The organism is Candidatus Arsenophonus lipoptenae, from assembly GCF_001534665.1.
Lineage (GTDB): Bacteria > Pseudomonadota > Gammaproteobacteria > Enterobacterales > Enterobacteriaceae > Arsenophonus > Arsenophonus lipoptenae.
The window spans coordinates 632,501-690,171 of record NZ_CP013920.1; the positions used below are offsets into that span (position 1 = coordinate 632,501).

Here is a 57,671-nt window from a genome sequence, read left to right on the forward strand (position 1 = left end):
CGTGCTAAAAAAGCCGGTAATTGAATAACATCTACTACTTCAGCTACCACTGAAGCTTGATTTGGTTCATGCACGTCAGTCATTATTTTAACGTCAAAAAAATTTTTTATTTTTTGAAAAATATTCATTCCTATTTCTAATCCTGGACCACGATAGGAATAAATTGAAGAACGATTGGCTTTATCAAAAGAAGCTTTAAAAACATAAGGTATATTTAGTTTATTTGTTACACTAACATAGTGTTCACAAATTTTCATTGCCATATCATTAGATTCAAGTACATTCATACCTCCAAATAAAACAAAAGGTCTATTATTTGCTACTTTAATATTACCTATACTTACTATCTTATACTCCATATTTTATTATATCTCCAAATACTAAATTAATTTAATGTAATATAATTTGTTGCCTTTTTATCGAATAAATTTGCATTTTTATCATCTCAGAAACAGGATCTTCTGGGCATTGTTCGATAAAATAATTTAAATCAGAAATTGCTACATGATTACATTCAAGATGAGCAAAAATAAGACCTCTATCACGTATTTCATAGGGATCGTTTGGATTAAAAGTTAATAATGTTTCACATACTTTTAATGCTTGTTCCATTTTTTTTTCTTCCATTAATGCTGCTTTCATTGTATCAAATATTTTACGTATTATGATACTATGAGTCGTTTCTTCTATATCTTTTCTTTTTAAATTGGCAAAAGGACTAATTGTCCCTTTTACCCATAAATCAAGCATTTGTTCGGTAAGTGTTTCACCATTTATTGGATTAATATACCAATATGTTCCATTATTTAGACGTACACATAAAATAAGTTGTGCAAGGAAAATAATTGGTATAACTGGTAGTTGTAGTTTCGTAGCAACATGCAAAAAAATTATTCCCAATGATACAGGAGCACCTTGTCTTGTAATTAATACTTTATCTAACCATAGTGCCTCAGAAAGTGAATAAACCCCCTTGACACAGCTAAAAAGCCAGTCTTGATAAAATAATTTTAGTAATATAGATATTTGTGTATCTATATTACTATTAACTGTTATTATTTGTCTCGCTTCTGTCACTAATGTCTGAAGTTGTATATTAACTTGTTCAACTGGAAAATCTGAGCGAATCATATTTGAAACTAATATAATTCCTTCGCTCAGGGGTGCGTTATTAAATTTAAAATCAGCTATGGTTGTTTTCATCACGGTTCCATTGACCTACTGTAATACGTTCATTACCTCCATAATCTTTAAAAGTTACTACCTGTTTATAATGATAACAGAAAAATAACTTTCTTACTTGCTCTCCTTGTAGCCATCCATGTTCAAGTAAAAGCCATCCATTATTAGCTAAGTAATGACGAGATTGTTCAATGATTAATTGAATATCAGCTAATCCATGATTGTCTGATATTAATGCTATTTTAGGTTCAAAACGAACATCACCTTTTTGTAAATATGGATCATATTTATCAATATAAGGAGGATTACTGACAATTATATCAAATTCTTGAATAGGTAGTGAAGCAAACCAATTACTTTTATAAAATTTAATATTATTTATTAGTAAATTTTTTGCATTTAATTTAGCTAATTTTATTATATTATCACTAATATCTATACCAATTATTTTAGCTTTTTTACATTCTGATGCTATAGCTAATGCTATAGCACCAGTGCCTGTTCCCAAATCTAATATTTTTGTTGTTTTTTGAGTTGATAATAATTGTAAGGTTCTTTCAACTAAACATTCCGTATCAGTTCTAGGTATTAACGTAATAGGTGAAACTTTTATTGGTAACGACCAAAATTCTTTTTCTTTTACTAAGTAAGCGATAGGTTCTCCATTAGAACGTCGAACTAATAAATTTTTTAATAGTTGTTGTTGTTTAACAGTTAGTTCTGTATCACTAAATGCAATAATAAAGGTTCTATTTTTTCCAGTTATATGTTGTATTAAAATTTCAGCATCCCGTTTTGGACTATCACTATAGTAAAGTTTTTTAGCAGCACAATCCAACCATTGTTTATAATTCATAAACAGTTACTCTGATAATGCAGATAATTGATCTGCTTGATATTCATTAATAATAGGTTGAATTAATAAATCTAGTTTTCCGGCTATTACTTCATTTAAACGATATAAAGTCAAATTAATACGGTGATCAGTAACTCTCCCTTGTGGAAAATTATAAGTTCTTATTTTATCAGATCTTTCTCCAGAACCAAGCAGATTACGCCTTTCAAATGCCTCTGCTTCACGATATTTTTGCATTTCTAATGTATGAATACGTGCTGCTAAGACCGATAATGCTTTAGATTTATTTTTATGTTGAGAACGTTCATCTTGACACTCAACTACAATTCCTGTTGGAATATGAGTAATGCGTATAGCAGAATCAGTAGTATTAATGTGTTGTCCTCCAGCTCCTGATGAACGAAAAGTATCAATTCTTAAATCATTTATATTAATATTAGATATCTCAATTTCTGGAATTTCAGCTAACACAGCTACTGTACAAGTTGATGTATGGATACGTCCTTGCGATTCTGTTTCTGGAATTCGTTGAACACGGTGACCTCCAGATTCAAATTTTAGATAACTATATACATTATCACCGTTAATTTTAGTAATAATTTCTTTGTAACCACCATGATATCCTTCAATTGCATTAATAATTTCTATATCCCAACGTCTTGATTCAGCATAGCTATTATACATCTTGAAAAGATCACCGGCAAATCTTGCTGCTTCATCACCACCAGTAGCAGCTCTAATTTCTAAAAAGCAATTTTTTTTATCATCAGGATCTTTTGGTAAAAGTAAAATCTCTAATTGTTTTTCAAATTCTTGATTATATTTTTTTGCTTTTTTTAATTCTTCCATAGCCATTTCATGCATTTCAGGATCTTTTAATAAAATTTTAGCTGTTTTAATATCTTGTTGTATAGATAACCATGATTTAAAACATCTAGTAATATTAGATAACTGTGTATACTCTTTAGATAAAGCTATAAATTTTTTATGATCTGTGATAATTTTAATATCAATTAGTTGAGTTTGAATGTCTTCATAGTGTTCCTGCAATGCTTTTAATTTAGAAATTATTGAAGATTTCATTTGTTATGGTAGACCTTATAAAAATAATTTAATTTTATCCCAATTATAAGCTATTTTTATATAAAATAATAAATATTACTATTTTTATATTTATGCTTCTGGAATTATTATTTATGAGTTTATTAGATAATTTATTTATGAATAACAGATTAAATCTATTTATTACTTATTTATTATTTATTATTTATTATATTAACAATTTCATAATGAATCTAATAATTTTTTTGTTATTTTATTCACATAATATCATTATTTGAATATGATATTCATAAATTATATTTACTAATAATTTAGAAGATAAATTAGAACACAAATAAAATAATAATTTGTTTTTTAAAATATTTTCCTTTTTAATTATTAAAATTTTCATTTTTTAAAATTTATATATTTTTTCTATAAAATGGTAGAAAAATTATTTTTGTCTATTTAGAAATAAATATTATTTGATGATTAAATATATAATCAATAATTATATTGATTATATATATCAAATTAATGTTCATTCATATTTTTATAGCTGTTCAAATTAATTTTTAGCAGATGTTAAATCTATTATTAGTAGAATTAAAATTAATAACATTATCAATTCTAAATAAATCTATATTAATTTTATTTTATCTAAAATAAAAACTTTTATTTTAAATTTATTTGCGTATTCTATTTTTTTTAAAATTAATATTTTAATTAAAATTATTTATTTATAGATATAGTTTTACAACTATTTAATCAATAAAATATATAATTTAAATATTTATTTAATAATTAAATTAATTTACATTTTTTTATAAAAGCAATTTTTATATAAATAGTAGATATTTCTACTTCTAGAAAATTATTTTTGTTATATAAAATTTTTAATTTAATTAGTCAAATTTTTGCTAATTTTGAATTAGAAATGCTTTTTTGATTTAATTTTTGTTTGAATTTTTATAAATTTAATGCATGATTAATATATTACTATATAATAAATAGTTTAAGAATAAAATATATCTTAGCATGTATCATATAATACTAATTTTTTTTAGTTTTATTTTTATTAATATTTAAATGAATATATATAATGAAATAATTTATTTATTTTAGCATAAAGATTATATATTAAGAAGATAATTTCATTATCTTGTAAATAAGAGTACTTATATTACATAAGTAAAATTTTTTTATAATGTTTACTTAAATTATATTTTAATAATATATTTGATTTTTTATATTAGTTGTATTAAAAATTTGCTGATATTAATAATGTATTATTAATAATGCTATTTGATAGATGGTAATAGGAATGTTTAATAGTGACACTAATTACTAAAAGGTTTTTGAAAAAAAACTATTTTTTTTATAAGTTTATCACTATTATTTATATCTTTTCTATCTTATTAACTTCATGTACATTTAGTCAATATTTACATAATAAAAAAAATAGTTTTGAATATAATTCACTACAGACAAGTAACCATAATAAGCTTACTGATATAACAAAATTTCAAATACGAGGTACTTTTACCTATATTAATGGTAATAAAAAAATTTCGGCTAAGTTTTTTTGTCAACAATATACATTATTTAATTATCGCTTGTTAATAATGAATCCATTAGGATTAACAGAATTAGATTTATATTTAACCCCAAAAATTATTAAGTTAATTGATAAACAAGGTAAAAAATATATAAGTTATAATCCTAAATATTTAATTTATCAATTAACAAACATGAAAATACCAATTGAATATTTGTCATATTGGTTAATTGGATTACCAATTAATGCAACATCATTTACTTTATATAAAAATGGATTGTTAAATACAATTAAATATAAGCAGAATGATAATTTTTTAAATATAAATTATATTTATAATGATTATAGTAATATAATTAAGTTACCTTACTATATTATCTTGGTACAAGATAAGCTATATATTAATTTAAAAATTGATAATTGGATTTTAAAAAAATGATATTAACTTGGCCATCTCCAGCAAAAATTAATTTATTTTTATATATTACAGGTATTAGAACTGATGGTTATCATCAATTACAAACTTTATTTCAGTTTCTTAATTATGGCGATTCAATCACAATTGAACCGCGTGAAGATAATCAAATTAAACTAATGACATCTTTTATTAATTTACCAACAGAAAATAATCTTATTATTAAAGCAGCATTTTTATTTAAACGATATTGTATGGAAATTAATTCTACTGATAAATATCAAGGTGTTAATATTTATGTTGATAAGAGATTACCATTTGGTAGTGGTTTGGGTGGCGGTTCTTCTAACGCAGCAACTATGTTGATTGCTTTAAATTATTATTGGAAAATGAATATTAATGATGATACATTAGCTAAGCTTGCATTAAATTTAGGATCTGATATCCCAGTATTTGTAAAAGGTCATGCTGCTTTTGCACAAGGTATTGGTGAACAACTAATTAATGTGAATCCAGTAGAAAAATGGTATTTAGTTGCTAATCCTAAAATTAATATTATTACTAAAAAGATCTTTTCTGATTCAAAATTTAAAAGACATTCAATAAAACGTTCATTAAATACTTTGTTAAAAGCACCATATAAAAATGATTGTGAATTAATTGTAAGAAAACGCTTTCCTAAAGTTGAAAATATTTTTTTATGGTTATCAGAATATGCTTCAACACGCCTTACAGGCACTGGTAGTTGTGTATTTGCTGAATTTACAAATAAATCTTGTGCCCTTAAAGTATTAAATAAAGCACCAGAATGGATGGATTGTTTTGTTGCTAAAGGTATTAATAAATCCCCGTTGCATAAATTTAGAGATGATATTTCTAGATATTAATTATAAATAATATTTATGTAATAATGATATTAGCATAAATTTGAGGTTTTTTACGTGCCTGATATGAAACTTTTTAATGGTAACGCTATACCAGAATTAGCTCAACGTATTGCTAATCGTTTATACACTAAACTTGGAGATGCAGATGTTAGTCGTTTTAGTGATGGTGAGATTAATGTTCAAATTAATGAAAATGTCCGAGGTGGAGATGTTTTTATAATACAATCTACTTGTGCTCCAACAAACGATAATTTAATGGAGCTTTTTGTGATGGTTGATGCATTATGTCGTGCATCAGCTGGCAGAATTACTGCTGTAATTCCTTATTTTGGTTATGCACGTCAAGATCGTCGTGTACGATCAGCTCGTGTGCCTATTACCGCTAAGGTAGTAGCAGATTTCTTTTCCAGTGTAGGTGTTGATCGTGTATTAACTGTAGATCTACATGCTGAGCAAATACAAGGTTTTTTTGATGTTCCTGTTGATAATGTTTTTGGAAGTCCAATTCTATTGGAAGATATGTTATCTAAAAATTTAGAAAATCCTATTGTAGTTTCTCCTGATATTGGTGGTGTAGTACGAGCTCGTGCTATTGCTAAATTATTAAATGATACTGATATGGCTATTATTGATAAACGTCGTCCTAGAGCAAATATTTCACAAGTTATGCATATTATTGGTGATGTTGCTAATAGAGATTGTGTACTAATTGATGATATAATCGATACAGCTGGTACTTTATGTAAAGCTGCTTCTGCATTAAAGGAGTGTGGTGCTAAAAGAGTATTTGCTTATGCTACTCATCCTATATTTTCTGGTAATGCTGTATCTAATATTAAAGATTCAGTAATTGATGAGGTTATTGTTTGCGATACCATTCCTTTATCTATAGCAATAAAAAGGCTTAATAAAGTACGATCTTTAACATTATCAGGCATGTTGGCTGAAGCAATTCGTAGAATTAGTAATGAAGAATCCATTTCAGCTATGTTTGAACATTAAAAAAATAAGGTAATATAATAAGTTAAATTTTATTAGTTTAATTTATTATTAAAATAAATAAAAAATACTTTTTTATTTATTTAATGATCGAAAAAATAATATTTTTAAAATATTTAATTAAAATTTATAACAATTTATTTTAAATATATTAATTAATAAAATTATCAAATATTAATGTTGAATAATTAATAAAATGGATAGTAAAATAAAATTAATTGTTGGATTAGCAAATCCAGGTCACAATTATGAATTTAGTAGGCATAATGTAGGTTCATGGTATGTGAAATTATTAGCAAAACAATATAATCAATTTCTAAAAGAGGAAAAAATTTTTTTTGGGTATACTACTACAATATTTTTAGCAGACGAGTATGTTCGCTTATTGATACCTAAAACATATATAAATTTTAGTGGTACTTCAATATTAGCATTAATTAATTTTTATGATATAAAACCTACAGAAATTCTTATTGCCCATGATGAATTAGATTTGATACCAGGGATAGCTAAAATAAAATTTGGTGGTAGTAATAATGGACATAATGGTCTTAAAGATATTCAAGCTAAACTTAATGGTAATTCTAATTTTTATCGTTTGCGTATTGGTATTGGTCATCCAGGTGATAAAAAGAAAGTTATTAACTTTGTGTTAAATAAACCATCTGTACATGAACAAAAATTAATTTATAATAGTATTCATGAAGCAATAAATTGCACCCCGATTTTAATTAATAAAGGGATTAAGAAAGCGATTAATAGATTACATGCCTTTAAGGGATTTAATTGATATCTGTTTTATATTTTTAAAGAATATAATATGTTTTTTAACAATAAATTTATTTCTTTTCTGAAGCAGTTTATTATTTTATTAAATAAAAGCTTAAGGATATATAATTGATGAGCTTTAAATTTGGTATCGTTGGTATGCCTAACGTAGGTAAATCAACTATTTTTAATGCACTTACCAAAAGAGCAGTTGAAGTAGCAAATTTCCCATTTTGCACTATTAAAGCAAATACTGGTATGGTTAAGGTACCAGATCCTCGTATTAACCAATTAGTAAAAATTGTCAAACCACAACGAATATTACCGGCAACAATTGAATTTATAGATATTGCCGGTTTAGTGAAAGGTGCATCTACAGGTGCAGGTTTAGGAAATCAATTCTTAAATAATATTCGTGAAACTGAAGCCATTATTCATGTTATTCGTTGTTTCGATAATAATAATATAATTCATATTCATGGAAAGATAGATCCAATATCTGATATTGATACTATCAATACTGAATTAATATTATCTGATTTGGACACTTGTGAAAAAGCTATTAATAGTATTCAGAAAAGAGTGAAAAGTGGTGATAAAAAAGCTAAAATTCAATTAAATATTTTAAAAAAATGTTTATTTCATATTGAAAATACATTTATGCTTCGTAATTTAGCATTAACTAAAGAAGAAAAATTTTTTATTCGTCATTTTAATTTTTTAACTCTTAAACCTATAATGTATATAGCTAATGTTAGTAATGATGAATTTAATAAAAATTATCTTTTAGCAGCAGTATATAAATTTGCTAAAAAAGAAAATTCTATTGTTATACCAATATGCGCAATAATAGAGGATGCTATTAGTAAATTAGATGATTATGATCGTGATAAATTTATTAATAAATTAGGTATATTAGGTTATAAAAAGTATAGTTTAAATAATATAATCAATTCTGGATATAGTTTACTTAATTTACAAACTTATTTTACTGTTGGTTCTAAAGAAGTGAGAGCTTGGACAGTACCAGTAGGTACTACTGCCCCTCAGGCAGCTAGCAAAATTCATAGTGATTTTAAAAAGGGTTTTATTCGTGCACAAATAATTTCATTTGATGATTTTGTGAATTACAATGGTGAAATTGGAGCTAAAAAAGCAGGCAAAATGCGCATCGAGGGTAAAGAATATCTTATAAAAGATGGTGATATAATTACTTTTTTATTTAATGTTTAATTAAGTCATTATTAATGATAAGATAAATTTTAATAGATGTTTGTCTTATATTTTATTATAAGATATTATGATTATAATTTAGAAAATAACTTTTAATATAATCATTCATATATTATAATTATTCATAAAATTAACACTGAAATTATATGTATATAATTATCAGTATATGATATAATTTTCATATACTGATACATTATGCTATAATAGCACTATGTGTATTTTGAAATCAAAATTTATATTATTTGTATATAATCAAAATTTATTTGTATATTTTTAGATCTATATTAAAAACATAACATATTAACAAGATACCAAGATTATATAATCTTAATTTAATTTATCGATAATGAAGTTATATTTTTATAATTAAAAATCAAAAGTATTTTACTTTTATACAGCGGGTTATTTTTTTTAAAGTATTCAGTTGTAATAAATTATTATTATCTGATAATTTTTTATAATTTTAACTTAATTAAATATGCAACTAAAAAAAATCAATTTACCTTATTCAATAAATACTGCTTTAGACTATTTTTCTGCTATGGTTAATCAACCATGGGCAATGTTATTACATTCAGGTAATGCAAATCATCACTATAATCGTTTTGATATTATTGTCGCTGATCCGATAACTACATTAGAAACAAGATATAATATAACTAAAATTAATAGTCAAGGTAAAATAATAAAATTAACACTAGATCCTTTTGATATATTAAAAAATGAAATTCAACATTTGAATATAATGATTGTATCAGATCCTGATTTACCTTTTCAAGGTGGTGCTTTAGGTTTATGGAGTTATGATTTAGTGCGAAGAATAGAAGCACTCCCAGAAATTTCTAAAACAGAACTAAATTTTCCTGATATGGCTATTGGCATTTATCTTTGGGCATTAATTGTTGATCATCATAAAAAAATAGTTACTTTGCTTAGTTATCAAAATATTGAAAAACGCTTATTTTGGTTAAAAAATCAAGTTAAAATATCAACTAAAGAATTCCAAATATGTGAAAAATGGCAAAGTAATATGTCTAAATTAGAATATTATGATAAATTTAATAAAATTCATCAATATTTACGTAATGGTGATTGTTATCAAATTAATTTAGCTCAACGTTTTAAAGCTAAATATAAAGGTGATGAATGGAACGCTTTTATAAAACTTAATCAAAATAATCAAGCTCCATTTTCTGCTTTTATTCGTTTAGAAAATAATTGTATAATAAGTTTATCTCCAGAACGTTTTCTTAGTCTTCATGATAATTTGATTCAAACACGTCCAATTAAAGGATCATTACCTAGATTATCCAATACTAGAGAGGATAAAAAACAAATTAAAAGATTACAATTATCCATTAAAAATCGAGCTGAAAATATAATGATAGTTGATTTATTGCGTAATGATATAGGTAAAGTAGCAATACCTGGAACAGTTAGTGTACCAGAACTATTTGTAGTTGAATCTTTTCCAGCTATTCATCATTTAGTTAGTACTATTATAGCACGATTACATTATCATTATAAAGCAACTGATTTATTAAAAGCATGTTTTCCTGGAGGTTCAATTACAGGTGCTCCTAAAATACGGTCTATGGAAATTATTGAAGAACTTGAACCTAATAGAAGATATATTTATTCTGGTTCAATAGGTTATATTAGTTTATGTGGCACCATGGATACAAATATTTGTATACGTACTTTATTAACTGAAGATCAATATCTTTATTGTTGGTCTGGTGGAGGTATTGTAATAGATAGTTTATCAGACGATGAGTATCAAGAGACTTTCGATAAATTAAGTAAGATATTATCAATATCAAAGTATAATTAAATTAACAAATTTAGTAAATAATTTATTAAATTGATTATAAAAAGTTTATTATAATTTATAGTGTAAGTTTTTAGAAAAAATTAATGAACAATTAAAAGCAGATATCTGTGGTATTTTAATATTATAACAATTAAGAGTTTTTATTAAAATTCATATTTTTTATTTATTAAAAATATGAAAGTACGTATTGCATATTATTATTTGAATGGTCTTCAATAGTTAATTTTTAACATGTTAATTCTAATTAATATCTTAATTCTTTAAGATACTATCTTATTTTAATTTATTCATTATTAATTTTAATAGAATTATTTAGTTGCTATCCATATAATTAAATTTTATATTTATAATTATTTTTTTTAAAAGATTATTACTATTACTTGATAAGGATAGTATATATCATGAAAGTAACAAGTACATGGTTAAGAAGTTAAGTGATAATAAAATTAATTTATTAAACTTAATGCAGTATTAAATTTAATAAAACATATTGATAAATAAAAATTATAACTAATAGACGTTATTATTGATATTTTTAATTAATTATGTTTTTATTTTTATGTAATATTTTTATACAATTTTATTGTAGTTATATTTTATGTTCTTGATTTTGTACCAGTTATTCCAATAATATTAAAACCACTATCAACATGTATTATTTCACCTGTTACCCCAGTTGATAAATCAGAACAAAGAAATGCTGCCCAATTACCTATATTTTCAGTAGTTACCGTGTATTTAATTGGAGTCACTAATTTGTAGTATTCTAACATATTACGGAAATTTTTAATCCCAGATGCTGCCAATGTTCTTATTGGTCCAGCTGAAATACCATTAACTCTAATTCCCTGAGGTCCCATTGAATTAGCCATATAACGAACATTTGCTTCTAGAGAAGCTTTTGCTAAACCCATAATATTATAATTAGGGATAGCTCTTTCAGAACCTAAATAGGTTAAGGTAACTATAGATGAATTAGGATTTAACATATTTCGGCAAGCCTTAGCTAATGCAACCAAGCTAAATGAACTAATATCATGAGCTATTTGAAATCCTTGTCTTGTAACAGTATTAACATAATCACCATTAAGTTGAGTTGCTGGTGCATAGGCGATAGAATGTATAAAACCATCAAAATTTTTCCATATTTTGGATAAATCTTTAAATAATATAGATATATTCTCATCTGAAGTTACATCACATGGTAAAACAATCTTAGATCCAAATTTTTTTGCGATTTCTTTTACACGATATTTTAATTTATTTCCTTGGTAACTGAAGGCTAATTCAGCACCTTGTTTGTGCATTGCTTTTGCAATTCCATAAGCAATAGATAATTTACTAGCTAAGCCTGTGATTAAAATTCGTTTGCCAATCATAAAACCCATAAATGAGACCCTTGTAATTTATTTTATTTAAATAATAAAAAAAAGCAAAATAATATATTTGATATTGAAATTCTATCATAGAAATCAAAAAAATATTTGCAATATAAATTGTTATCTTATATAAAAATATTATTTTTTAATTTTATATTATCAAATAAATTACTTTAATAGATTTTCGATATTATATATTAAATTAATTTAATAACAAAATATTAAATTTTATTAAATCAATTTTTTATATTATTTAATTAAAATTACTATTTTAAATTAAATAATGATAATAATTTTTATTATAGCGTTATTACTTAATATTTATTAACAAATAATCTGTTATCATTTATAAATTTTATTATTGAGGTCTCTTAAAGAGTTAACCAAATTTATTGAATAGCCAATATATTTATCTGGCTTAATATTTTTTAGAAAAATTTTTTCTGCTTCAGGTAATTCTAAATCATCAATAAAACATTTAATATCATCCTTTGTAAGGTATTTCCCACGAGTTAAAGTCTTGAGTTTTTCATATGCATTTTTAATTCTATATTTACGCATAATAGTTTGAATAGCTTCAGTAATGACGATCCAATTAGCATCTAATTCAGATTTTAAATTTTGCTTATTAACTTCTAATTTAGTTAACCCTTTTAACATAGCTTTATAAGCAATTAGAGAATAAGCAAATCCAACCCCTAGATTACGTAATACTGTGGAATCAGTTAGATCACGTTGCCAACGTGATATTGGTAATTTATTTACTAGATGATTGAATAAAGCATTTGCTAATCCTAGATTAGCTTCTGAATTTTCAAAATCAATAGGATTTACTTTATATGGCATGGTTGATGAACCAATTTCATCTTCAATTGTTTTTTGTTTAAAATGATTTAATGCAATATAACCCCATATATCTTGATTAAAGTCTATTAAAATAGTATTAAACCGAGAAATACAATTTAAGAGTTCAGCTATGTAGTCATGAGGTTCTATTTGAGTTGTAAATGGATTCCATTTAATATTTAATGAAGTTACAAATTCTTTGCTAAAAAGGTGCCAATTTATATTAGGGTAGGCAGCCATATGAGCATTGTAATTACCTACCGCACCATTTATTTTGCCTAGAATTTCAATTTTTTGAAGTTGTTGATATTGTCTAGTCATACGATAAACAACATTAGCAAATTCTTTACCGATAGTAGTTGGTGTGGCAGGTTGACCATGGGTTCTTGATAACAATGGTAATTTACGATAAAGATATGCCATATTTTTTATATTATTAATGATTTTTTTCCATTGAATAATGATTATTTTATCGGTAGCATTTTTTAATATTAAAGCATATGCAAGATTATTAATATCTTCAGATGTACAAGCGAAATGAATAAATTCTTTTACTTTTTCTAATTCTGGTATAGCTGTCATTTTTTCTTTTAAAAATAATTCAATCGCTTTTACGTCATGAACAGTAGTTTTTTCAATTTGTTTAATTCTTATTGCATCATTTTCATCAAAGTTTTTTATAATATTATCAAGATAAATCTTTGCTTTATCAGTAAACATAGGTATCTCTTTAATTTTATTACATTCTGCTAACTTTTGTAACCATTTAATTTCTATTTGTATGCGATATTTTAATAAGCCAAATTCACTAAAAATAGGAGTTAACATATTAACTTTATCACTGTAGCGCCCATCAATAGGAGATATAGCAGTCAGTGAAGATAATTTCATTTTATTAGCTTCCTTATAATAAATTATAAAAAATCTTTTATTGATTAAATATTAAATCATAAAGTATATCTTTTATAAAGTATATTGTTTGCTTTTTAATACATCTTAACTATATAAATAGTATTGCTAAATTATGTACAAATTTTATTTTTATATAAAATAAAATATAAATATTTTATTAGATTTTATTTATCTATATATTCATAATATGTTATTTATATGGTTACAACAATTATTGTAGCTTTTATTATCTTAATTAAAAATATTTTATTAAAGTATAAGTATGATAAAAATATATTTTTAAAATTAATTAATTCGATATTACTTTAATTTTATTTTTTATTGTTTTTATATAGTTATTGATTAATCTTGAATTATAAAAAATAATTTATTAAATTTTTTATGAAATAAGTGCACTATTGTAAAGTAGTGTATATATATACATGATATACTAAGCATGCTAGTACAATAAATTCTATAATTTTCAGTTTTTTAAAATAAAATACTTATAAGTAACTAACATTGAAGCTATATTTCTTTTATAACTTAGAAGTATAAAAAATGTATATCATTTATATATATTTATTTAATAAGTTTTTCAATAACACCACCACCTAAACAAATTTCATCTTGATAAAAGACTGCAGATTGACCAGGTGTAACTGCAGCAACAGGATAATTAAAGAATATAATCATTTTATCTTTACTTTCTTGTTGAATTGTGCATGGGATATCTGGTTGACGATAACGTGTTTTTACTGTATAATTACCTTTTTTATGTAGTTTTGGAAGAGTAATCCAATGCATTTGTCGTATAATAAATCCTATAGACCTTAATCTTGAATGATTGTAGTCTTGTGCCACAATTAAGTAATTGTTTTCAATATCTTTATCTACTACATACCATGGAGCTTCGTTAAATGATTTTATACCACCAATTCCTAATCCTTTACGTTGACCTAAAGTATGATACATTAATCCTTTATGTTCTCCTAAAATTTGACCATTAACTGTGATAATTTTACCTGGTTGGTTTGAAAGATAATTACTTAAAAATTTACGAAATTTATATTTGCCTATAAAACATATCCCTGTTGAATCTTTTTTATTAGCAGTTTTTAAGCCAATTTTTGTAGCTATACTACGAACAGTTGATTTTTTAAAATTGCCTATTGGGAATATACTGTGTGCTAGTTGAGTTTGGTTTAAAGTATAAAGAAAATAACTTTGATCTTTGTTATGATCTATACCACGTAATAATTGATATCCATTTGCAGTAGTCTTGCTTCTTACATAATGTCCTGTTGCTATATAATCTGCTTTTAAATTTTTAATAGAGAATTCCAAAAATGCTTTAAATTTAATTTCTTTATTACATAAAATATCTGGGTTTGGTGTACGTCCAGATTTATATTCATCTAAAAAATTAGTAAAAACATGATCCCAATACTCTGCTGAAAAATTAACAGTATAAAGTTGTATATTAAGTTTATTACATACTGATTGTGCATCAGCAAGATCAATAGCTACTGAACAATATTCTTCGTTATCGTTTTCTTCCCAGTTCTTCATAAATAGCCCAGCAACTTGATAACCTTTTTGTTTTATCAAATAAGCGCATACAGATGAATCAACCCCACCAGACATACTTACTATAACTTTTTTAGATTTGTTATTAAACATGAATAATTTTTACCAATTAATTAATAATTATAAATTATATTTTATTTCTTAAAATTGAGATTTTATAAAATAATATTAAACTAATTATAGTAAAAATAGATTTGAATCCCCACTATTTTTTTATTTTAATATAAAATTGCTATAAATTTGTCATAGTTTATTTATGTATTTAATTACAATGTATAGTTTAAAACTATAATTAAATTATATTATAATATATTAATTATAATTGCAATTAATACTATATATTTTATATATAGTAATTTATTAATTCAATTATATTGTGTAAAATTTATGTAGTAGTATTTACTTAAATATGAAAATTGAGATATAGAAAAGTTCTTTATGATAAAAACATTGTTAATCATAAAATTAGTGTAATTAATTTTCTAGTTTTATTTTTAAGTTTTATAAATTAATTAATATTTATTACGTTTATTTATCAAATATAGTTATTAATTTTATTTAACTATTTTGTAATTTAATACCAAAATATTTTTTCATTATCTTAACTTTCAAATAAAAAGATTTACTTATTAATATAAGTAATTGCTGAAACTACAATTGTTTTTTATTTTATCTGAATTTATATGTTATTATAAAAATTGATACTGCATTATGATATATACTAACTATATATATATAATTTTTATTTTTTAAATTTTAATTTAAAAAATAATCATAATTAATTTTTATATAATAATATATTTAAATGATAGAATTGTTTTAATTAATTAAATATTTTTAAAATATAGAAATGAAAGTTATTTTATTAATATATTTATATTATATTTGTTATTATATTTTTAAATATTAAAAACTTTAAAAAATAAATATTTATTAATTAATAAATATTTATTAAAGTTTAAATATAAATGGGATTTTAAATTGAATATAAATTTTTATATGTTTTATAAAAATTTATTATCATCAGTTTTATTTTTTAATTTAATTAATGTTATTTTTCCTTTTAATTAAGTAAAATTTCAATTAATTATTAAAATATTAAATTTAATATATTCTATTTTATATTTGTTATTATTAAGTGAATATGAATATCTAGCTAATATTATTATGATCTTATTATCTTAATTACTTTTTATATAAGAGTTAGTTTTTATAAATTAAAGATTTATTTAAATTTAATTGAATTATATGTTCATAATATTACGATTTTATAAAACTTGGTATAGTCAGTTTTTTTTATTTGAAAGAGGTATATTAATTACTGTGGATCACATTACAGGAATTAGAGCAAAACAGAAAGAAAAAACACGTCGTTCTTTAATAAAAGCAGCTTTTAGTCAATTAAGCGCTGATCGTAGTTTTACTAGTCTTAGTTTACGTGAGGTAGCTAGGGAAGCAGGTATTGCCCCAACTTCATTTTATAGACATTTCCGTGATGTTGATGAATTAGGATTAACTATGGTTGATGAAAGTGGTCTTATGCTCCGTCAATTAATGCATAAAGCTAGACAGCGTATTGCAAAAGGAGGTAGTGTTATTAGAACATCAATTGCTACTTTTATGGAGTTTATTGATCATAATCCAAATATTTTTCGATTATTATTACGGGAACGTTCAGGTACATCTGCTGAGTTTAGAGCGGCAGTTGCTAGAGAAATACAGCATTTTATTACTGAATTATCAGATTATTTACAAAAAGAAAGTAATCGTCCTAGGTATTTTACTGAAATACAAGCAGAAGCTATGGTTACCATAGTATTTAGTGCTGGTGCAGAAGCATTAGATATAAATCAAGAAAAACGTCAACTTTTAGAAGAAAGATTAGTTTTGCAACTTAGAATGATTGCTAGAGGGGCTTATTATTGGTATCGTAAAGAACAAGATAAATTGTAAATATTTTTATATAATTATTAGTTATATAATAAAAAATATTTTTTATAATGAGATAATTAATAAAAATATTATTTTTAAATTTATAAAATTAAATATAATTTATTAAAATTATTGTAAATTTTACATAAAAGTAATTTTATTTAATTAATTAGTAATTTTTTCTAATTTATTGAAACCTTCATTTTTCATTATAGTAATAAATTTTTTAGTTTTAATATCTATTTTAGTACAATAGGCAATACTTTTGTTTTTTGTTATAAAAAAATTTTTATCGTTATTTATTAAATGAACAACTCGTTTAGCAATTGCAAAACCAGAATCAACAAAATTTATATTATCTAAAAATATTTTTTTAAATTCTGTTAATAATAATGGGAAATGTGTACAACCAAGTACGATAGTATCAGGTGATTCTTTTAATTTTAACAATGGTTTTACAATACGAATTAATTCTTTTTTTAAAATTACTTGTCCATAAAATTTTTGTTCTGCTAATTCAACCAACTCCGGAGAAGCAATCTTTATCACTTTACAATCTATAGCAAATTTTTTTATAAGCTCTTTAATATAATTTCCATTAATAGTTGCTTCTGTTGCTAATAATCCAATAATACCATTACGTGTTAACTTTCTCGCTGTTTTTATTGCTGGGACAACTCCTATAATTGGATATTGAAAATTATTTCTTAAAATAGGTAAACTAACTGTACTAGCTGTATTACAAGCAATAATTACTAATGATAATTTATGTTTTTTTTCAATTTGATTTATATATTGAACAATACGATTAATAATAAATTCTGAGCTTTTTTTTCCATAAGGAAAAGCTGCATTATCAAAAGCATAAATATAATTTAAATTTGGTAATAATTTTTTAACTTTACGATAAATAGATAAACCACCAACTCCAGAATCAAAAATTAAAATTGTCGGTAAATTAAGATTTAATGTTTGTGAAAATTTCATGCTTTATTTTATTTTTTGTATAAATTACTTTAATCAAAATTATTAATTTCATTGATTTAAAGAAAATAATATTTATTAACTATTATTTTAATGGTTTTTAGATAATCATAAATAATGATTATTAATAAGTTTTTTGAATATAATTTCCCTTAGTATTGATAATATCAAAATTATCATTATTTAGTAAAATACTAAATATAATTCATTTTTTGGTTATTTTATAATAAAAATATCATATAAATGATATTTTCTAGATAACTCACAAATATATATTAAAACAACATTATTTAGCAGTACTATCAGCCAAATAAGGTATTAACTGATAATAAATTATATAAAAATTTTTATTTAATTAATGGTTAAATAAATTGAACATTATTTCAAAATAAATATTTTGTTTACTTAATAGTATTAAATTTTTATATATCAATTTTTTTGATAAAATAATGATATATTAAGCCTAATTAACAATTATGTATTAAAATTAAATAATAATAATACTTTATTAGGAGTAAAAAATGTACCAAGAGTTTATTTATGCTGCATTAGAAGAATCTTTGGTTACATTAAAAATTTTTCTTAAAAAGAAAAAAAATATTGAAGTAATTGAACATGCTGCAATTATGTTATCAAATGCTTTTAAATCTGGAAAAAAAGTTTTATCTTGTGGTAATGGTGGTTCACACTGTGATGCTATGCATTTTGCTGAAGAATTAACTGGATGTTATCGCGTAAAAAGACCAGCTTATCCAGCAATAGCAATTTCTGATGTTAGTCATATTTCTTGTGTTGGAAATGATTTTGGTTATGTTTATATTTTTTCTCGTTATATTGAAGCAATTGGTAAAACAGGAGATATATTATTTGCTATTTCAACATCAGGTAATTCTGATAATATAGTTAAAGCAATCGATGCCGCCCGGATTAAGGGTATGAAAGTAATAATATTGACCGGTAAAGATGGTGGAAAAATAGCAGGCACTGGTGATATTGAAATTTGTGTGCCCCATTTTGGTTATTCTGATAGGATCCAAGAAATTCATATTAAAATTATTCATATTTTAATTCAGTTAATAGAGAAAGAAATGATCAAGTGAATTAAATTTTTTTAAAACAAAGAAAAATTTTTGTAAATAATTAATTAATATTAATCTATTTATAAAGAGATTAATTTTTTAATTACGATGTTTTTTAATTTAATGTGTGATTTTATCACAATATAGTTTTTTTATAAAAGATAGAATTTTTTTAGAAATAAATTACGACAAAAAAAAGTTTACTCAATGTATTTTTAGTTTAGCAAAGAAGCTAATTATTTTTGCCAAAACTATGGCAAAAATTTGATGTGATCCAATTGGCCAAAATAAAATAAATAATTTTTATGTTATATTTTATTACAGTATAATACATTTATACATTATTTATAATACAAACTTTTTTACAATTATTTAATTATTTTTAAAATGACGAATTAATAATGCAAAATTGAGATTTGTATTTTGAGGAATATTAATATAAACTTTATATCCATTACCTGAGGCAACTTTGATGGGTAGCTTTTTCTTATCAAATAAAGATGTTAAGGTAAATTCTATATTTCCTAAAGGTGTCATTAATTCTAAATAATCCCCAATTTTAAATTTATTTTTTACATCTACTTCTGCTAAACCATTTTTATATTGTCCAGTAAATTCACCAACAAATTGTTGTTTATTAGAAATAGAATAACCAAATTTATAATTTTGGTATTCATCATGACTATGTTTACGTAAAAATCCCATAGTATAACCTCTATTAGCTAACCCATCTAATTTAGTTAATAGATTAATATCGAAAGGTTTACCTATAATAGCATCGTCAATAGCTTTACGATAAACTTGAGCAGTTCGAGCACAGTAATAAAATGATTTAGTACGACCTTCAATTTTTAATGAATGAACCCCAATATCAATTAAACGTTCAATTAATTCAATTGCTCGCAAATCTTTTGAATTCATGATATATGTCCCATGTTCATCTTCAACAGCAGTGAAATATTCACCAGGATGCTTTGTTTCTTCAATTAAAAAAGTTTTGTCAGCAGTTTGTCCTGTACCTAATGTTAAATTAGTATTTTTTACTGATTGTGATTTTGGAATAATATTCCCTATTATATCCTCTTTTCCTTCATATACTTTATATGCCCAACGACAAACATTAGTACATGCCCCTTGATTAGAATCACGTTTGTTGATATAATTGGATAATAAACATCTTCCAGAATAAGCCATACAAAGTGCACCATGAATGAAAACTTCCAATTCAATATTAGGTACTTTTTGATGAATTTCTTTAATTTCTTCAATTGAAAGTTCACGAGAGAGAATAATTCTTTTTAATCCTATTTTTTGCCAAAATTTTACTGCTGCCCAATTAACAGTATTTGCTTGAACAGAAAGATGAATTTCTATTTTTGGAAATGTTTCTCGCACTAACATAATTAAACCAGGATCTGACATGATCAAAGCATCAGGTTGCATTTCAATAATTGTTGCAAGATCATAAAGGAAAGTTTTTAATTTAGAATTATGTGGTATAATGTTAACTACAACATAAAAACGTTTACCCATATTATGGGCTTCTTTAATACCATTAACTAAATTTTCATTATTAAATTCATTATTACGTACACGAAGACTGTAACGTGGTTGTCCAGCGTAAACAGCATCAGCTCCGTAGGTAAGTGCATAACGCATATTTTTTAAGGAACCTGCAGGAGAAAGTAATTCTGGTATCAACATAATAAATTCTCAATATAATTGATTAATTGCAATAAAATAATAAATCAATGAAATAATTAAATGTTATTAATAGCGATTGATGATTATATTAATAAATTATATTTTATTGTTTTTTAGAATAAAATAAATTGATGTAATAAATAGATAAATTATAAATATTAGTTTTATAGTTTGTAACTACCTTTAAAAGTTGTATACATATTATTATTTTTATTAAAAAATTCTAAAATAATCAAAAATTATATCTATTAATTAAATAATTTATTTATGATTACTAACTATAAATAGATTATTAAAAATAATCAACTAATGTTTGTAATTTTTTATTTTAATCGATAAATATTAATAGAAATAATTTTTAAATCATTATTATTTGATTTATCAATGCAGTTATTAATTTTTATAATTAATTATCTATTAACTATTTTATATTTATATAATTGTTTTTTATAATATAAATATTCAATAAATACCTAATACTAATTAATAGTACTAATATGTTCCTATGACTTTTAATAAAATGATAAATTTTATTTTTAAATATTACGAATAAGTATTATGTAATATATATGATTAAAAAGTAAAAAATATTGTAAGTAAATTACAATAATTTATTATTATAATTTTATTATTTAATGATTAAATAGCGATAAATATATATTCGTAAATATACATCAAATAATATATCATTAATGTATATTAAACTATAAATTATTAAAAATTTAGTATTATGTAAATTAAAATAATTATTAATATTAAATAAAATATTATATAAAAAATTTATGCAATTAATGAACTTTGTTAATATGTTTATATAAAAAATTATATTTTTATTATTATATTATAATTTAAAATTTTTTGTGGTTTATACATTTTAAATAAATAATCAATTATTAATGAAAATAATGAATTTTGATGTTTATCTTATAAAATTTTTAAAATATATTGTTTGTAGTATTTGATAAGTTTAACTACTAAATTAATATGATAATTATATTTATATAATGTTTATCATATTATTATAAATAATATTTATTATTTATTAATATAAATTATAAAAATCATTTTATTAACTAATTTATTAACTAATTAAGTACAATTTTTTTTAAAAAAACCATAAAATACTATGCGATAGTAAAATTATAGTATTTTTGTTTATTAAACATATTAAATAATATTAACTTAATAAAGTTATAATTATACTTTCTTGTTATCTAGATACAGGATTATTATGAATATAAAAATTAATAAATTTAAACATATTAGTGTCCTTCTTAATGAATCAATTAATGGATTGAATATAAAAAAGCATGGTATTTATATTGATGGTACTTTTGGTATGGGTGGACATTCCAAATTAATTTTATCTCGTTTAGGTTGTCAAGGTAAGTTAATAGCAATAGATCGTGATCCATATTCAGTTCTTATAGGAAAAAAAATGATTACCGATTCTAGATTTACTATTAAACATATTGTTTTTTCGCAATTATATAAATGGATTGCATCAAATAAATTAATTGGCAAAATCGATGGTATGTTATTTGATCTAGGTATTTCGTCATCACAATTAGATGATCCAGAAAGAGGTTTTTCTTTTATTCATGATGGGCCATTAGATATGAGAATGGATCAAACAACAGGCATATCAGCAGCTGAATGGTTAATGAAAGCTAAGGAATTAGATATAGCATGGGTATTAAAAAATTACGGAGAAGAAAAGTTTTCAAAAAGAATTGCGAAAGCTATTGTATCTCGTAATCATAATTTATTTAAAAAACCATTAACAAGAACTAAAGAGTTAGTTGAATTAATTTTGAAAGTTATTCCTAAAAATAAAAAATATAAACATCCAGCAAGAAGATCATTTCAGGCAATTCGTATTTATATCAATAATGAATTATTAGAAATAGTAAAAGTATTGGAAGATTCATTAAATATATTAGCACCTAAAGGACGGTTATCAATTATTAGTTTTCATTCATTAGAAGACACACTTGTTAAACATTTTATCAAGAAACATAGTCAGAAATCAAATATTCCAATAGGATTACCTTTAACTACAATACAATTAAAAAATATTAGTAATCCAATATTAAAAGTATTAGGTAAAATAAAACCAACTCCAAAAGAAATTATAGAAAATCCAAGGTCAAGGAGTGCTATTGTACGTTTTGCTGAAATAGTGGGAAAGAATAATAATTTGGAATAAAGTAATAATGAATAATAAAAAATATAATTTAATTAAGATTGTTATTTATGATATTTTTAAGTACGGTTCAATCCCATTAATTATGATAATAGTAATTATTATATCAGCAATTTTAATTATTAAAGTCAATTATCATACAAGGTTATTAATTTTTCAAAAAAATATGATAATGGAAGAAAAAATTTTTTTAGATATAGAATGGCGTAATTTAATTTTGGAAGAAAAGTTATTAAGCAATCCTAATCGGATTAAATATATTTCGATAGAAAAATTACATATGATTAATGTAGATCCAATTGAAGAGCATGTTGTAATTGCAAAATAGCTATTAGTACAATTAAATAAGTTAAATATGTTTAAAAAAAATATTAATCTCGCTCGATTAAGATATAATAAAAAAAGATATGAAGGAAAAGTAAGCTATATTAGCTGGCGTTTTTTTACGTTATGCGTAAGTATAGTAATGTCTTTAATTATTCTTATCATTCGTGTAACCTACTTACAACTTATTAATCCTGAAGAATTTATTAGAAAAAGTGATATGCGTTCTCTTCGTATCCAGAAAGAATTAGTTTCACGAGGCATGATAATTGATCGTAAAGGACGTTATTTAGCAGTAAGTGTCCCAGTTTATGCTATTTGGGCTGATCCAAAAATTATTTATAAAAATAGTGAATTAAATAATGATGAACGTTGGCAAGCATTAGCAAATCAATTAAAAATACCATTAGAAGAAGTAAATAATAAAATTAGTATTAATCCTAATAGTAGATTTGTCTATTTAGCCCGTCATGTCAATTTAGATGTTGGTGAATATATTAATAAGTTAAAAATAAGAGGTATTTATTTACGTAAAGAGTTTCGTCGATATTATCCATCTGGTCCAATAACTGCTCATTTAATTGGTATTACTGATATTGATGGCCAAGGCATTGAAGGTATTGAAAAAAGTTTTGATAGTTTATTAACTGGTATCCCAGGACAAAAAGTAGTACGTAAAGATCGTTATGGAAGAATTATTGAAAATATTTCCTCAATTGATAGTAAGATTGCTCATAATTTAATATTAAGTATTGATGAGCGTATACAATCAATTGTATATCGTGAATTAACTCGAGGTGTAATAAAAAATAAAGCTGAATCTGGTACTGCTATTTTAATAGATATAGATTCTGGTGAAATATTAGCAATGGTCAATAGTCCATCATATAATCCAAATAATCTTACTGATATCACAATGCAAGCTATACGCAACCGTGCAATTACAGATGTATTTGAACCTGGTTCAACTGTTAAACCAATGGTAATTATTAGTGCTTTAAATAATGGAATTATCCAAGCTAATAGTGTATTAAATACTGATCCTTATATGATAAATAAACATGAAATCAAAGACGTAGCACAATATGATAAATTATCTATTACTGGTATTTTACAAAAGTCAAGTAATGTTGGCGTTTCTAAATTAGCATTATCTATGCCTGAAGATGAGTTAATTAATGTTTATTCTAGATTTGGTTTAGGTAAACCAACAAATTTAGGATTAATTGGAGAAAGTAGTGGTGTATTTCCTAATAAAAAAATGCATTGGTCTAAATTTGAAAGAGCTACTTTTTCTTTTGGTTATGGATTAATGGTAACACCATTACAGTTAGCACGAGTTTATGCAACAATTGGTAGTTTTGGTATTTACCGACCTTTATCAATTAAAAAAGTACATCTACCTGTGTCAGGTATTCGTATTTTTCCAGAAAAAATTATGCGAACAGTGGTTAATATGATGGAAAGTGTTGCATTACCTGGTGGTGTTGGTGCTTTAGCTGCAATTAAGGGTTATCGAATAGCAATTAAAACAGGTACAGTAAAAAAGGTTGGTAATCATGGTCATTATATTAAGCAATATGTTGCTTATACAGCTGGAATAGCACCAGCAAGTAATCCTAAATATACTCTAGTTGTTATTATTAATGAACCTAGTGCTGGTAAATATTACGGTGGTTCTATTTCTGCACCTATATTTGGAAATATTATGCGAGATGTTTTGCATTTAATGCATATAACACCTGATGCATTCTCTTCTTTTAAGAATGAACTAGTAAGTAAAAATATACAAGAGGATAAACGTGACAAATCGTAATTTACACGATTTACTTATACCATTAGGTATTAACGCACCATATAAAGAATTACGAGAAATGAAGCTAGATAGTCGCAAGGTATTATCAGGAGATTTATTTCTAGCAATAGAAGGATATCAAATAGATGGACGACAATATATTTCTGATGCATTAATAAAAGGTGCTTCAGCTATCATTTCTGATGTACAAAAAGAAAAAGAATCTGGAACTATTCAATATCTTCATAATAATGTCCCAATAGTTTATATAAAAAATTTAAAACATCAATTATCATATTTAGCAGGATTATTTTATCAACATCCAGCAACACAATTAAGATTAATTGGTGTCACAGGAACTAATGGTAAAACTACTATTACTCAATTAATTGCTCAATGGGCACAGGCAATGGGAGAAGTTAGTGGTGTAATAGGCACTCTTGGTAATGGAATGTTAGAACAACTAATTCATAGTGAGAACACTACTGATTCAGCAGTTGATATTCAATATCAATTGAGGTTATTACTTGATAATAGAGCTACTCTAGTAGCTATGGAAATTTCATCTCATAGTTTAATACAAAGTCGTGTTTACTCTATCCCATTTGATGCTGTTGTATTCACTAATTTAGGTTATGATCACTTAGATTATCATGGTAACTTGGAAAATTATATAGCATCAAAATGGTTATTATTTTCAACTCATAAATCTGATAAACAAATTATTAATGTGGATGATAATATTGGTTTACAATGGCTTAATAGATTACCTAATTCATGTGCTGTTTCTATAAAAAATAGAATACCTAATAATTGGAAAGGTTATTGGATTTCAGTAGATAAAGTTAATTATCATGATTATAAAACAACTATCTCATTTAATTCTATATGGGGAACAGGTATATTAAAAAGCCCACTTATAGGATCTTTTAATGTAAGCAATATAATGTTAGCTATGGCAACATTATTAATGATGGGATATCCATTAAATTTGGTAATAAAATCATCGTATTATTTAAAACCAATTTGTGGAAGAATGGAAATTTTCACTTCATTTGGACAACCAACTGTTATTGTCGATTATGCACATAATCCTAATGCACTTAAAAAAGCATTGATAGCACTCCGTTTTCATTGTCGTAGTAAGTTATGGTGTGTATTTGGTTGTGGTGGTGATCGAGATAAGACAAAACGTTCTTTAATGGGGAGAATAGCTGAGCAATATGCTGATGTTGTAATATTAACTGATGATAACCCTCGTAGTGAAAAATCAAAAGTTATTATGCATGATATTTTAAGTGGTTTTATTAATTCAGATCGAACAATATTAATTGCTAGTAGAATGGAAGCTATTACTAGTGCAATCTTGCATGCAAATGCTGATGATATTATATTAATTTCTGGTAAAGGTCATGAAAGATATCAAATTATTGGTAATAATAAGTTAAATTATTCTGATCAGTTAACTGTAGCCAAGTTATTAGGAATAATTAAATGATTTCAATATCAATTAAACAATTGTTGTCTATAACAAAAGGAGTATTATATTCAACAAATGAACAACATGATCTTAATCTATGTATTAATACAATAATAATAAATAGCCGACAGCATTCTATTAATAGTTTATTTATTGCTTTAAAAGGTAATTTTTTTGATGGCCATAGTTTTGTTAAAGAAGCTATTTCTAATGGTACTATTATATTATTAGTTGAAAAATGGTTAAATATTAAATGTCCACAAATTATTGTTAATGATACATATTTAGCAATGGGTAAATTAGCTGCTTGGATTAGATCACAAAGTAGTGCTCAAGTTATTGGGATAACTGGTTCTTCAGGTAAAACATCAGTGAAAGAGATGGTATCGAATATTTTATCTCAATTAGGTATGACATTATTTACTAAAGGTAATTTTAATAATAAAATTGGTGTACCGTTGACGTTATTTCGTTTAACTGAAAAGTATAATTATATAGTTGTTGAAATTGGAGCTAATCATTTTCATGAAATTGAATACATAACTAATATAGTTAAACCTAATAGTGTTTTAATAAATAATTTATATTCTGCTCATCTTGAAGGTTTTGGTTCATTAAATGGTGTTGCTAAAGCAAAAGGTGAAATTTTGTATGGATTATCAAAAAAAGGAACAGTAGTTATTAATTTAGATAGCCATAATTGGAAGACTTGGAGCTCTTATATTAATGAAGAACAAATTATTTGGTGGTTTTCTTTAAGACAACAAAAATATGCTAATTTTTATGCTAAAAATATAGTTATGCAATCAATAGGTAGCGAATTTGAATTACACACTCCTTTTGGGTTTATTTTAATATCTTTGTCTTTACCAGGCATCCATAATATTGCTAATGCAATAGCTGCTAGCGCATTAGCAATATCAGTTGGTGCAACTATTGAACAAGTAAGTTATGGTTTAGCTCAAGTTAAACCTATATTTGGTCGGTTATATCCTATTTATTTAACCCCTAGTAAATTAATTTTAGATGATACTTATAATTCTAATGTCGGTTCTATGGTTGCTGCTATTGATGTTTTATCTAACATGCCAGGATATCGTATTTTGGTTGTAGGTGACATGAATGAATTAGGTAATAAAAGTTTAAAATTTCATTTTGAAATTGGAGTAAATATTAAACATAAACAAATTAATCAAGTTTTAAGTATCGGTCAATATAGTTATTTAATCAGTCAATATAGTAAATATGGTGAACATTTTATTTCTAAAAAGAAATTAATTGAACGATTAATTTTATTAATACAAGAATATGAGATTATCTCAGTATTAATTAAAGGATCTCGTAGTACAGCTATGGAAGAAATTGTGCATTCCTTACAGGAATATTTTTTATGTTAGTATTATTAGCAGAATATTTAACAGAATATTTTTCTGGTTTTAATCTTTTTTTTTATTTGACATTCAGAGCTATTATTAGTTTGTTGACTGCTCTGATTATTGGTTTGTTGATGGGTCCTTATTTAATTTCCTATTTACAAAGATTACAAATAGGTCAAATTGTACGTGTAGAAGGTCCTAAATCACATTTTAGCAAATGTGGTACCCCTACTATGGGTGGTGTACTTATTTTGTTTTCTATTGTTATTTCTATAATTTTATGGGCACGATTAAATAATCCTTATGTTTGGGGTGTTCTAGTAATTTTATTAGGTTATGGTATTATTGGTTTTATTGATGATTATCGTAAAATAATAAATAGAAATTCTAGAGGATTAGTTGCGCATTGGAAATATTTTTGGCAATCTATTTTAGCTTTAGGTATATCCTATATTTTATATAGTACAGGTAAATGTACTGTAGTTACTCAATTAGTATTACCATTTTTTAAAGATGTTATACCTCAGCTTGGTATAATATATATTTTTTTGGCTTATTTTGTTATTGTAGGCACTAGTAATGCAGTTAATTTAACTGATGGATTAGATGGTTTAGCTATTATGCCAACTATTTTTATTGCAGCTGGATTTGCATTAGTTGCTTGGATAACAAGTAATGTTAATTTTGCTAATTATTTAAAAATCCCCTATATCAATTATGCAGGTGAATTAGTGATAGTTTGCACTGCAATTGTTGGTGCTGGATTAGGATTTTTATGGTTTAACACTTATCCGGCACAAGTTTTTATGGGTGATGTTGGTTCTTTATCATTAGGTGGTGCACTTGGAATAATTTCTGTTTTATTACGTCAAGAATTTTTATTATTGATTATGGGTGGTGTATTTGTTGTTGAAGCTTTATCTGTAATTTTACAAATAAGCTTATTTAAATTACGCGGTCAACGTATTTTTCGAATGGCACCGATTCATCATCACTATGAATTAAAAGGATGTCCTGAACCTAGAGTTATTGTGCGTTTTTGGATTATTTCTTTAATGTTAGTATTAATTGGATTGATAACATTAAAGGTACGTTAATAATGGTAATTTATTATAATAAAAAAATTGTCATAGTTGGTTTAGGTAAGACAGGTCTTTCTTGTGTTAATTTCTTTTTATCTCATAAAATTATTCCATTTGTAATGGATACAAGAAAAATACCACCAGGTAAATATGAATTACCTTCAAAAGTAATGTATCATTATGGTAGTTGGAATCTTGAATGGTTAACAACAGCAGATTTAATTGTAATTAGTCCTGGTATTTCTTTAATTGCCCCAGATCCAGAATTAAAAGTAGCAATTGATAAAGGTATTGAAATTGTTGGTGATATTGAACTTTTTTGTCGTGAAGTAAAAAAGCCAATTATTGCTATCACTGGTTCTAATGGTAAAAGTACAGTTACATCACTAGTTGCTGAAATGGCAAAAAAAGCTAATTTTAAAGTAGCAGTTGGTGGGAATATTGGAATACCTGTTTTAACGTTATTAAAAAATGATTATGATTTATATGTATTAGAACTATCTAGTTTTCAACTTGAAACTATATTTAGTTTAAAAGCTGAAGTAGCAACTATATTAAATATAACAGAAGATCATATGGATCGTTATCCTCAAGGTTTTGAACAATATCGTATGATGAAATTAAGAATTTATAATGATGCTAAAGTATGTATTGTAAACAAACAAGACCCGACAATATGGCCATTAAATGGTTTTGATGAACGTTGTATTAGTTTTGATATTAATGATGGAGATTATCAATTAAATACTTTTTCTAAAGAATTAGAAATATTAGGACAATCTATTATTGATACAGACAAACTACGGTTAATTGGGCAACATAATCATCTTAATGCAGTTGTAGCGTTAGCTTTAGCTGATGCAGTAAATATTCCAAGAAAAGCAAGCATAGCTGCATTAACTCAATATATTGGGTTACCTCATCGTTTTCAAATAGTACATCAACATTTAGGAATTAAATGGATTAATGATTCTAAATCAACTAATGTTGGAAGTACTATAGCTGCTTTAAAAAGCTTAGAAATTTCTGGTATGATTTATTTATTATTAGGTGGAGATGGAAAATCAATAGATTTTTCATCACTAAAATCCTATATTTCAGCAAAAAATATTCAATTATTTTGTTTTGGACGTGATCGTAATCAATTGGCAAAATTAAAAGAAAATAGCTTTATATTAAATACTATGGAAGAGTGTTTACACGTTATAGTTACTAAATTAAAAGCAGGTGATGTAGTTTTGCTTTCCCCAGCTTGTGCTAGTTTGGATCAATTTTATAATTTTGAGGATAGAGGTGAACAATTTATTAAATTAGCAAAAGAGTTATGTGATTAAGATATTAAATTTAAAAGGTGTAAAAATATGGAGAATGTTAATAATGATAAATATATTTTAAATATAGTTTTCTATGATCGTACTTTATTTTGGCTTACATTACTTTTAACTATAATTGGTTTTATTATGGTTACATCAGCTTCCATTTCAATTGGTGAACGTGTAATGAAAGATCCGTTTTTTTTTGCTAAATATGATTTTATATATTTAATTTTATCATTTTTAATATCTTTGATAGTCTTAAATATTCCAATGACATGGTGGGAAAAATATAATTGGTTGTTATTAATAACATCTTTAGTATTATTGCTAATTCCACTAATTACTGGAAATTTAATTAATGGGGCCTATCGTTGGATTAAGATTGGTTTAATACATATACAACCTGCTGAATTTTCAAAATTAGCGCTGTTTTGTTATATATCTAGTTATTTAGTTAGAAAAATTAATGACATAAGAACTAAGTTTTTTGCCTTTATTAAACCGATATGCATTTTAATATTAATGTCTATTTTATTAATCTTACAACCTGATTTAGGTACTGTTATTATATTATTAGTCACTACTTTAGCATTACTATTTCTTGCTGGAGCTAAGTTAACTCCTTTTATTATTAGTATTATTATTTGTATGATAGTTATAATTAGTTTGATTTATTTTGAACCTTATCGATTGCAACGTATAACTTCTTTTTTTAATCCTTGGTTTGATCCTTTTGGTAGTAGTTATCAATTAACACAATCTTTAATGGCATTTGGCCGTGGTGAGTTATGGGGGCAAGGTTTAGGTAATTCTATACAAAAGTTAGAGTATTTACCAGAAGCACATACTGATTTTATTTTTTCAGTTTTAGCTGAAGAATTTGGTTATATAGGTGTAGTATTAGTACTTATTATGTTATTCTCGATTTCTTTTCGCAGTATGATGATTGGTAAACGTGCATTAGATTCAATGCAATATTTTTCAGGTTATTTAGCTTGTGCAATTGGTATTTGGTTTGCTTTTCAAGTTTTGATTAATGTTGGTTCAGCATCAGGTATTTTGCCTACTAAAGGATTAACATTACCTTTAATTAGCTATGGTGGATCTAGTTTATTAACTATGTGTCTTATCATTACTATTTTATTGAGAATAGATTTTGAAACCCGTCTTCAAAGATCGCAAGCCTTTATAAGGATAAGGAAAATAAAATGAAAAAATTAAAACGTCTTATGGTTATAGCAGGCGGTACTGGAGGACATATTTTTCCTGGTATAGTAGTTGCTAATTATCTAAAACAACAAGGATGGGATATAGTATGGTTAGGAACAGCTAATCGATTAGAGGCAGACTTAGTTCCTAAGTATAATATTAAAATTGAATGTATAAAACTATCATGCTTACGATATAGTAGTATAAAAAAATTATTGATTTTTCCATTTGAAATTATTTTGGCAATAAAAAAAGCAAAAGTTATTATGGAACGTTATCAACCTAATATAGTATTAGGTATGGGGAGTTATATTTCCGGTCCTTGTGGTATTGCTGCATGGTTATGTAATATCCCAATTGTATTGCATGAGCAAAATATGATAGCAGGATTAACTAATCGTTTGTTGTCTAAAATTGCTAAATGTGTTTTACAAGCGTTTCCTAGTGCATTTCCTAATGCTATAGTAGTCGGAAATCCGATTCGTGAATCTATATTAGCATTACCACCACCTGAAGCACGTTTAGTTAATCGTCACGGTGTTATCAATATTTTAGTTATAGGTGGAAGCCAAGGTTCAAGAATTTTAAATCAAATATTACCCGAGGTTGCTGCTAAATTAATTGGAAAAGTAACTATTTGGCATCAAGTAGGTGAAGGTAATTATAAAATGACAGAGACTTTATATAAAAAGTTTTATATAAAATCAAATAGTTATAAAATAACTAAATTTATTGATAACATGGCAGAAGCTTATGCCTGGGCTGATATTCTTATTTGTCGTTCAGGTGCTTTAACTGTTAGTGAAATTAGTGTAGTTGGTATACCAGCAATTTTTATTCCTTTTCAACATAAGGATCAGCAACAATATTGGAATGCTGTACCATTAGAAATGGTTGGTGCAGCAAAAATTATTGAACAATCAAAAATTTCAACAAATGTGATAGTACACTTATTAAATAAGTGGTCAAGACCTTTGTTATTAGAGATGGCAAAAAAAGCAAGATCAATATCAATTACTGATGCAACTAAGCGTATTGCATCAATCTTAATTAAAATTGCTAATTAAAAATAATTTTTATATTTTATTGAAAATAATGACTTTATAAAATATAAAATAATGAAGAGAGTTGAGTTGAATATACAACAAGTAGCTAAATTAAGAACAATAATACCAGAAATGCGTCGAGTTAAGCATATACATTTTGTTGGCATCGGTGGTGCTGGTATGGGGGGTATTGCTGAAGTATTAGCTAATGAAGGTTATGAAATTAGCGGTTCTGATTTATTACCTAATATTATTACTGATCAATTAACACAACTTGGTGTGAAAATTTTTTTTAATCACAAACCAGAAAATATTTCTAATGCTTGTGTTGTTGTTATATCCACTGCTATATCATCAGATAATCCAGAAATTATAGCTGCTAGAAAAGCACGTATTCCGATAATTAAACGAGCTAAAATGTTAGCAGAATTAATGAGATTTCGTCATGGTATTGCTATAGCAGGAACTCATGGTAAAACCACCACTACAGCGATAATAGCTAGTATTTATGCACAAGCAGGTTTAGATCCTACTTTTATCAATGGTGGATTGATAAAATCAGCGGGAGTTCATGCTAGGTTGGGTACTAGTCGTTATTTAATTGTAGAAGCTGATGAAAGTGATTTATCATTTTTGCATTTACAACCATTAATTGCTGTTATAACAAATATTGAAGCAGATCATATGGATACTTATGATGGTGATTTTGAAAAATTAAAACAAACATTTATTAGATTTTTACATAATTTGCCATTTTATGGTCGTGTTATATTGTGTATTGACGATCCTGTGGTGCGTTCAATATTACCCAGTATAAATCGCTATATTACTACTTATGGGTTTAGTGTTGATGCTGATTTTCGCTTATTATCATATGAGCAACAAGGTAATCAATGTTTTTTTACTATAAGGAGAGATAAAATTAATTCTCATTTTATTTTGAATGCTCCTGGTCGTCATAATGCATTAAATGCTACTGCTGCTCTTGCAGTAGCTATGGAAGAAGGTATTAATAATAATGATATTTTAACTGCATTAAGAACATTTCAAGGTACCAGAAGACGTTTTGATGTGTTAGGTAATTTTCCATTACTTAATATTAATGGAAAAAATGGCAGTGTGATGTTAGTTGATGACTATGGTCATCATCCAACTGAAGTTAATGCTACTATTGAAGCAGCAAAAGATGGATGGCCAGATAAGCGTATTATAATGGTTTTTCAACCACATAGATATACAAGAACACGTGATTTATATCATGATTTTGTTAATATTTTAGAGCAAGTAGATATATTATTAATGCTGAATGTTTATTCAGCAGGTGAGGAACCAATTCTTGGTGCAGATAGTAGATCCTTATGTCGTACAATTAGTAATCGTGGAAAATTAGATCCTATTTTTATAGCTGATCATGAAAGCATTAGTTATGTATTAGCACAAATTATAGAAGATAATGATCTGATATTTATGCAAGGTGCTGGTAATATTGGTAAAATAGCACGTAATTTAGCTGATACAGCTTTAAGACCAATTATAGAATATAAATAAAATAAAGGAAAAAATATTATGGTTGATAAAGTTGCAGTGCTGTTAGGTGGAAATTCTATGGAAAGAGAAATATCGTTATCTTCAGGTAAAGCAGTAGTAACTGGATTACGTGATATTGGAATAGCAGCATATCCTATTGATATTAAATATTTTCCAATAATTAAATTAAAAGAAGCAGGATATAGTAAAGTTTTTATAGCTTTACATGGCCGAGGTGGTGAGGATGGTATTGTTCAAGAAATTTTAGAATGTTTAGATTTACCATATACTGGTAGTGGTGTTTTAGCGTCATCACTTTCAATTAATAAATTACTTACTAAAAAATTATGGTCGAGTATAGGATTACCTATCGTACCATATATATCACTAAATAAAAAACAATTAGCTTTAATGTCAGATGAAATGCTTTTTCAATCAATTTATCATTTAGGATTTCCTCTGATTGTTAAGCCAAATCTTGAAGGTTCAAGTATTGGTATAAACAAAGTTACAACTTTATCTGAATTAAAAATAGCATTAATGGTTGCTTTTCGTTATGATCCAGAAGTGCTTATTGAACAATGGATTAATGGACCAGAATATACTGTAGCAATTATAGGAAATCAGATATTACCTTCAATTCGTATTAAGCCAGTTAGTATTTTTTATGATTATAAAGCGAAATATTTTTCAAAGAAAACACAATATTTTTTTTCTAGTGTATTAGAAAAAAAAGAAGAAGATAAATTAAGTGAGTTAGCGTTAATTGCTTATAAATCAATTGGTTGTACCGGTTGTGGACGAGTAGATATTATGAAAGATAGCAATGGTATTTTTTATTTATTAGAAATCAATACATCACCTGGAATGACTTCACATAGTTTGGTACCTATGGCTGCCAAACAAATAGGAATTACTTTTTCACAATTAGTTAAAAAAATTTTAGAATTAGCTTAACAATATGCCGCAAGTATTTTTAAATTTTCGTAATAAAAAACTCAAAAAAAATTATAAGTTTAATAATTTAATTAATAATAATGATTATTGTTTTTTATATGTTGTTTTTTTCTTTATTTTATTAAGTACAATTATAATGAGTGGGTGGTCTATATTAAATTGGATTAAAGATATTAATATAACACCTATTTCTAGGTTGGTAATTACTGGTGAACGACAGTATACTCAAGATGATAACATAAAAAAATTAATATCATCATTAAGTATATATAATACATATATGGGTATAGATATCAATAAAATACGACATCAAATAAAAAATATACCGTGGATAAAGCAAGTTTCTGTAAGAAAACTATGGCCTAATGAATTACGAATTCACATAGTAGAATATAAACCTTATGCTAAATGGAATGATAATTTTTTTATTAATGAAGAGGGTATTATTTTCAGTTTGCCCGTAGTGATAAATATTAACAGCAATTTACCTATGTTATATGGTCCAAAAAATAGCGAACAAGATGTATTAAAGATGTATCGTATTATGAATCAACAGTTGTCGTTATATAATTTTAATATAAAATCATTGTCTATGACCGTTCTTCGTAGTTGGCAAGTAATTTTATCAAATGATATGAGATTAAATATTGGTAAAGATAATATTAAAGATAGATTAAATAGATTTATTGTGCTTTATCCATTGTTACAGAAAGTGACAGATAAACGTATTGGATATATAGATTTAAGATATAGTAGTAGAGCAGCAGTAGGTTGGTTACCATAATTATAGAGTTAGAGTTGCTACATACACTGAATTTAAATAGTTGAATAATATTATTCATTGATTCGGATATATGGTAGATTAAACCCATGATTAAAACGACAGATAGAAAATTAGTAGTTGGTCTTGAAATTGGAACTTCCAAGGTTTCTGTTTTAGTTGGTGAAATTCTAACTGATGGTACGATAAATATTATTGGTATAGGTAATTGTCCATCTAAAGGAATGGATAAAGGTGGTGTAAATGATTTAAAATCTGTTGTCAAATGTGTACAACGAGCTATTGATCAAGCAGAATTAATGGCAGATTGTCAAATTTCATCAGTTTATCTAGCTCTTTCTGGCAAACATATTAGTTGTCAAAATGAAATAGGTATGGTACCCATTTCTGAAGATGAAGTTACTCAAGATGATGTAGATAGCGTTGTGCATACAGCTAAATCTGTTAAAGTTCGTGATGAACATAGAATTTTACATGTAATTCCACAAGAATATGCTATTGATTATCAAGAAGGAATTAAAAATCCAGTAGGACTTTCAGGTGTACGTATAAAAGCAAAGGTACATTTAATTACTTGTCATAATGACATGGCAAAGAATATTGTCAAAGTAGTAGAACGTTGTGGTTTAAAAGTAGATCAATTAATTTTTTCAGGTTTGGCAGCAAGTTATTCGGTTTTAACTGAGGCTGAATACGAATTAGGAGTTTGTGTAGTTGATATTGGTGGAGGAACCATGGATATAGCTGTTTATACTGATGGATCATTACGTCATATAAAAGTTATACCTTATGCTGGCAATGCTGTAACAAGTGATATTGCTTATGCATTTGGCACACCACCTAGCGATGCTGAAATAATAAAAGTTCGATATGGTTGTGCTTTAGGTAATATTGTTAATAAAGAGGAAAATATTGAAGTACCTAATGTTGGAGGTAGGCCACCAAGAAGGTTACAGCGTCAAACATTGGCTGAAGTTATTGAACCGCGTTATACGGAATTGCTAAATTTAGTCAATAATGAAATTGTAATATTACAAGAACAATTATATTTAAAAGGTATTAAACATCATTTAGCTGCAGGAATTGTTTTAACAGGTGGTGGTGCTCAAATTGATGGCTTAGTTGAATGTGCTCAAAAAGTATTTCGTACTCAAGTACGTATTGGTAAACCATTAAATATAAGTGGTTTAACTGATTATACACATAAACCTTATTATTCTACAGCTGTTGGTCTCCTGTATTATGGAAAACAGAATCATTTAGAGAATGCATTAGAAATAGAGAATAGTACATCGTTAAGTCGTTGGTTTTATAAAATAATTAATTGGTTTAAAAAAGAGTTTTAATTTTTAAGACACGAAAATCATTTGCTTTTGTAATAAAGCATAAAATGGAGAGAGATTATGTTTGAACCAATGGTATTAACCAATGAGGCTGTTATTAAAGTCATTGGCGTTGGTGGTGGTGGTGGTAATGCTGTTGAACACATGGTGCGTGAACATATTGAAGGTGTTGAATTTTTTGTTATTAATACAGATGCACAGGCATTGCGTAAAACAACAGTAGGGCAAACTATTCAGATAGGTAATAGTATTACAAAGGGTTTAGGAGCTGGAGCTAATCCAGAAGTTGGTCGTAATGCTGCAGAAGAAGATCGTGAAGTTTTGCGTAATGCATTAGATGGTGCGGATATGGTTTTTATTGCTGCAGGTATGGGTGGTGGAACTGGTACTGGTGCAGCTCCTATTGTAGCTGAGGTTGCTAAAGAGCTTGGTATTTTAACTGTAGCAGTCGTTACCAAACCTTTTAATTTTGAAGGTAAAAAACGTATGGGGTTTGCCGAAAATGGCATTTTAGAATTATCTAACCATGTTGATTCATTAATTACCATTCCTAATGATAAATTATTAAAAGTACTTGGACGTGGTATTTCTTTGATAGACGCATTTGGTGCTGCAAATGACGTATTAAAAGGTGCAGTTCAAGGGATAGCTGAACTTATTACTCGTCCAGGTTTAATGAATGTAGATTTTGCCGATGTTCGTACTGTAATGTCTGAAATGGGTTATGCTATGATGGGCTCAGGTTTATCACGAGGAGAAGATCGAGCTGAAGAAGCAGCAGAAATGGCAATTTCTAGCCCTTTATTAGAAGATATTGATTTATCTGGTGCTCGTGGTGTATTAGTTAATATTACAGCAGGTTTTGATTTAAGACTTGATGAATTTGAAACAGTAGGTAATACTATTCGTTCATTTTCTTCAGATAATGCAACAGTTGTTATTGGTACTTCACTTGATCCTGAAATGAATGATGAGTTATGTGTTACTGTAGTTGCCACTGGTATTGGTATTGATAAAAAGCCAGAAATTACATTAGTTACTAATAAAGTAACTTCAAAATCACCAATTTCACAACGTTATCAAAAAATGCAAAATTCAATTCAGAGTATGACTCCATTAATGGAAGAAAAATCAAGTTCTACAGTAATAAATGAACAAAATATTCAATCGAATAAGGAACCGGATTATCTTGATATTCCAACTTTTTTAAGAAAACAAGTTGATTAATTGACAATTTATTGGTTTTTTCTGCTTTTTATGCTAGAATGTCATGTTAATCCTATAGTTGTGGTTAACATGATGATTAACCTTGTGAGAAAAAACGATGATCAAACAGAGGACATTAAAACGTATTGTGCAAGCAACAGGTGTTGGTTTGCATACTGGTAAAAAAGTTACTTTATCATTGAGGCCAGCACCGGCAAATACCGGTGTCATTTATCGTCGTATAGATCTAAATCCACCAGTTGATTTTTTAATTGAGGCGAATTTAGTACGTGATACGATGTTATGTACCTGTTTAATCAATAGGGATAATGTACGTATTTCAACAATAGAACATTTAAATGCTGCGTTAGCAGGATTAGGAATTGATAATATTATAGTTGAAATTAATGCACCAGAAATTCCAATTATGGATGGTAGTGCTGCGCCTTTTGTATTTTTATTATTAGATGCTGGTATTGAAGAATTAAATAGTAATAAAAAGTTTATTCGTATTAAAAAAAACATTCGAGTTACCGACGGCGATAAATGGGCTGAGTTATCTCCTTATTATGGGTTTAGCTTGGATTTCACTATTGATTTTAATCATCCTGCTATTGATAGCAGTACTCAACATTACAAATTAGATGTTTCAGCAAAATCTTTTATCAAAGAACTTAGCCGTGCTCGTACATTCGGTTTTATGAGAGATATTGAATATTTACAATCTAAAGGATTATGTTTAGGTGGTAGTTTTGACTGTGCTATTGTTATTGATGACTATAGAGTATTAAATGAAGATAGTTTACGTTTTGAAGATGAATTTGTTCGTCATAAAGCATTAGATGCTATTGGTGATTTATTTATGTGCGGTCATAATATGATTGGTGCTTGTACTGCTTATAAATCAGGTCATGCATTAAATAATAAATTATTACAAGTTATTTTAGCTTCTGAAAATAGTTGGGATATGGTAACATTTGAAGATGAATCTGAAATATCGACAGCATTTAAAACACCATCTACAATAACTATTTGAAATATATTATAAATTTTATTTTGATTAAAATAAAAGATTGATGTTTCTTCTAAAATTTAATTTAAGTAATTAATCTTAAAAATAGTTTAATTATATACTTTTTTAAAGTCTTTCTTGAGAAAGAAAGGAAACTAAACTTTTTAATTTTTTTTGTAAATTTTTAGGGCTTGTTTTTGCTAACTTAAGAATCATATTTGCACTTTTTTTGCTTATTGCTTTATTTGATAAATTTATCGTGTTTGGTATATTCGATAGATAATTATTTGAATTTTTACATATTAACGATGGATTAATGGTAATATTAATTGCAGATAAAGAAGGTAAAATAGTATTACGTAATTTTAAAATTATTATAGGTAATTCAAAATTTAATCTTGCTTTTCTAGCAGCATTTTTTACTTCTATAATAAGAACTTCTTGACGGTAATTGGCTACTCTACATGAGTTCTTCAATTCTTCTGGAAGAAGATTTATTATCTTATTATTTAATTTTATTAATTTTAAGGCATGGTTTCGAATTTTAAAGTTTAATTTGTTAGATTTTAATAGAGTATTTAAAGATTGAGGATAGTTATGAAACATCTTATTCTTATGACCAAAATAGATATATAATTATAATATAGGTTATGTAATAAAATACACTTTAAGTGCATAGTTTTTGTTATAATTATAATTTATTTTATTTAACGTAATATATATTATTAAAAAATAATAATTATAATGTAGTATATATTTTTTATGTATGCACTAAGATTTGTGTTTGTAGTAGTAATATTTTATTATAAAAGCATAGTTAGTATATAAATTTTTTACTTTTATTTAATAAATTAAAAATAATTTATTATTTGTTTAAATTTATCTTTACTAGTTTTATGTCATTATATACCTTATAGTTTTTTATTATAAAGTCAATAACTTATTTAAGTGTACATGTATTTAAATTTAAAATATTTATCTATTTTGCATATCATTTTCTTACTATATTGCATATCACATAAAAATATTTATTTTATTTTTTATTCATTTGATATAAAAACCGTTTTCTACTAAAAATATCAATTATATTAATTGAATCTATGTAATATAGTTACATGATAGTAAACTATTAAATTCAAAGAGAAAATATTTATGTTCACTAAATTTTTTAAAAAAATTTTTAGAAGTCGTAATGATCGTATTTTATATAGTTTAAGTAAATTAGTTGATATTATAAATGAATTAGAAACTGAATTTGAAAAATTATCTGATCCAAAACTAAAAGATAAAACTCTTGAATTTCGTCAAAAACTTAAATTAGGTATAAAGTTAGATCAATTGCTCCCTGAAGCATTTGCCACTGTTCGTGAAGCTAGTAAACGTGTATTTAATATGCGTCATTTTGATGTTCAATTATTAGGTGGCATAGCACTTAATAATAGTTGTATTGCTGAAATGCGTACTGGTGAAGGAAAAACATTGACATCTACATTACCTGCATATTTAAATGCTTTAACTGGTAAAGGTGTACACATAGTAACTGTAAATGATTATTTAGCTAAACGTGATGCAGAAAATAATCGATTATTATTTGAATTTCTTGGTATGACTGTTGGTATTAATTTACCAGGTATGTCTTCTAAAATGAAACGTAAGGCTTATGCTTCTGATATTACCTATGGTACTAATAATGAATATGGCTTTGATTATTTACGTGATAATATGGCTTTTAGTCCTGAAGAACGTGTTCAACGTAAATTACATTATGTATTAATTGACGAAGTTGATTCTATTTTAATTGATGAAGCTCGTACTCCATTAGTTATATCAGGACCGCTAGAGGGTAGTTCAGATCTATATAAGAAAATTGATAAATTAATTCCATATTTTAAACGACAGGAAAAAGAAGATTCTGAAACATTTCAAGGTAAAGGTCATTTTTCTATTGATGAAAAATTAAAGCAAGTTACGTTGACAGAACGTGGATTAGAGTTAATTGAAGAGTTATTATCACAAACTAATTTAATAAAAAATAATGAATCACTTTATTCTCCAACTAATATTATACTTACACACCATATAATGGCAGCTTTACGTGCTCATGTACTTTTTAATAAAAATATAGATTATATTGTTAAGGATGGACAAATTGTTATTGTTGATGAACATACTGGACGTACTATGGAAGGAAGACGTTGGTCAGATGGGTTACATCAAGCAGTTGAAGCTAAAGAAGGTGTTAAAATACAAAATGATAATCAAATATTAGCATCAATTACTTTTCAAAATTATTTTCGTTTATACGAAAAAATAGCTGGTATGACAGGTACAGCTGATACAGAAGCTTTTGAATTTAGATCTATATATAAATTAGACACAATAGTTATTCCAACTAATCGTCCGATGATTCGTAATGATTTACCTGATCTAGTTTATATGAATGATGCAGATAAATTTGTAGCTATTATTAGTGATATTCGTAAATGTATCAATAAAGGGCAACCAGTATTAGTAGGTACTATTTCAATTGAAAAATCAGAAATAATCTCTCGTGAATTAACTAAAGCTAAAATTAGGCATAATGTTTTAAATGCTAAATTTCATGCAATTGAAGCGGATATTATTGCTGAAGCAGGTCAGCCAGGTTCAGTTACTATTGCTACTAATATGGCTGGTCGTGGTACAGATATTGTATTAGGAGGTAACTGGCAATTAGAAATTAATAAGTTAAATGATACTAATCAAGAAGAAATTGATAAAATTAAGATAGAATGGAAAAGGCGTCATGATGCAGTAATTGCTGCTGGTGGTTTATATATTATTGGTACTGAACGTCATGAATCTAGACGTATTGATAATCAATTACGAGGAAGATCTGGACGTCAAGGAGATCCAGGTTTATCTAGATTTTATATTTCAATGGAGGATTCGTTAATACGTATATTCGCCTCTGATCGAGTTGTAGGAATGATGCGTAAATTAGGCATGAAACCTGGTGAAGCAATTGAACATCCTTGGGTCACAAAAGCAATTGCTAATGCACAACGTAAAGTTGAAAGTCATAATTTTGATATTAGGAAGCAACTTTTAGAATATGATGATGTTGCTAATGATCAAAGACGAGTAATTTATTCTCAACGTAATGCTTTATTGGATAGTAATGATATAAGTGAAATAATTAAGTGCATACGAGAAAATGTAATAATATCAATTATTAATCTTTATATTCCTAAAAATTCTTTACAAGAAGAATGGGATATTACTGGGTTGCAAAAGAGATTTTATACTGATTTTAATTTAAAATTACCTATTCAGGATTGGTTAGATAAAGAATTAGAATTAAATGAAGAAATATTATGCAAACTAATTTTAAAAAAAACTATTGAAGCATATCAGGTAAAAGAGAATATAATTGGTAGTGATATGATGCGTAATTTTGAAAAAAATATTATGCTACAAACTCTTGATTCATTGTGGAAAGAACATTTAGCTGCAATGGATTATTTAAGACAAGGTATTCACTTACGTGGATATGCACAAAAAGATCCAAAACAGGAGTATAAACGAGAATCTTTTAAGATGTTTACAAATATGTTAGAAAATTTACAATATGAATTAATTAGTACTTTAAGTAAAGTAAAAATTAGATTTCCAGAAGAAATAGCAATATTTCATCAGAAAAGATATACAACCTCCAAAGGTTTAATTACAAATAATTGTTATGATCAGCATAAAGAAACAGCAAGTATTTCAAAAAATAAAATAAAACCATTAGAGAAATATAATAGAATTGGTCGTAATTCATCTTGTCCATGTGGTTCTGGAAAAAAATATAAACATTGTCACGGGCATTTAATGTAAATTTATTTATGATGACGAAAAACTTAATGCTGACAATAAAAGTATATTAATAATTAATTTTAAAACAGTTATTAATTTAATATAGTATAAATTAATTATTTTAGTAAGTTATTAAAAATTTGTTATTTATTAGGCAATAAATTATATTGAAGTTATTTTAACTTTTAATTAAATTAAACTATATGATTAAATATAGTTAACTATATTTTTAATTAATTTAGGTCCGTGGTAAATAAATCCTGAATAAATCTGTAATAAAGATGCCCCAGCTGCTAATTTTTCTTTTGCTGCTATTAGAGAATCAATTCCTCCAACACCAATTATTGTTAATTTTCCTTTTAATTCTTTTGATAATAAACGAATAATTTCAGTACTTTTTAATTGTATCGGTCTACCACTTAATCCACCTTCTTCATTTGAATATCTTAATCCTTTTATTAATTGTCTATCTAATGTAGTATTTGTAGCTATTACACCATCAATTTGATGTCTTATTAAACTATCACTAATTTGAATAATTTCTTTTTCTGTTAAATCAGGAGAAATTTTTATTGCTATAGGGACATATTTTTGATATTTTTTTGTTAAAAAAGATTGTTTATCTTTAATAGATTGTAATAAATCTTCCAATATTTCACCGTACTGTAATACTCTTAAATTAGGTGTATTAGGTGAAGAAATATTAATTGCTATATAATTTGCATAATGATAAATTTTTTCCATACAAATTAGATAATCATCTTTGCAATATTCAATTGGCGTATCCTGATTTTTACCAATATTTATACCAATAATACAGTTGTATTTTACTTTTTTTAAATTCTCAACTAACCTATCAATACCCAAATTATTACATCCCATACGATTAATTAGCCCTTCAGCTTCAATAAGTCTAAATAGCCTAGGTTTTTTATTACCATATTGAGGATTGGGGGTAACTGTTCCTATTTCTAGAAAACCGAATCCCATTATTCCAAAAGCATAAATATATTCACCATTTTTATCAAATCCAGCTGCTAATCCTAATGGATTTTTAAATGTTAGCCCCATACAATGCATTGGTTTATAATTAATTGTTTGCCGAAACATATTTTGTATAGGTGAATACATTATATATTTCATTTGTTTAGAAATAAATTCATGCGCTTGTTCTGGATTTAAATGAAATAATGCTTTTTTTATAAGGTGATAAAACATTAATTTTACCTTTTATTGAAACTAGTATTATAAATATTCTTATATACAAGTTTGTAAAAACTTACTTACTTATTTAATAATATCATAACATAATAGTATATATAAAAATTTTTAAGAATATTATTTTAAATATTAAATATAACATGAATATTTAATTTTAAATCTTAATATAATTGATATATATTTAATTTTTAATTACATATTAAAAATGTAATTTTTGATAAAAATAAATAAACTTAATATATTGATTATATAAAAATATCTTTAAAATTAATAATTTAACTATTTTTTTGAAAAAATTTCTTTAGGTTCATCATTTTTATTATAAAATATATGGTTTATTTGAAATTTTTTAAGATTTTACTAAATTTTATCAAGGTATTGTCTGTTATTATAGGAATATTTATCACATTAAAATATTTTTGATAAAAACAAAAATTGCTATGCTAGCATAGCATAAATAAAAAATTTGATAAGTCTTTATATTTATTAATATATAAAATATATATAACATATTTTATCTAGATAAGTCTGGATTAATGCCTCCGTGAGGATAATTAACGCATTATGAATTTAGACATATTACCTATAATTACATCACTATTAGATACAGATGCTTATAAATTACATATGCAACAAGCTGTTTTTCATAATTATAATCATGTATCAGTAGTAGCAGAATTTCGCTGTCGTAGTGATGAACTACTTGGCAAATACTCTTATGCTGTAAAACAACAAATAAATTTAATGTCACGTATTACATTAACACCAAATGAGTATAATTATTTACGTAGATTACCTTTTTTTAAAATTGATTATTTAGATTGGTTAAAGGATTTTCGCTTTAATCCAAATCAAGTAAAAATTTATACTTCAAAAGAAAATCAGTTAGCACTAAAAATTAGTAGTTCATGGTGCGAAATGATCTTATGGGAAGTTCCATTATTAGCTTTAATTAGTGAATTGGTTCATAGAGATCGTTATCCTAATATTACAACTGCAGATGCTATTAAACATTTACATAAATTGATTACATATTTTTATCAAGAAGCAAAAATAAATAACATTGATTTAACAAATTTTAAATTAATAGATTTTGGTACTCGCAGACGTTTTTCTCGTATTGGGCAATATGTGATTGTCAATGAACTTAAAAAATATTTTCCGTATTTTATTGGAACAAGTAATTATAAATTAGCTGAAGAATTAAAACTTAAACCATTTGGCACCCAAGCTCATGAATGGTTTCAGGCCCATCAACAAATTAGTTCCAATCTTGCTAATAGTCAACGAATTGCTTTACAAAGTTGGCTTGATGAATATCCTGATCAATTAAGTATTGCGTTAACAGATTGTATTACAATGGATGCTTTTTTACGTGATTTTGACATTACATTTGCTAGTCGTTATCAAGGTTTGCGACATGATTCAGGTGATCCATTAGAGTGGGGAGAAAAAGCTATTAATCATTATAAAAAATTAGCCATTGATCCTATGAGCAAAATTCTTGTTTTTTCAGATAATCTTGATCTACAAAAAGCATTAATACTTTATAAACATTTTTATAAACGTATTAATCTTATTTTTGGTATTGGAACTCGTTTGACATGTAATATACCTAAAGTAAAACCACTTAATATTGTGATTAAATTGGTTGAATGTAATGGTAAGCCAGTTGCTAAGTTATCTGATAGTCCAGAAAAAACTATTTGTAGTGATGTCGCATTTATTAATCTTTTAAAAAAAACTTTTGATATTCCTATCGTAAAAAATTTAGTGCATAATAAAATTAAATGAATTAATAAAATAGATCATTTAGATTTTATCTAAAATAGATTAAATTAAAATTTAATGTTTTATGTAATTTTTATTTTGTTTTTTTTAAAACTAAATTGTTTGTTTTAAATTTATATCATATTAAAAATAGAATTTATAGTTTGTTAATTATTTTTATCACGAATTAATTACTTTAAGTTAAGTCTTATTTATTTAATTATGTTATTTTAAAATATTTGTCATATTATTCATTAGGTTTAAAATAAATAAAATTTATTTTTTGAAATCTATATAATATCATTAATGCAGACTAATTATAGATATCATTAATGCAGACTAATTATAGTATGTTAATTTTAAACTAAATTTGATAATATTATTGTTGTAAAATTCTTTAAAAGTGTAACTTTCAAAGAAAATATTAAATTTTGGTATTCTAAAAATATTTATTTTAAATAAAAATTGATAATTTTAAGAAATAATATAAAATTATAATAATTTATTAAAATTCATATAATAATTAAAAAATAACTTTTAAATTTGCAGGTTTTTTATTAGATTATCAAAGTATAAACTTTTTTGTTTTTTATAAAAATAGATGTTATAGAATTTTTCTCATAAAATTAATAGAATTAATAGTTTTGATATCAATGCATGTTAAAAAATTATTAATTATTAGTTAATATAAATTTATATAATGATATAATGTACATTTTAATTGTTATTTTAATTGTTATAAATAATTTCATTTAATTAGAAAAATTAATGTTTTTTAAAGTTAGTTTGAATAACTATAAATAAGAGATAATATATTATCTTTCTATTGGTCGTTTAAATAATAATTATTATCAATGATATTTCAATTAAGGATATTTAAATAAAAAGATTATTTTTTCAAAATAAAAAAATAATTTTAAATAAGTAGATATTTAAAGAGAGTGCATAATGAATATAGTGCCTATAGTTAAAATACTTCAAGGAGGTATAGCAATAGGAAAAGAAGTTACTGTTCGTGGATGGGTACGTACAAGAAGAGATTCAAAATCAGGCATGTCATTCCTGACTATATATGATGGTTCCTGTTTTAATTCATTACAAGTTATTGTAAATAATCAATTAGATAATTATGAACAAGAAGTTATGAACTTAACTACTGGTTGTTCAGTTGAAGTAACTGGAATTGTTAAATTATCTAAAGGTAAAGGACAAAAAATTGAATTATTTATAAGTCAAGTTATTGTAGTAGGAATGGTAGAAAATCCTAATAGATATCCAATATCTGCTAAACATCATAGCATTGAATATTTGCGTGAAGTGTCACATTTACGCCCTCGTACTAATCTTATTGGTGCTATTACACGTATTCGGCATACATTAGCTCAAGCTATTCATCGGTTCTTTAATAAAGAAGGTTATTTTTGGGTCTCTACACCAATTATTACAACCTATGACACTGAAGGTGCAAGCAAAATGTTTCGTGTTTCAACATTAGATTTGCAAAATATCCCATTAAAAAGAAATGGAACTATTAATTTTGAAAAAGATTTTTTTTGTAAGGAAGCTTTTTTAACTGTATCTGGTCAATTAAATGGAGAAGCTTATGCTTGTTCTTTAAGCAAAATTTATACTTTTGGTCCAACTTTTCGTGCAGAAAATTCGAATACTAGCCGTCACTTATCAGAATTTTGGATGGTTGAACCTGAAGTTGCTTTTGCAGATTTAAATAATATTATATCTTTATCTGAAAATATGTTAAAGTACGTATTTAATTCTGTTTTATGTGAGCGTTATGATGATTTAGCTTTTTTTGTTGAGCATATAAATAAGAATGTAATTAATAGGTTAGAGCAATTTATTAAAACAGATTTTATTCAAATAGATTATATTGATGCTATTAAATTATTAAAAAAATCAAATAAATCATTTAAAAATTTAGTAGATTGGGGTATGGATTTTTCTTCTGAACATGAACGTTATTTAACTGAGCAATATTTTAAAGCACCTATAGTAATTAAAAATTATCCAAAAAATATTAAAGCATTTTATATGCGTATCAATCCTGATGGTAAAACTGTTGCTGCTATGGATGTATTAGTTCCTGGTATTGGTGAAATTCTAGGCGGATCCCAGCGTGAAGAAAGATTAAATGAATTGGATATTCGCATGAGAGAGATAGGTTTAAATCAAGAAGATTATAAATGGTATCGAGATTTACGTCGTTATGGTACCGTTCCTCATTCCGGTTTTGGGCTAGGTTTTGAACGTATGGTTGCTTATGTTACTAGCATAAAAAATATTCGTGAGGCTATTCCATTTCCTCGTACTCCTAATAATGCTAGATTTTAAATATTATACATACAATTAAATAATTAGTATGATAAATTATAGTAAGGTATTTTACTAGTTTTTTATTAGTAAAATATTATATAAACTAAGAAGATTAGATGTATTGATATTTTGAAATATAATGTTTCTTTTTGTTGCAAATATTATATTTTTATGTCATTTTCAGTGTAGATAAAATATTTTCTAGTGAAACACTGAATATAAAAAAGAAGACGGCACTAAACTCTTAACGATAGCTTTAATTATGTAAAATGAATCTATTTTGAGCGGTGGCAGCCGTCCGAATAACATCAATGAGGGTCAATAATAATGATGAAGCGTAATATTCTTGCAATAGTTATTCCTGCGTTATTAGTTGGTACAACAAACGCAGCTGAAATCTATAATAAAGATGGCAATAAATTAGATCTATATGGTAAAGTGGATGCTCGTCACTTTTTTGGAAAAAGAAGTAGTGGCGATGATTCTAGAGTTAGTGTTGGTATAAAAGGTGATACTAAACTTTCTGATCAAGTTACTGGTTTTGGTCATTTTGAATGGTCAACTAAAACAAGTAAAAATGAAATGGAAAATGAAAATACAAATCGTCTCGCTTATGTCGGTTTGAAAATTGCTGACTTTGGTTCATTAGATTATGGACGTAATTATGGTGTTGTGTATGATGTTAATTCATGGACTGGTGTTTTGCCTTTATATGGTGCAGATTCTATGTTTCATGGTGATAAATACATGACTTCTCGTAATTTATTAACTTATCGTAGCAGTGATTTTTTTGGTTTAGTTGATGGTTTGAACTTTGCTTTACAGTACCAAGGTAAAAATAGTGAAACTAATAAATCATCTAATTTCCATCATTTTAAAAATAATGGTCACGGGTTTGATATAGCAGCTAAATATGATATTGGTTGGGGGGTTACATTAGGTGCTGGTTATATTAAGACCGATCGTCATTTAACTAAATCTGAACAAGCTAATAGTGGTGCTATTGGTAACAATGCTGATGGTTGGAATGCTGGTATAAAGTATAATGATAATAATTTATATCTTGCAGCAATGTATGGAGAAACCAGCAATATGACTCGATTTGGTGAAATAGTTGAAGGCATTGATAGATCAAAAATTGCTAATAAAACTACAAATTTTGAAATAGTAGGTCAATATTTATTTAATGAAATTGGTCTGAAACCATCTATAGCTTATATACAATCTAAAGGTAGTAAATTAAATGATGATGGTTATTCTCAGCAAAATTTAGTGAAATATGTTTCTTTAGGTGCTTTCTATTATTTTAATAAAAATTTGACAGCAGTTGTAGATTATAAAATTAATTTAGTTAATAACAATGATTTTACACAAAAATATGGCATTAGTAGTGATAATCTTATTGGTCTAGGTTTAGTATATCAGTTTTAACACTAATTTGTCTAAAATTTAGTAAATACAAACTTAGTAAATCTAAAAACAGCCATTTTATGGCTGTTTTTAGATTTACTATAAATAGCGATTTTTTGTTTTAATTAGAATATTTGTTCTCTTGTAAAAAAATTTATTACTTATTAGTAATATAGTTAAATATCGTATTTTTAATTTATTCACTATATATTTTAAAATATTATTAGTAATTCATATTTTATCTAGTTGTTTAATTTGTTATTTATTAAAAATAAAGTTATTAGAATTAAAAGTTATTGGAATTATTAACATGTTTAAAAATATTGTTTTTGCCCCTAAAGATCCTATTTTAGGATTAACAGAAATTTTTGAGTCTGATCAACGTAAACAAAAAATTAATTTAGGAATTGGTGTTTATAAGAATGAATTAGGAAAAACTCCTATTCTTACTTCTATTAAGAAAGCGGAAAAATATTTATTAAGAAATGAAGTATCTAAAAATTATCTTGCTATTAGTGGTATATCAGAGTTTAGTCAAGTTACTCAAAAACTATTATTTGGTAAGAATCATAGAATTATAAAAGAAAATTGTGCCCGAACTATACAAGCAATAGGTGGAACTGGTGCGTTACGTATTGCTGCTGAATTTATTGCTAAACAAACCTCTGCAAAACGAGTTTGGATTAGCCAACCAACTTGGCCTAATCATGAAAATATATTTAAATCAGTTGGCTTTAAAATCTGTTATTATCAGTATTATGATGCTTATAATCATGAATTAAATTATAATGGCATGTTAACTAGTTTAAATGATGTTATTAGAGGTGATGTATTGTTATTACATGGTTGTTGTCATAATCCTACTGGTATTGATTTAATATCAGAACAATGGGAAATATTATCTAAATTAGCATCAGAAAAAATGTTATTGCCTGTTTTTGATTTTGCATATCAGGGATTTGCTAAAGGATTAGACAAAGATACTAACGGATTACATATATTTGCCAATAAAAATCCAGAAATAATAGTTGCTAGTTCTTATTCTAAAAATTTTAGCTTATATAATGAACGAGTTGGAGCTTGTACAATTATTGCTAATAATAGCATTCAAGCAGACCGAGTATTTAGTCAAATACAATCAATTATTAGAGCAAATTATTCTAATCCACCATTTCATGGTGCTGCTATTGTTACTAAAATATTATCAGACGAATTATTAAAAAAAGAATGGATAGAAGAGTTAACAGCTATGAGAAACCGCATTCAACGTATACGTAAGTTATTTGTAAAAATGTTGCAAGAAAAATGTATTAAGCAAGATTTTAGTTTTATTGGTAAACAAAATGGTATATTTTCTTTCAGCGGTCTTAATAAAAAACAAGTAATTAAATTACGTAATAAACATGCTATTTATATAGTTAATTCTGGAAGGATTAATATTTCTGGTATAACAGAAAATAATTTAATTCCATTATGTAATGCTATAATTGATGTGGTATAGAAATATACTAATTTCTATAATTAATAATTTTAAATCAATTTTTATTTATTTTGCATAAATATAATAAAACTAATTATTGTAAAAATGGGTTAAATTTTCGTTCTATACCCAAATTTGATGTAGGTCCATGCCCAGGTATAAATTTATAGTCATCACCAAGAGTTAAAATTTTTGTTTTAATTGAATGCATCAAAATTTCATAATTACCTTTAGGAAAATCACTGCGACCAATAGAACCACGAAAAAGTATATCGCCCATAGAAATTAATTTATCCTTATGATTAACGAATATAACATGCCCAGGTGTATGTCCAGGACAATGTAAAACAGAAAGTTTAATATTAGAAAAGCTAATTTCATCTCCATTTTTTAACCAGCGATTTGGTATAAATTCCGAACATTTTTTTAAACCAAAAACTTTATGTTGAAGTGTTAATCCTTTAATTAAAAAGCTATCTTCTTTTTGTGGTCCATAAATTGGTATTGAGAAATACATTGCCATATCGGCACAAGCACCTACATGGTCAAGATGACCATGTGTTATTAAGATGTATTTTAATTTTAATGATCTATTTTTAATTTCAATTATTATTTTTTCTATTTCCCCTCCAGGATCAACAATTACAGCATCTAAACTATTTTCATCCCAAATTATAGTGCAATTTTGCATAAAATTAGTTACAGGAATAATTATGTATTTCATATATATATTAGCAATTTTATTATTTAATAAATTTGTATAGTTTTAATATTGATTATATAAATTCAGTATATAACAAAATAATATTAAATATTATTTTAATATTTTTATAAAAATTTATACCACATTATAAAATATTATACAGGTAATTATTAATATTTAACATAATTTTTAATTATACTGTTTTATTAATTTCAATATGTAGTTATCAATATTAATCTTTAAAAATTTAAATATTTTTATCCATAATAAGTTTATTAAATATTTTTAATTAATTAATAGTTATTTTAGTGTAGAAAAATATATAATAAGCTTGATTTTTAATTAGCAATTAAATTGAAAAATCTTTAACATATCTAATCTAAAATTAGATATGTTGTCTAACAAGATTTAGATCTTTCTGATTATTAACTTCATATCCTGGATTCTTAATTGCTATGCTAACACGAATTTTTTCTCCGTACCAGATAACACGTAATTGTTCAAGCATTTCTATCATTTCTAATGGACATATTGGCCATTGGACATAACGACGAATAAAATTAGCACGATAAGCATAAATACCAATATGACGCAAAAAATGTTTTTTCAATTTTGTTGTGCTAATTGTTGATTGATCCCGAATCCAAGGTATAGGAGCTCTAGAAAAATATAAAGCATTATCGTGTTTATCAGTGATTACTTTGACAATAGATGGATCAAGTATATCACTTGAATTATTTATATGAGTTGCTAAAGTGCCCATACAAACTTTATTGAACATAAAGTTAATAGCTAATTGATTTATTATTTCCGGTGGTATCAATGGTTCATCACCTTGGACATTTATGATGATTTCTTGATCAGAAATCTTATATTTTTCAATCACTTCTAACAATCTTTCAGTTCCTGATTTATGCTTGATATTAGTCATACAAACTTCATTATGGTTTTTTTTTACTACATCAAATATTGCTTGATGATCAGTTGCTACAATCACTCTTCTGGCATTTGACATTAATACTCTTTCAACCACTCTAATAATCATAGGTTTACCATGAATATCAATTAATGGTTTTCCAGGTAGCCGATTAGAAGCAAATCTAGCTGGAATAATAACTGTAAACATATTTTACTTATCTTCATCTAGAGAAATTTTACGAGCTTCTTCTCTTAATAATACTGGAATATTTTTACGTATAGGATAAGCAATATGATCAAATTTACAGATAAGTTCTAAATTTTGTTTATCATAAATTAGCTTCCCATGACAAATTGGACAAGCAATAATATTAATTAAACGATTATCCATATATTCCTAATTTAAAATATAATTTTTTTTGCAAAATTAGAATAACATAACTATATATTATTATTAACGTTAATTATTTATAGTATTGAATTTATATTCTATATTATTACATATAGTTACGTTAAAATTATTATTTATATATCAAAATTTTACATCCAATATTTATTAAATTTATATTTTCATATTATTTTAATAACTTTTTAAAAGTGTAATTTATTTTGCTTTTTATATAAATTTTTATTACTTCTACTAAGAAAATATAATTCTTTTAGTTAATTCTATTAAATTTAGTTAATGAAATTATTTCTGAAAGAATTTTTTTTGCTCCTGGTTTTGACAGTTTTGCATTTACTGGTAGATACCACCAATTAAATTGAGCAAAATGAAAACATTTTACACCATCTTTTTCAGTCATCAATAATATTTGATTATCATTAACTAAATGTGACAAAGTAGAAAACTTATAAAGTTGATGATCAGAAAAAGAATATGTTGCAATTAATTGAACCCCTTTTTTCTTTAAGCTTAAAAAAAACCTAGCTGGATTTCCAATTCCTGCAATTGCAATAACTTGATTTAACTCAAGTACAGATTTTTTTTCTCCTGTTAGTAGATTTATCGCAATATCCCCTATTAACTGCATAGCAATTTCATCATGCTTTGTTATCCCATCATTAATAATGATAGCATTAACATTTTTTAAACGATATTTATATTCCCGTAATGGCCCGGCAGGAAGCAACCAACCATTTCCGAAACGTCTAGTACCGTCTATAACAACAATTTCAAAATCTCTTTGTAAAGTATAATGCTGAAGACCATCATCGCTAATAATAAAATCTAATTTTTGCTTACTAAGTAACATTTTTACTGCTATTACACGATTAGGAGAAACTATTACTGGTACACCAGTACGCCAATAAATTAATGCAGGTTCATCACCACTTTCTTTTATTGATATTTTTTTATTAAGCAATAGTGGATAAGAATTTGCTTTACCTCCATATCCTCGAGATATAACACCAACACGATAACCTTTTGATAAAAGTTTTTTAACTAACCAAATAACTAATGGTGTTTTGCCATTACCACCTACTGTTAAATTACCTACGACTATAATAGGTATTGGTGCTTTCCAACTAGGTAAAATTTTCAATTGATAACATAACTGTCTTAACAAAATAATAATGCCATATAATATCGAACATGGTAGAATCAAAATAGACAGCCATGAACGGGTTAACCATATTTTTTCAATCATCATTTAAATTGTATACTATATAGTTGAGCATATGCACCATCACATTTAAGTAATTTTTTGTGAGTTCCTCGTTCAATAATTTTACCATCTTGGATAACTAATATTTCATCTGTTTTTTCTATTGTTGATAGTCGATGGGCAATAATAATAGAGGTTCTATTTTTTTGTAATTCATCTAATGCTGCTTGAATTGCTCTTTCAGATTCAGTATCGAGTGCCGATGTAGCTTCATCTAAAATTAATATAGATGAATTATGTAATAATGCTCTAGCAATAGCAATTTGTTGTCTCTGTCCACCAGACAGCATTACACCATTTTCACCAATAACTGTATCTAGTCCATTATCTAATTTTTGAATAAAATCCATTGTATAAGCCATCTGAGCTGCTTTTTCAATTTCTTTTCTACTAAAGCTGCTATCGGTAGCATAAGCGATATTATTAGCAATAGTATCATTAAAAAGATATACTTGTTGAGAAACTAGTGCGACTTGATTTCTTAAAGATGTTAAGGTATATTCTCTTAAATCGCGATTATCAAGTAGTATTTGGCCATCATTAACTTCATAAAAACGGGTAATTAAATTTACAATGGTTGATTTTCCAGAGCCAGATCTACCTACCAAAGCAATAGATTTTCCAGCAGGAATTTTGAAACAAATATCATGTAATGCCGGATAATCTTTTGTTGGATATTTAAATGTAACATGCTTGAATTCTATTGTGCCCTTTACTTTTTTTAAAGTTAATTTACCTTCATTTTTTTCTTGCTCCATATCTAAAATTGAAAACAATGTTTGACATGCGGCCATGCCTCTTTGAAATTGTGCATTCACGTTTGTTAATGATTTCAATGGTCTCATTAATGCAAACATAGATGAAAAAACTACGCCTATAGTTCCTGCTGTTAATGTTTGCATAACTTCAGGAAAACTAGCGATATAAAGTGTGAATACTAGTGCTAGAGAAGCAATTAATTGTATTATAGGATCAGATATTGAAGATGCAGTGACCATTTTCATAGTTTGCCAACGCATATGATTACTAACTTTACTAAACCGTTCAGTTTCAACTTTTTGTCCCCCAAAAATTAAAACTTCTTTGTGCCCTTTTAACATTTGTTCTGCACTAGCAGTTAATTGACCCATCCCAGTTTGTATATTTTTACTAATATTTCTAAAGTGTTTAGAAACAGAACGTATTGTTAATGCTACAATAGGAACAATAACAATTAATATTAGTGAAAGTTGCCAACTATAATAAAACATTAATCCAAATAAACCTATAATATAGGAACTTTCTCGTACAATAGTAATTAATGCGCTAGAAGAAGATGAAGCAACTTGTTCTGAATCATAAGTAATACGAGATAGTAATGTACCTATTGATTGTTGATCAAAAAAAGCTACTGGCATTCCCATCATATGACTAAATAGACTTCTACGCATATTCATTACAATTTTACCAGATACCCAAGCAATACAATAATTAGATATAAAACTAGAAATGCCTCTGATTAGCATTAATCCCAATATAGCTATTGGTAACCATTCTAGTGTAGTATTATCAGTAGTACCAAAACCTTCATCAAGTAATGGCTTTAATAAAGAAATCATTAATGCATCACCAGATGCATTAATGATTAAAGCTATAATAGCTACACTTAACCCTAATTTAAATGGAAAAATCATTGGCCATAATCGGCGAAATGTTTGCCATGTTGAAAAATCTTTATCATTTATTATCATTTTTATTAATACCTAGCAAATAAATAATTTATTCTACGTTTAATTTTGAATATTCAATTATAATTAATATTAATTGTAATATTGATGATGTTTGTAATTTTTTAAATTACTTTTGTATTAATATGTTTTAAGATACTGTAGATATATACATATTATTATGTTGATATAAAGATTTATTATGATTAAGTAAAGGTAGTAGTGTATATTTTAGATTATATTTTAAAAATATTTTTATAAAAAACATTCCGACCATAATTGATTATGAAGAATAAGAATTTTTAAAAAATTATTTTAGAAAATTTTATTTATTAAATTATTTTTGCTCCTATATTTAATTAATATACTAGATTAAATAATTTGATATATTTAATATAACTATTAATAACTATAATAACTATTTATTAAATTGCTTTTTTACAATAAAATATAAGATATAATATCTCAAAATATAATTTTTTAGCATTTAAGATAAAGATAAAAATAAAAAATAGTTTTGTTATTAAATTAAAATATTGATATGTACACAATAAAATTATAATAATTCTAATTATATTAGTAAACTATTAATTACATTAAAAATAATTAGTATTTTGTTGGTATAGTTTTATTATTACAATTTGCTATTGTATAAAAATATGAAAAATTTTTAATAAAACCTTAGTAATTATAATTATCTAAATTATAATTATCTACATATATTATTGATAATTATAAAAATTAAGTATTTTTTATTGATATTTAAATATCAATAAATTAAAAT

General features: G+C 25.5%; 44 protein-coding genes and 1 pseudogene (1 of these 45 cut by a window edge). 29 read left to right on the plus strand and 16 right to left on the minus strand.

What is annotated here, in order from left to right; translation table 11 throughout:
- The 4 genes in view from kdsA to prfA are tightly spaced (at most 31 nt apart) and all read right to left on the minus strand, a layout consistent with a single transcriptional unit that may run on beyond the window.
- Positions 1-359: the 5' portion of a 3-deoxy-8-phosphooctulonate synthase gene (kdsA, locus tag AUT07_RS02610; protein ID WP_066283772.1), read on the minus strand. Its footprint begins 496 nt before the window's first position; 359 of the gene's 855 nt are visible here — the first part of the coding sequence; it begins with the start codon at positions 357-359; its stop codon lies off the left edge, out of view.
- Between the two features lie 31 nt (positions 360-390).
- Complete coding sequence (gene sirB1 / locus AUT07_RS02615) at positions 391-1,203, minus strand: invasion regulator SirB1 (RefSeq protein WP_066283774.1); 813 nt, start codon at positions 1,201-1,203, stop codon at positions 391-393.
- The gene (prmC, locus tag AUT07_RS02620; protein ID WP_066283776.1) at positions 1,184-2,038 is read right to left on the minus strand and encodes a peptide chain release factor N(5)-glutamine methyltransferase; all 855 of its coding nucleotides are present in this window, start codon (positions 2,036-2,038) and stop codon (positions 1,184-1,186) included. The genes sirB1 and prmC overlap by 20 nt, the downstream gene beginning before the upstream one ends.
- Positions 2,039-2,044: 6 nt before the next feature.
- Entirely contained in the window at positions 2,045-3,121 is a 1,077-nt protein-coding gene (gene prfA, locus AUT07_RS02625) for a peptide chain release factor 1 (RefSeq protein ID WP_066283779.1), read from the minus strand.
- Positions 3,122-4,413: 1,292 nt separating this feature from the next.
- Between prfA and lolB the strand changes: the two genes are divergently transcribed.
- The 6 genes from lolB to pabB all read left to right on the plus strand — a co-directional run bounded on the left by lolB (position 4,414) and on the right by pabB (position 10,773).
- On the plus strand, positions 4,414-5,076 hold the full coding sequence (gene lolB, locus AUT07_RS02630) for a lipoprotein insertase outer membrane protein LolB (RefSeq protein ID WP_066283781.1): 663 nt from the start codon (positions 4,414-4,416) through the stop codon (positions 5,074-5,076).
- Entirely contained in the window at positions 5,073-5,939 is an 867-nt protein-coding gene (gene ispE / locus AUT07_RS02635; protein WP_066283783.1) for a 4-(cytidine 5'-diphospho)-2-C-methyl-D-erythritol kinase, read from the plus strand. The genes lolB and ispE overlap by 4 nt, the downstream gene beginning before the upstream one ends.
- 54 nt (positions 5,940-5,993) lie before the next feature.
- The gene (locus AUT07_RS02640; protein ID WP_066283784.1) at positions 5,994-6,941 is read left to right on the plus strand and encodes a ribose-phosphate pyrophosphokinase; all 948 of its coding nucleotides are present in this window, start codon (positions 5,994-5,996) and stop codon (positions 6,939-6,941) included.
- A gap of 193 nt (positions 6,942-7,134) precedes the next feature.
- Complete coding sequence (pth, locus tag AUT07_RS02645) at positions 7,135-7,728, plus strand: aminoacyl-tRNA hydrolase (protein WP_066283787.1); 594 nt, start codon at positions 7,135-7,137, stop codon at positions 7,726-7,728.
- A 110-nt stretch (positions 7,729-7,838) separates the two neighbouring features.
- Complete coding sequence (ychF, locus tag AUT07_RS02650; protein WP_066283789.1) at positions 7,839-8,939, plus strand: redox-regulated ATPase YchF; 1,101 nt, start codon at positions 7,839-7,841, stop codon at positions 8,937-8,939.
- A 478-nt stretch (positions 8,940-9,417) separates the two neighbouring features.
- A complete protein-coding gene (gene pabB, locus AUT07_RS02655; RefSeq protein ID WP_066283792.1) occupies positions 9,418-10,773 on the plus strand; it encodes an aminodeoxychorismate synthase component 1 in 1,356 nt (451 codons plus the stop codon).
- A gap of 596 nt (positions 10,774-11,369) precedes the next feature.
- Here the strand turns inward: pabB and AUT07_RS02660 are convergent.
- The 3 genes from AUT07_RS02660 to mnmA all read right to left on the minus strand — a co-directional run bounded on the left by AUT07_RS02660 (position 11,370) and on the right by mnmA (position 15,572).
- Positions 11,370-12,161: an SDR family oxidoreductase gene (locus AUT07_RS02660; RefSeq protein ID WP_066283797.1), complete on the minus strand. Its 792-nt coding sequence runs from the start codon at positions 12,159-12,161 to the stop codon at positions 11,370-11,372.
- A gap of 333 nt (positions 12,162-12,494) precedes the next feature.
- Positions 12,495-13,889 carry an adenylosuccinate lyase gene (purB, locus tag AUT07_RS02665; protein WP_066283800.1) on the minus strand — a complete coding sequence of 465 codons (1,395 nt, stop codon included), beginning with the start codon at positions 13,887-13,889 and terminating at the stop codon, positions 12,495-12,497.
- Positions 13,890-14,471: 582 nt separating this feature from the next.
- On the minus strand, positions 14,472-15,572 hold the full coding sequence (gene mnmA, locus AUT07_RS02670) for a tRNA 2-thiouridine(34) synthase MnmA (protein WP_066283802.1): 1,101 nt from the start codon (positions 15,570-15,572) through the stop codon (positions 14,472-14,474).
- A 1,239-nt stretch (positions 15,573-16,811) separates the two neighbouring features.
- On the opposite strand from mnmA, the gene fabR reads away from it, so the two are divergent.
- Complete coding sequence (gene fabR / locus AUT07_RS02675) at positions 16,812-17,432, plus strand: HTH-type transcriptional repressor FabR (RefSeq protein ID WP_157871140.1); 621 nt, start codon at positions 16,812-16,814, stop codon at positions 17,430-17,432.
- A gap of 144 nt (positions 17,433-17,576) precedes the next feature.
- Here the strand turns inward: fabR and murI are convergent, their stop codons facing one another.
- A complete protein-coding gene (murI, locus tag AUT07_RS02680) occupies positions 17,577-18,398 on the minus strand; it encodes a glutamate racemase (RefSeq protein ID WP_066283805.1) in 822 nt (273 codons plus the stop codon).
- 518 nt (positions 18,399-18,916) lie between these two features.
- Between murI and lpcA the strand changes: the two genes are divergently transcribed.
- Positions 18,917-19,495, plus strand: a complete 579-nt coding sequence (lpcA, locus tag AUT07_RS02685) for a D-sedoheptulose 7-phosphate isomerase (RefSeq protein WP_066283808.1) — start codon at positions 18,917-18,919, stop codon at positions 19,493-19,495.
- A gap of 351 nt (positions 19,496-19,846) precedes the next feature.
- On the opposite strand, the gene trhP is transcribed toward lpcA, so the two are convergent.
- The gene (gene trhP / locus AUT07_RS02690; protein ID WP_066283811.1) at positions 19,847-21,178 is read right to left on the minus strand and encodes a prephenate-dependent tRNA uridine(34) hydroxylase TrhP; all 1,332 of its coding nucleotides are present in this window, start codon (positions 21,176-21,178) and stop codon (positions 19,847-19,849) included.
- Positions 21,179-22,409: 1,231 nt separating this feature from the next.
- Here trhP and rsmH point away from each other — a divergent pair.
- The 15 genes from rsmH (at position 22,410) to lpxC (ending at position 39,862) form a co-directional block, all read left to right on the plus strand.
- The gene (rsmH, locus tag AUT07_RS02695) at positions 22,410-23,387 is read left to right on the plus strand and encodes a 16S rRNA (cytosine(1402)-N(4))-methyltransferase RsmH (RefSeq protein ID WP_066283813.1); all 978 of its coding nucleotides are present in this window, start codon (positions 22,410-22,412) and stop codon (positions 23,385-23,387) included.
- 7 nt (positions 23,388-23,394) lie between these two features.
- The gene (ftsL, locus tag AUT07_RS02700; RefSeq protein ID WP_066283815.1) at positions 23,395-23,712 is read left to right on the plus strand and encodes a cell division protein FtsL; all 318 of its coding nucleotides are present in this window, start codon (positions 23,395-23,397) and stop codon (positions 23,710-23,712) included.
- Positions 23,713-23,739: 27 nt separating this feature from the next.
- Positions 23,740-25,524, plus strand: a complete 1,785-nt coding sequence (gene ftsI, locus AUT07_RS02705; protein WP_066283818.1) for a peptidoglycan glycosyltransferase FtsI — start codon at positions 23,740-23,742, stop codon at positions 25,522-25,524.
- Positions 25,511-27,001: a UDP-N-acetylmuramoyl-L-alanyl-D-glutamate--2,6-diaminopimelate ligase gene (gene murE, locus AUT07_RS02710; RefSeq protein ID WP_066283821.1), complete on the plus strand. Its 1,491-nt coding sequence runs from the start codon at positions 25,511-25,513 to the stop codon at positions 26,999-27,001. Before ftsI ends, murE begins: the two co-directional genes overlap by 14 nt.
- Positions 26,998-28,380 carry a UDP-N-acetylmuramoyl-tripeptide--D-alanyl-D-alanine ligase gene (gene murF, locus AUT07_RS02715; protein ID WP_066283822.1) on the plus strand — a complete coding sequence of 461 codons (1,383 nt, stop codon included), beginning with the start codon at positions 26,998-27,000 and terminating at the stop codon, positions 28,378-28,380. Before murE ends, murF begins: the two co-directional genes overlap by 4 nt.
- The gene (gene mraY / locus AUT07_RS02720; protein ID WP_066283824.1) at positions 28,374-29,456 is read left to right on the plus strand and encodes a phospho-N-acetylmuramoyl-pentapeptide-transferase; all 1,083 of its coding nucleotides are present in this window, start codon (positions 28,374-28,376) and stop codon (positions 29,454-29,456) included. The genes murF and mraY overlap by 7 nt, the downstream gene beginning before the upstream one ends.
- A gap of 2 nt (positions 29,457-29,458) precedes the next feature.
- Positions 29,459-30,775 (plus strand): UDP-N-acetylmuramoyl-L-alanine--D-glutamate ligase, encoded by a 1,317-nt coding sequence (murD, locus tag AUT07_RS02725; RefSeq protein WP_066284192.1) that lies wholly within the window; start codon positions 29,459-29,461, stop codon positions 30,773-30,775.
- 27 nt (positions 30,776-30,802) lie between these two features.
- Complete coding sequence (gene ftsW, locus AUT07_RS02730; RefSeq protein ID WP_066283826.1) at positions 30,803-31,969, plus strand: cell division protein FtsW; 1,167 nt, start codon at positions 30,803-30,805, stop codon at positions 31,967-31,969.
- Positions 31,966-33,033: an undecaprenyldiphospho-muramoylpentapeptide beta-N-acetylglucosaminyltransferase gene (gene murG, locus AUT07_RS02735; protein WP_066283829.1), complete on the plus strand. Its 1,068-nt coding sequence runs from the start codon at positions 31,966-31,968 to the stop codon at positions 33,031-33,033. Before ftsW ends, murG begins: the two co-directional genes overlap by 4 nt.
- 51 nt (positions 33,034-33,084) lie before the next feature.
- A complete protein-coding gene (murC, locus tag AUT07_RS02740) occupies positions 33,085-34,560 on the plus strand; it encodes a UDP-N-acetylmuramate--L-alanine ligase (RefSeq protein WP_204200681.1) in 1,476 nt (491 codons plus the stop codon).
- An 18-nt stretch (positions 34,561-34,578) separates the two neighbouring features.
- Positions 34,579-35,496 (plus strand): D-alanine--D-alanine ligase, encoded by a 918-nt coding sequence (locus AUT07_RS02745; protein WP_066283832.1) that lies wholly within the window; start codon positions 34,579-34,581, stop codon positions 35,494-35,496.
- A gap of 4 nt (positions 35,497-35,500) precedes the next feature.
- Entirely contained in the window at positions 35,501-36,280 is a 780-nt protein-coding gene (locus AUT07_RS02750; RefSeq protein ID WP_066283834.1) for a cell division protein FtsQ/DivIB, read from the plus strand.
- 86 nt (positions 36,281-36,366) lie between these two features.
- On the plus strand, positions 36,367-37,623 hold the full coding sequence (ftsA, locus tag AUT07_RS02755; protein WP_066283837.1) for a cell division protein FtsA: 1,257 nt from the start codon (positions 36,367-36,369) through the stop codon (positions 37,621-37,623).
- A 57-nt stretch (positions 37,624-37,680) separates the two neighbouring features.
- Positions 37,681-38,847, plus strand: coding sequence for a cell division protein FtsZ (gene ftsZ / locus AUT07_RS02760; protein WP_066283839.1), 1,167 nt, complete (start codon positions 37,681-37,683; stop codon positions 38,845-38,847).
- 97 nt (positions 38,848-38,944) lie between these two features.
- The gene (gene lpxC / locus AUT07_RS02765) at positions 38,945-39,862 is read left to right on the plus strand and encodes a UDP-3-O-acyl-N-acetylglucosamine deacetylase (protein ID WP_066283840.1); all 918 of its coding nucleotides are present in this window, start codon (positions 38,945-38,947) and stop codon (positions 39,860-39,862) included.
- A 102-nt stretch (positions 39,863-39,964) separates the two neighbouring features.
- Here lpxC and AUT07_RS02770 read toward each other — a convergent pair whose 3' ends face one another.
- The gene (locus tag AUT07_RS02770; protein WP_066283843.1) at positions 39,965-40,444 is read right to left on the minus strand and encodes a DUF721 domain-containing protein; all 480 of its coding nucleotides are present in this window, start codon (positions 40,442-40,444) and stop codon (positions 39,965-39,967) included.
- A gap of 546 nt (positions 40,445-40,990) precedes the next feature.
- Between AUT07_RS02770 and secA the strand changes: the two are divergent.
- A pseudogene (secA, locus tag AUT07_RS02775) lies at positions 40,991-43,502 on the plus strand (preprotein translocase subunit SecA); the annotation flags it as partial.
- Positions 43,503-43,627: 125 nt separating this feature from the next.
- On the plus strand, positions 43,628-43,699 hold the full coding sequence (locus AUT07_RS03420) for an SEC-C metal-binding domain-containing protein (RefSeq protein ID WP_395496600.1): 72 nt from the start codon (positions 43,628-43,630) through the stop codon (positions 43,697-43,699).
- A gap of 186 nt (positions 43,700-43,885) precedes the next feature.
- Here the strand turns inward: AUT07_RS03420 and pyrD are convergent, their stop codons facing one another.
- The gene (gene pyrD, locus AUT07_RS02780) at positions 43,886-44,896 is read right to left on the minus strand and encodes a quinone-dependent dihydroorotate dehydrogenase (protein WP_066283849.1); all 1,011 of its coding nucleotides are present in this window, start codon (positions 44,894-44,896) and stop codon (positions 43,886-43,888) included.
- 567 nt (positions 44,897-45,463) lie between these two features.
- On the opposite strand from pyrD, the gene pncB reads away from it, so the two are divergent.
- The 4 genes from pncB (at position 45,464) to AUT07_RS02800 (ending at position 51,911) form a co-directional block, all read left to right on the plus strand.
- A complete protein-coding gene (gene pncB, locus AUT07_RS02785; RefSeq protein ID WP_066283852.1) occupies positions 45,464-46,693 on the plus strand; it encodes a nicotinate phosphoribosyltransferase in 1,230 nt (409 codons plus the stop codon).
- Between the two features lie 924 nt (positions 46,694-47,617).
- Positions 47,618-49,018, plus strand: a complete 1,401-nt coding sequence (gene asnS / locus AUT07_RS02790) for an asparagine--tRNA ligase (RefSeq protein WP_066283855.1) — start codon at positions 47,618-47,620, stop codon at positions 49,016-49,018.
- 309 nt (positions 49,019-49,327) lie between these two features.
- Complete coding sequence (locus AUT07_RS02795; RefSeq protein ID WP_066283857.1) at positions 49,328-50,431, plus strand: porin; 1,104 nt, start codon at positions 49,328-49,330, stop codon at positions 50,429-50,431.
- A 289-nt stretch (positions 50,432-50,720) separates the two neighbouring features.
- Positions 50,721-51,911: an amino acid aminotransferase gene (locus AUT07_RS02800; RefSeq protein ID WP_066283859.1), complete on the plus strand. Its 1,191-nt coding sequence runs from the start codon at positions 50,721-50,723 to the stop codon at positions 51,909-51,911.
- 73 nt (positions 51,912-51,984) lie between these two features.
- Here AUT07_RS02800 and AUT07_RS02805 read toward each other — a convergent pair whose 3' ends face one another.
- From AUT07_RS02805 to msbA, 5 genes are all read right to left on the minus strand, one after another.
- Positions 51,985-52,614, minus strand: coding sequence for an MBL fold metallo-hydrolase (locus AUT07_RS02805; protein ID WP_066283860.1), 630 nt, complete (start codon positions 52,612-52,614; stop codon positions 51,985-51,987).
- Positions 52,615-52,978: 364 nt separating this feature from the next.
- Entirely contained in the window at positions 52,979-53,719 is a 741-nt protein-coding gene (gene kdsB, locus AUT07_RS02810) for a 3-deoxy-manno-octulosonate cytidylyltransferase (RefSeq protein WP_066283864.1), read from the minus strand.
- A 3-nt stretch (positions 53,720-53,722) separates the two neighbouring features.
- Positions 53,723-53,902, minus strand: coding sequence for a Trm112 family protein (locus AUT07_RS02815; protein ID WP_066283866.1), 180 nt, complete (start codon positions 53,900-53,902; stop codon positions 53,723-53,725).
- A gap of 268 nt (positions 53,903-54,170) precedes the next feature.
- Positions 54,171-55,163, minus strand: a complete 993-nt coding sequence (gene lpxK, locus AUT07_RS02820) for a tetraacyldisaccharide 4'-kinase (protein WP_066284194.1) — start codon at positions 55,161-55,163, stop codon at positions 54,171-54,173.
- Positions 55,163-56,908: a lipid A ABC transporter ATP-binding protein/permease MsbA gene (gene msbA / locus AUT07_RS02825; protein ID WP_066284198.1), complete on the minus strand. Its 1,746-nt coding sequence runs from the start codon at positions 56,906-56,908 to the stop codon at positions 55,163-55,165. The genes lpxK and msbA overlap by 1 nt, the downstream gene beginning before the upstream one ends.
- Positions 56,909-57,671: the final 763 nt, after the last annotated feature.

Coding starts and splice junctions, on each gene's coding strand:
- lpcA (WP_066283808.1), top strand. CDS start 18,917: ATGTACCAAGAGTTTATTTATGCTGCATTAGAAGAATCTTTGGTTACA.
- AUT07_RS02800 (WP_066283859.1), top strand. CDS start 50,721: ATGTTTAAAAATATTGTTTTTGCCCCTAAAGATCCTATTTTAGGATTA.
- lpxC (WP_066283840.1), top strand. CDS start 38,945: ATGATCAAACAGAGGACATTAAAACGTATTGTGCAAGCAACAGGTGTT.
- ispE (WP_066283783.1), top strand. CDS start 5,073: ATGATATTAACTTGGCCATCTCCAGCAAAAATTAATTTATTTTTATAT.
- asnS (WP_066283855.1), top strand. CDS start 47,618: ATGAATATAGTGCCTATAGTTAAAATACTTCAAGGAGGTATAGCAATA.
- AUT07_RS02745 (WP_066283832.1), top strand. CDS start 34,579: ATGGTTGATAAAGTTGCAGTGCTGTTAGGTGGAAATTCTATGGAAAGA.
- mnmA (WP_066283802.1), bottom strand. CDS start 15,572: ATGTTTAATAACAAATCTAAAAAAGTTATAGTAAGTATGTCTGGTGGG.
- trhP (WP_066283811.1), bottom strand. CDS start 21,178: ATGTTGATACCAGAATTACTTTCTCCTGCAGGTTCCTTAAAAAATATG.
- ftsA (WP_066283837.1), top strand. CDS start 36,367: ATGATTAAAACGACAGATAGAAAATTAGTAGTTGGTCTTGAAATTGGA.
- murD (WP_066284192.1), top strand. CDS start 29,459: ATGGTAATTTATTATAATAAAAAAATTGTCATAGTTGGTTTAGGTAAG.
- pncB (WP_066283852.1), top strand. CDS start 45,464: ATGAATTTAGACATATTACCTATAATTACATCACTATTAGATACAGAT.
- AUT07_RS02660 (WP_066283797.1), bottom strand. CDS start 12,161: ATGGGTTTTATGATTGGCAAACGAATTTTAATCACAGGCTTAGCTAGT.
- sirB1 (WP_066283774.1), bottom strand. CDS start 1,203: ATGAAAACAACCATAGCTGATTTTAAATTTAATAACGCACCCCTGAGC.
- ftsZ (WP_066283839.1), top strand. CDS start 37,681: ATGTTTGAACCAATGGTATTAACCAATGAGGCTGTTATTAAAGTCATT.
- AUT07_RS02795 (WP_066283857.1), top strand. CDS start 49,328: ATGATGAAGCGTAATATTCTTGCAATAGTTATTCCTGCGTTATTAGTT.
- prfA (WP_066283779.1), bottom strand. CDS start 3,121: ATGAAATCTTCAATAATTTCTAAATTAAAAGCATTGCAGGAACACTAT.
- ftsI (WP_066283818.1), top strand. CDS start 23,740: ATGTTTAAAAAAAATATTAATCTCGCTCGATTAAGATATAATAAAAAA.
- AUT07_RS02815 (WP_066283866.1), bottom strand. CDS start 53,902: ATGGATAATCGTTTAATTAATATTATTGCTTGTCCAATTTGTCATGGG.
- AUT07_RS02750 (WP_066283834.1), top strand. CDS start 35,501: ATGCCGCAAGTATTTTTAAATTTTCGTAATAAAAAACTCAAAAAAAAT.
- purB (WP_066283800.1), bottom strand. CDS start 13,889: ATGAAATTATCTTCACTGACTGCTATATCTCCTATTGATGGGCGCTAC.
- ftsW (WP_066283826.1), top strand. CDS start 30,803: ATGGAGAATGTTAATAATGATAAATATATTTTAAATATAGTTTTCTAT.
- murI (WP_066283805.1), bottom strand. CDS start 18,398: ATGAAATTTTCACAAACATTAAATCTTAATTTACCGACAATTTTAATT.
- murC (WP_204200681.1), top strand. CDS start 33,085: ATGAAGAGAGTTGAGTTGAATATACAACAAGTAGCTAAATTAAGAACA.
- pyrD (WP_066283849.1), bottom strand. CDS start 44,896: ATGTTTTATCACCTTATAAAAAAAGCATTATTTCATTTAAATCCAGAA.
- mraY (WP_066283824.1), top strand. CDS start 28,374: ATGTTAGTATTATTAGCAGAATATTTAACAGAATATTTTTCTGGTTTT.
- ftsL (WP_066283815.1), top strand. CDS start 23,395: ATGAATAATAAAAAATATAATTTAATTAAGATTGTTATTTATGATATT.
- murG (WP_066283829.1), top strand. CDS start 31,966: ATGAAAAAATTAAAACGTCTTATGGTTATAGCAGGCGGTACTGGAGGA.
- pabB (WP_066283792.1), top strand. CDS start 9,418: ATGCAACTAAAAAAAATCAATTTACCTTATTCAATAAATACTGCTTTA.
- ychF (WP_066283789.1), top strand. CDS start 7,839: ATGAGCTTTAAATTTGGTATCGTTGGTATGCCTAACGTAGGTAAATCA.
- murF (WP_066283822.1), top strand. CDS start 26,998: ATGATTTCAATATCAATTAAACAATTGTTGTCTATAACAAAAGGAGTA.
- prmC (WP_066283776.1), bottom strand. CDS start 2,038: ATGAATTATAAACAATGGTTGGATTGTGCTGCTAAAAAACTTTACTAT.
- AUT07_RS02770 (WP_066283843.1), bottom strand. CDS start 40,444: ATGTTTCATAACTATCCTCAATCTTTAAATACTCTATTAAAATCTAAC.
- kdsB (WP_066283864.1), bottom strand. CDS start 53,719: ATGTTTACAGTTATTATTCCAGCTAGATTTGCTTCTAATCGGCTACCT.
- rsmH (WP_066283813.1), top strand. CDS start 22,410: ATGAATATAAAAATTAATAAATTTAAACATATTAGTGTCCTTCTTAAT.
- pth (WP_066283787.1), top strand. CDS start 7,135: ATGGATAGTAAAATAAAATTAATTGTTGGATTAGCAAATCCAGGTCAC.
- AUT07_RS02805 (WP_066283860.1), bottom strand. CDS start 52,614: ATGAAATACATAATTATTCCTGTAACTAATTTTATGCAAAATTGCACT.
- lpxK (WP_066284194.1), bottom strand. CDS start 55,163: ATGATTGAAAAAATATGGTTAACCCGTTCATGGCTGTCTATTTTGATT.